This is a genomic window from Myroides odoratimimus, from assembly GCF_030326305.1.
In the GTDB taxonomy this organism is placed as follows: domain Bacteria; phylum Bacteroidota; class Bacteroidia; order Flavobacteriales; family Flavobacteriaceae; genus Flavobacterium; species Flavobacterium odoratimimum_A.
This window is the reverse complement of record NZ_JACAKB010000006.1, coordinates 36,284-93,954: the sequence shown is the minus strand read 5'-3', so window position 1 is coordinate 93,954 and position 57,671 is coordinate 36,284. Positions and strand designations below refer to the sequence as shown.

The 57,671-nt window shown below is 33.9% G+C and carries 54 protein-coding genes (1 of these 54 cut by a window edge); 26 read left to right on the top strand and 28 right to left on the bottom strand.

Annotation, left to right across the window (positions count from 1 at the left end; genetic code table 11):
* The 6 genes from HX049_RS06770 to HX049_RS06745 all read left to right on the top strand — a co-directional run.
* Positions 1-651 carry the 3' portion of a BT_3928 family protein gene (locus HX049_RS06770; protein ID WP_286415020.1) on the top strand. Its footprint begins 450 nt before the window's first position, so the window shows 651 of its 1,101 coding nt (coding positions 451-1,101); its start codon lies beyond the left edge, outside the window; the stop codon is at positions 649-651.
* Between the two features lie 12 nt (positions 652-663).
* Entirely contained in the window at positions 664-1,740 is a 1,077-nt protein-coding gene (locus HX049_RS06765) for an ABC transporter permease (RefSeq protein ID WP_286415017.1), read from the top strand.
* 25 nt (positions 1,741-1,765) lie between these two features.
* The gene (locus tag HX049_RS06760) at positions 1,766-2,347 is read left to right on the top strand and encodes a TlpA disulfide reductase family protein (RefSeq protein ID WP_286415015.1); all 582 of its coding nucleotides are present in this window, start codon (positions 1,766-1,768) and stop codon (positions 2,345-2,347) included.
* Position 2,348: 1 nt separating this feature from the next.
* Positions 2,349-3,104 carry a triose-phosphate isomerase gene (gene tpiA, locus HX049_RS06755; RefSeq protein WP_286415013.1) on the top strand — a complete coding sequence of 252 codons (756 nt, stop codon included), beginning with the start codon at positions 2,349-2,351 and terminating at the stop codon, positions 3,102-3,104.
* A gap of 173 nt (positions 3,105-3,277) precedes the next feature.
* Positions 3,278-4,135: an AraC family transcriptional regulator gene (locus HX049_RS06750; protein WP_286415011.1), complete on the top strand. Its 858-nt coding sequence runs from the start codon at positions 3,278-3,280 to the stop codon at positions 4,133-4,135.
* A gap of 159 nt (positions 4,136-4,294) precedes the next feature.
* Positions 4,295-5,023 (top strand): FAD-binding oxidoreductase, encoded by a 729-nt coding sequence (locus HX049_RS06745; protein WP_286415009.1) that lies wholly within the window; start codon positions 4,295-4,297, stop codon positions 5,021-5,023.
* A gap of 77 nt (positions 5,024-5,100) precedes the next feature.
* Here HX049_RS06745 and HX049_RS06740 read toward each other — a convergent pair whose 3' ends face one another.
* Both HX049_RS06740 and HX049_RS06735 read right to left on the bottom strand, forming a co-directional pair.
* The gene (locus HX049_RS06740; RefSeq protein ID WP_286415006.1) at positions 5,101-5,733 is read right to left on the bottom strand and encodes a response regulator; all 633 of its coding nucleotides are present in this window, start codon (positions 5,731-5,733) and stop codon (positions 5,101-5,103) included.
* Positions 5,726-7,687 (bottom strand): tetratricopeptide repeat-containing sensor histidine kinase, encoded by a 1,962-nt coding sequence (locus HX049_RS06735; RefSeq protein WP_286415004.1) that lies wholly within the window; start codon positions 7,685-7,687, stop codon positions 5,726-5,728. Before HX049_RS06735 ends, HX049_RS06740 begins: the two co-directional genes overlap by 8 nt.
* A 165-nt stretch (positions 7,688-7,852) precedes the next feature.
* Here HX049_RS06735 and HX049_RS06730 point away from each other — a divergent pair, with 165 nt between their 5' ends.
* Positions 7,853-8,329, top strand: coding sequence for a hypothetical protein (locus tag HX049_RS06730; protein WP_286415002.1), 477 nt, complete (start codon positions 7,853-7,855; stop codon positions 8,327-8,329).
* Between the two features lie 183 nt (positions 8,330-8,512).
* Here HX049_RS06730 and HX049_RS06725 read toward each other — a convergent pair whose 3' ends face one another.
* The 12 genes from HX049_RS06725 to HX049_RS06670 all read right to left on the bottom strand — a co-directional run bounded on the left by HX049_RS06725 (position 8,513) and on the right by HX049_RS06670 (position 18,698).
* A complete protein-coding gene (locus HX049_RS06725; RefSeq protein ID WP_286414999.1) occupies positions 8,513-9,061 on the bottom strand; it encodes a DUF4269 domain-containing protein in 549 nt (182 codons plus the stop codon).
* A gap of 15 nt (positions 9,062-9,076) precedes the next feature.
* Complete coding sequence (locus HX049_RS06720; protein WP_286414997.1) at positions 9,077-9,409, bottom strand: SMR family transporter; 333 nt, start codon at positions 9,407-9,409, stop codon at positions 9,077-9,079.
* 60 nt (positions 9,410-9,469) lie between these two features.
* The gene (locus tag HX049_RS06715) at positions 9,470-10,030 is read right to left on the bottom strand and encodes a Crp/Fnr family transcriptional regulator (RefSeq protein WP_286414995.1); all 561 of its coding nucleotides are present in this window, start codon (positions 10,028-10,030) and stop codon (positions 9,470-9,472) included.
* Positions 10,031-10,052: 22 nt separating this feature from the next.
* Positions 10,053-10,574, bottom strand: coding sequence for a GNAT family N-acetyltransferase (locus HX049_RS06710; protein ID WP_286414993.1), 522 nt, complete (start codon positions 10,572-10,574; stop codon positions 10,053-10,055).
* Positions 10,552-11,118 (bottom strand): AAA family ATPase, encoded by a 567-nt coding sequence (locus HX049_RS06705; RefSeq protein ID WP_286414992.1) that lies wholly within the window; start codon positions 11,116-11,118, stop codon positions 10,552-10,554. The genes HX049_RS06710 and HX049_RS06705 overlap by 23 nt, the downstream gene beginning before the upstream one ends.
* A gap of 345 nt (positions 11,119-11,463) precedes the next feature.
* Complete coding sequence (locus HX049_RS06700; RefSeq protein WP_286414991.1) at positions 11,464-12,261, bottom strand: class I SAM-dependent methyltransferase; 798 nt, start codon at positions 12,259-12,261, stop codon at positions 11,464-11,466.
* A 116-nt stretch (positions 12,262-12,377) separates the two neighbouring features.
* Entirely contained in the window at positions 12,378-13,787 is a 1,410-nt protein-coding gene (locus HX049_RS06695) for a hypothetical protein (RefSeq protein WP_286414989.1), read from the bottom strand.
* A 681-nt stretch (positions 13,788-14,468) separates the two neighbouring features.
* Complete coding sequence (gene arsB / locus HX049_RS06690) at positions 14,469-15,491, bottom strand: ACR3 family arsenite efflux transporter (protein ID WP_286414988.1); 1,023 nt, start codon at positions 15,489-15,491, stop codon at positions 14,469-14,471.
* Positions 15,492-15,495: 4 nt separating this feature from the next.
* A complete protein-coding gene (locus HX049_RS06685) occupies positions 15,496-15,981 on the bottom strand; it encodes a DUF6428 family protein (protein WP_286414986.1) in 486 nt (161 codons plus the stop codon).
* Between the two features lie 65 nt (positions 15,982-16,046).
* Positions 16,047-16,376, bottom strand: coding sequence for an ArsR/SmtB family transcription factor (locus HX049_RS06680; protein WP_286414984.1), 330 nt, complete (start codon positions 16,374-16,376; stop codon positions 16,047-16,049).
* A 289-nt stretch (positions 16,377-16,665) separates the two neighbouring features.
* Positions 16,666-16,989: a GIY-YIG nuclease family protein gene (locus HX049_RS06675; protein ID WP_286414983.1), complete on the bottom strand. Its 324-nt coding sequence runs from the start codon at positions 16,987-16,989 to the stop codon at positions 16,666-16,668.
* A 308-nt stretch (positions 16,990-17,297) separates the two neighbouring features.
* A complete protein-coding gene (locus HX049_RS06670) occupies positions 17,298-18,698 on the bottom strand; it encodes an NAD-dependent succinate-semialdehyde dehydrogenase (protein ID WP_286414982.1) in 1,401 nt (466 codons plus the stop codon).
* A gap of 258 nt (positions 18,699-18,956) precedes the next feature.
* On the opposite strand from HX049_RS06670, the gene HX049_RS06665 reads away from it, so the two are divergent.
* The 3 genes from HX049_RS06665 to HX049_RS06655 all read left to right on the top strand — a co-directional run bounded on the left by HX049_RS06665 (position 18,957) and on the right by HX049_RS06655 (position 24,950).
* On the top strand, positions 18,957-19,298 hold the full coding sequence (locus tag HX049_RS06665) for a DUF6660 family protein (RefSeq protein WP_286414981.1): 342 nt from the start codon (positions 18,957-18,959) through the stop codon (positions 19,296-19,298).
* 80 nt (positions 19,299-19,378) lie between these two features.
* A complete protein-coding gene (locus HX049_RS06660; protein WP_286414979.1) occupies positions 19,379-23,728 on the top strand; it encodes a CusA/CzcA family heavy metal efflux RND transporter in 4,350 nt (1,449 codons plus the stop codon).
* A 10-nt stretch (positions 23,729-23,738) separates the two neighbouring features.
* Entirely contained in the window at positions 23,739-24,950 is a 1,212-nt protein-coding gene (locus HX049_RS06655; RefSeq protein ID WP_286414978.1) for an efflux RND transporter periplasmic adaptor subunit, read from the top strand.
* A 191-nt stretch (positions 24,951-25,141) separates the two neighbouring features.
* Here HX049_RS06655 and prmC read toward each other — a convergent pair whose 3' ends face one another.
* Positions 25,142-25,984 (bottom strand): peptide chain release factor N(5)-glutamine methyltransferase, encoded by an 843-nt coding sequence (gene prmC / locus HX049_RS06650; RefSeq protein WP_286414976.1) that lies wholly within the window; start codon positions 25,982-25,984, stop codon positions 25,142-25,144.
* A 34-nt stretch (positions 25,985-26,018) separates the two neighbouring features.
* On the opposite strand from prmC, the gene ribD reads away from it, so the two are divergent.
* The 3 genes from ribD to HX049_RS06635 all read left to right on the top strand — a co-directional run bounded on the left by ribD (position 26,019) and on the right by HX049_RS06635 (position 28,902).
* Positions 26,019-27,089: a bifunctional diaminohydroxyphosphoribosylaminopyrimidine deaminase/5-amino-6-(5-phosphoribosylamino)uracil reductase RibD gene (ribD, locus tag HX049_RS06645; protein ID WP_286414973.1), complete on the top strand. Its 1,071-nt coding sequence runs from the start codon at positions 26,019-26,021 to the stop codon at positions 27,087-27,089.
* Positions 27,089-27,715, top strand: a complete 627-nt coding sequence (locus tag HX049_RS06640; protein WP_286414971.1) for an IMPACT family protein — start codon at positions 27,089-27,091, stop codon at positions 27,713-27,715. Before ribD ends, HX049_RS06640 begins: the two co-directional genes overlap by 1 nt.
* Before the next feature lie 149 nt (positions 27,716-27,864).
* Positions 27,865-28,902: an alpha/beta hydrolase family protein gene (locus tag HX049_RS06635; RefSeq protein ID WP_286414969.1), complete on the top strand. Its 1,038-nt coding sequence runs from the start codon at positions 27,865-27,867 to the stop codon at positions 28,900-28,902.
* Between the two features lie 60 nt (positions 28,903-28,962).
* Here the strand turns inward: HX049_RS06635 and HX049_RS06630 are convergent, their stop codons facing one another.
* Both HX049_RS06630 and HX049_RS06625 read right to left on the bottom strand, forming a co-directional pair.
* Entirely contained in the window at positions 28,963-29,703 is a 741-nt protein-coding gene (locus tag HX049_RS06630) for a hypothetical protein (RefSeq protein WP_286414967.1), read from the bottom strand.
* Between the two features lie 137 nt (positions 29,704-29,840).
* The gene (locus HX049_RS06625; RefSeq protein ID WP_286414965.1) at positions 29,841-30,248 is read right to left on the bottom strand and encodes an acyl-CoA thioesterase; all 408 of its coding nucleotides are present in this window, start codon (positions 30,246-30,248) and stop codon (positions 29,841-29,843) included.
* 187 nt (positions 30,249-30,435) lie between these two features.
* Here HX049_RS06625 and dnaA point away from each other — a divergent pair, with 187 nt between their 5' ends.
* The 3 genes from dnaA (at position 30,436) to HX049_RS06610 (ending at position 33,155) form a co-directional block, all read left to right on the top strand.
* Entirely contained in the window at positions 30,436-31,875 is a 1,440-nt protein-coding gene (dnaA, locus tag HX049_RS06620) for a chromosomal replication initiator protein DnaA (protein WP_006258586.1), read from the top strand.
* A complete protein-coding gene (locus HX049_RS06615; RefSeq protein ID WP_286414964.1) occupies positions 31,875-32,330 on the top strand; it encodes a low molecular weight protein-tyrosine-phosphatase in 456 nt (151 codons plus the stop codon). Before dnaA ends, HX049_RS06615 begins: the two co-directional genes overlap by 1 nt.
* 99 nt (positions 32,331-32,429) lie before the next feature.
* Positions 32,430-33,155 carry an SAM-dependent methyltransferase gene (locus tag HX049_RS06610; protein ID WP_286414962.1) on the top strand — a complete coding sequence of 242 codons (726 nt, stop codon included), beginning with the start codon at positions 32,430-32,432 and terminating at the stop codon, positions 33,153-33,155.
* 72 nt (positions 33,156-33,227) lie between these two features.
* Here HX049_RS06610 and HX049_RS06605 read toward each other — a convergent pair whose 3' ends face one another.
* A complete protein-coding gene (locus tag HX049_RS06605) occupies positions 33,228-33,539 on the bottom strand; it encodes a DUF6787 family protein (RefSeq protein WP_006258589.1) in 312 nt (103 codons plus the stop codon).
* A 96-nt stretch (positions 33,540-33,635) separates the two neighbouring features.
* On the bottom strand, positions 33,636-34,661 hold the full coding sequence (locus tag HX049_RS06600) for a threonine aldolase family protein (protein WP_286414960.1): 1,026 nt from the start codon (positions 34,659-34,661) through the stop codon (positions 33,636-33,638).
* A gap of 47 nt (positions 34,662-34,708) precedes the next feature.
* Between HX049_RS06600 and prfB the strand changes: the two genes are divergently transcribed.
* Positions 34,709-35,807 (top strand): peptide chain release factor 2 gene (gene prfB / locus HX049_RS06595; RefSeq protein ID WP_286414957.1). Its coding sequence is split into 2 segments (ribosomal slippage): positions 34,709-34,771 and positions 34,773-35,807, totalling 1,098 coding nucleotides; the frame shifts between segments, so codons are not numbered across the junction.
* Positions 35,808-35,917: 110 nt separating this feature from the next.
* On the opposite strand, the gene HX049_RS06590 is transcribed toward prfB, so the two are convergent.
* Both HX049_RS06590 and HX049_RS06585 read right to left on the bottom strand, forming a co-directional pair.
* Positions 35,918-37,015 carry an inorganic phosphate transporter gene (locus HX049_RS06590; RefSeq protein WP_286414954.1) on the bottom strand — a complete coding sequence of 366 codons (1,098 nt, stop codon included), beginning with the start codon at positions 37,013-37,015 and terminating at the stop codon, positions 35,918-35,920.
* Positions 37,016-37,034: 19 nt separating this feature from the next.
* A complete protein-coding gene (locus HX049_RS06585) occupies positions 37,035-37,679 on the bottom strand; it encodes a DUF47 domain-containing protein (RefSeq protein WP_286415073.1) in 645 nt (214 codons plus the stop codon).
* A gap of 664 nt (positions 37,680-38,343) precedes the next feature.
* Between HX049_RS06585 and HX049_RS06580 the strand changes: the two genes are divergently transcribed.
* On the top strand, positions 38,344-39,972 hold the full coding sequence (locus tag HX049_RS06580) for an acyl-CoA carboxylase subunit beta (protein ID WP_286414951.1): 1,629 nt from the start codon (positions 38,344-38,346) through the stop codon (positions 39,970-39,972).
* A 62-nt stretch (positions 39,973-40,034) separates the two neighbouring features.
* On the opposite strand, the gene HX049_RS06575 is transcribed toward HX049_RS06580, so the two are convergent.
* Together HX049_RS06575 and HX049_RS06570 are read right to left on the bottom strand one after the other, a co-directional pair.
* Positions 40,035-40,979 (bottom strand): YeiH family protein, encoded by a 945-nt coding sequence (locus HX049_RS06575; protein ID WP_286414949.1) that lies wholly within the window; start codon positions 40,977-40,979, stop codon positions 40,035-40,037.
* A gap of 70 nt (positions 40,980-41,049) precedes the next feature.
* A complete protein-coding gene (locus HX049_RS06570; RefSeq protein WP_286414947.1) occupies positions 41,050-41,946 on the bottom strand; it encodes a LysR family transcriptional regulator in 897 nt (298 codons plus the stop codon).
* Between the two features lie 182 nt (positions 41,947-42,128).
* Here HX049_RS06570 and HX049_RS06565 point away from each other — a divergent pair, with 182 nt between their 5' ends.
* On the top strand, positions 42,129-42,809 hold the full coding sequence (locus HX049_RS06565; protein ID WP_286414946.1) for an aspartate/glutamate racemase family protein: 681 nt from the start codon (positions 42,129-42,131) through the stop codon (positions 42,807-42,809).
* Between the two features lie 766 nt (positions 42,810-43,575).
* Positions 43,576-43,773, top strand: a complete 198-nt coding sequence (locus HX049_RS06560) for a heavy-metal-associated domain-containing protein (protein ID WP_286414945.1) — start codon at positions 43,576-43,578, stop codon at positions 43,771-43,773.
* 61 nt (positions 43,774-43,834) lie between these two features.
* Here HX049_RS06560 and HX049_RS06555 read toward each other — a convergent pair whose 3' ends face one another.
* Positions 43,835-44,251: a hypothetical protein gene (locus HX049_RS06555; RefSeq protein WP_286414944.1), complete on the bottom strand. Its 417-nt coding sequence runs from the start codon at positions 44,249-44,251 to the stop codon at positions 43,835-43,837.
* 196 nt (positions 44,252-44,447) lie between these two features.
* Positions 44,448-46,532: a hypothetical protein gene (locus HX049_RS06550; protein ID WP_286414941.1), complete on the bottom strand. Its 2,085-nt coding sequence runs from the start codon at positions 46,530-46,532 to the stop codon at positions 44,448-44,450.
* Positions 46,533-46,636: 104 nt separating this feature from the next.
* Between HX049_RS06550 and HX049_RS06545 the strand changes: the two genes are divergently transcribed.
* From HX049_RS06545 to HX049_RS06520, 6 genes are all read left to right on the top strand, one after another.
* Positions 46,637-47,371, top strand: a complete 735-nt coding sequence (locus HX049_RS06545) for a helix-turn-helix transcriptional regulator (protein WP_286414939.1) — start codon at positions 46,637-46,639, stop codon at positions 47,369-47,371.
* Positions 47,372-47,412: 41 nt separating this feature from the next.
* Positions 47,413-47,874 (top strand): GyrI-like domain-containing protein, encoded by a 462-nt coding sequence (locus HX049_RS06540; protein ID WP_286414937.1) that lies wholly within the window; start codon positions 47,413-47,415, stop codon positions 47,872-47,874.
* Between the two features lies 1 nt (position 47,875).
* A complete protein-coding gene (locus tag HX049_RS06535) occupies positions 47,876-48,241 on the top strand; it encodes a DUF1801 domain-containing protein (RefSeq protein ID WP_286414935.1) in 366 nt (121 codons plus the stop codon).
* Positions 48,242-48,462: 221 nt separating this feature from the next.
* A complete protein-coding gene (locus HX049_RS06530; protein ID WP_286414934.1) occupies positions 48,463-48,795 on the top strand; it encodes a hypothetical protein in 333 nt (110 codons plus the stop codon).
* A 3-nt stretch (positions 48,796-48,798) separates the two neighbouring features.
* Positions 48,799-49,089, top strand: a complete 291-nt coding sequence (locus HX049_RS06525) for a hypothetical protein (protein WP_286414932.1) — start codon at positions 48,799-48,801, stop codon at positions 49,087-49,089.
* Between the two features lie 21 nt (positions 49,090-49,110).
* A complete protein-coding gene (locus HX049_RS06520; RefSeq protein ID WP_286414930.1) occupies positions 49,111-50,715 on the top strand; it encodes a PepSY-associated TM helix domain-containing protein in 1,605 nt (534 codons plus the stop codon).
* A 52-nt stretch (positions 50,716-50,767) separates the two neighbouring features.
* Here the strand turns inward: HX049_RS06520 and HX049_RS06515 are convergent, their stop codons facing one another.
* The 3 genes from HX049_RS06515 to HX049_RS06505 form a co-directional block, all read right to left on the bottom strand.
* Positions 50,768-51,394: a 2OG-Fe(II) oxygenase gene (locus HX049_RS06515; RefSeq protein WP_286414929.1), complete on the bottom strand. Its 627-nt coding sequence runs from the start codon at positions 51,392-51,394 to the stop codon at positions 50,768-50,770.
* Between the two features lie 374 nt (positions 51,395-51,768).
* Positions 51,769-53,304, bottom strand: a complete 1,536-nt coding sequence (locus HX049_RS06510; protein WP_286414927.1) for a hypothetical protein — start codon at positions 53,302-53,304, stop codon at positions 51,769-51,771.
* A gap of 53 nt (positions 53,305-53,357) precedes the next feature.
* A partial coding sequence (locus HX049_RS06505; protein ID WP_286414926.1) for a hypothetical protein occupies positions 53,358-57,671 on the bottom strand: 4,314 nt, incomplete at its 5' end.

Here is a 57,671-nt window from a genome sequence, read left to right as displayed (position 1 = left end):
AGTAGTATTCTTATAATAACTTTAGCACTATGCAGTTTTATGGGTTATTGGGTGCTAAACCACTTACCCTTTAAGGATTTTAGAGCTTATAAAGTAGGTACAGATATCGCTAAAGGCATGGAAATACCTGAGGATGCGCCTAAAGCTGTTTATCAAATTACGTTCTACTATGATGTAAATGGAGAAGAACGCAAGTTCTCTGATAAAGAATTAACTAAATTACCAGAAGGTGCTAAATACCTGAGAAGAGAAGAAAAACTTATCTCTGAGGGATACCAACCTCCTATTCATGACTTGACTATGGATAAAGACGGCTTTGACCAATTGCCAATGATGTTAACCGAGCCAAAATTAGTAATGCTTATTTCGTATGACTTAAATAGAGCTGACGAAAAAGGTCTAGAAGCGATGAAAGACTTTGCCAATAAAGCAATTGTTAAAGGATATGTAGTCGCAGGTATGACAGCTTCTAATCAAGACTTGATAAAACAGACAGTTCAAAAGTATAAATTGCCTTTTGATTACTACACTTGTGATGGAACGACACTTAAAACAATAGAGCGCGGTAACCCTAGTATCGTTGTTTTAGAAAATGGAGTGATTGTAGAGAAAAAACATTGGAACGACAGAGAATCTGTAAACTTAAAATAAGCATTATACCTCTTGTTAAGTTATTTTTTAAAGAAACTATTATACGCTTTCTTCACCTTACTAGGTGTAGTTACTGTAGTATTCTTTTTGTTTAATATTTTACCTGGTGATCCTGCCAGAATGATGTTGGATCAAAATGAAAACTCAGAACAATTGTTAGCAATTAAAAAGAAATACGGCTTTGACCAGCCTCAGGGGAAACAGTATATACTCTATCTAAACGACTTATCCCCTATCTCTATTCACAGCAATAATGAAGAGGATTACAGCTTTAATACAGCGGATAAATATACGGGAACAACTCTTTTTAGTACTGCGAAATACAGCCTAATGCTAAAAGCTCCTTATCTACGAGAGAGCTTTCAGAAAAGTGGAAAAAAAGTGAGTACTATACTCGCAGAGACTCTACCAAATACAATATTACTAGCAGTGCTAGCTATAGGCCTAGCTTTATTCATAGGAGTACTTTTAGGGATTATATCTGCACTATTTAAAAATACATGGCTAGATAAAACAATAGCTATTATTAGTACTTTTGGGATGAGTATTCCTTCTTTCTTTAGTGCTATTTTATTTGCCTGGATATTTGGGTATGTACTGCATAGTTACACAGGGCTACCTATGACAGGTAGTTTATATGAAGTAGACAACTTTGGCGAAGGAAGACATCTAATGCTAAAGAATGCTATATTACCGGCAGTTGTTTTAGGAATAAGACCTTTAGCTGTCGTAATTCAATTGATGAGAAATACATTGCTAGAAGTCTTAAATCAAGATTATATCCGAACTGCTAAAGCTAAAGGGTTAAGTACCTCACAAATCATATACAAACACGCTCTAAAAAACTCCTTAAACCCTGTAGTTACAGCTTTATCAGGATGGTTTGCTTCTATGTTAGCAGGAGCAGTATTTGTAGAGTATATTTTTGGATGGAACGGATTGGGAAAAGAAATAGTAGATGCTTTAAACACATTAGACTTACCCGTCATTATGGGAGCCGTACTTATTATCTCTTCTTCTTTCGTAATCATTACTATTTTAGTAGATTTGATATATGCTTATCTCGATCCGAGAATCAAGTTAAATTAGAAACAATAAAACAGATATTTAAACAATGAAAAAGATATTTTTAGCCCTAGCATTAGTCGCTATTACATTTGCCTCTTGTAAAGAGCAGACTCAAAAAACAGAAGAAGTATCAACTACACTACAAGAAGACGCAGATACTACACCTGAAGTAGAACAAGTAAAAGATACAACTGCATTTGCCACAAGAGCATTAGAACAAGACTTCGCTGAACTAGATGGCAAAGCTATTACGTTACAACAAATCTTAGATCAACAAAAAGGTAAAGCTGTAGTAATCGATGTATGGGCTGCATGGTGTCCTGACTGTATCAAAGCTGTTCCTACGATGAAAGAGATTAAAAAAGAGTTTCCTAGCGTAGTTTTTGTCAATCTTTCTTTAGATAAAACAGAAGAAGCTTGGAAAGAGGCTATTGAAAAATACGGTATTGAAGGTCTTCACTACTACTCTAAAGAAGGAAAAGGAATGAAAGGAGACTTCGGTAAATCATTAGATTTAAACTGGATCCCACGTTATATCGTTGTTGATAAAGAAGGTAAAATTGCATTGTACAATGCTACTGAGAAAAACTTCGATCAAATAAAAGACTTACTTAAAAAAATTCAATAATATGAGACATTCAATCGTTGCGGGTAACTGGAAGATGCACAAAACTTATTCAGAAACGCACACTCTATTAGACGAGTTAATTGAAAAATTACCTTCTGGAAAAGAAGTTGAAGTGATTGTAGCTCCAACATTTGTAAACTTAGCTAGTGCTGTAGCTCACCTAGAAGGTACTAATGTACAAATAGCTGCGCAGAATATGCACCAAGCTGAAGGAGGCGCTTTCACAGGAGAAATATCTGCACAAATGCTTACTGCTATTGGAGTTGAGACCGTTATTATTGGACACTCTGAAAGAAGACATTACTTCCATGAAACAGATGCTGTATTAGCTGATAAAGTAAATACGGCGTTACGTCATAATATGCGCGTAATCTACTGTATCGGAGAAGAACTTAAGGACAGAGAGAACAAACAATTCTTAAACGTGATCTTCAATCAATTAAGAGACGGTTTATTCCACCTTACCAAAGAGCAGTGGAGCAATATCGTTATCGCTTATGAACCGGTATGGGCTATAGGTACAGGAATGACTGCTTCTCCAGAGCAAGCACAAGAAATACATGCATTTATCCGTCAAGAGATTGAAAGAAAATACGACAAATCAGTAGCTGAAAATACTTCTATTCTTTATGGAGGAAGTGTTAAACCTAGCAATGCTCAAGAGATCTTCTCTAAGCCAGATGTAGACGGAGGTCTTATCGGTGGAGCAGCTTTAGTAGCTGATGATTTTGTAGCTATCGTTAACGCTGCTAACTAATAGCACTTTATAATATTCTTAAAGGGCATAAACTATCAAGTTTATGCCCTTTTTATAAGACATAATTTGTACATATTGTCTTATTTCACACTTCTTTACGAAAGTATTCGCTCTCTATTTAAATAGATTCTAAATAATTATAGTATATTTGTAGTCTATTAAATAACAATATAATGACTCATACTAACGATATTATCACTTACAGCCAGTCCCCTAAAGCCTTAGGTGGTATTTATGTAAAAGATCATACGCATATAGAGCAGAAAAAAGCTATCATTAACCATACCCATAGAGATGATTATTACGTGATTTCTATTGTAACTAATGGCGAGATGAGAATGGACTGTGAGATGGAAACATTCACTGCTTTACGCAATAATATACTTATCGTTAAACCTCATCAAATACACAATGTTAGACACATTAGTGATGACTTCACTGGTTATCTTTTAGGCATACAAGAGTATAGGATTCCTAACGATATCAATGACTTGTTATACACTCTACCTGAGAGTCAGCAACTTCTAAACATAGAAGAAGATGAGATGCAAATGCTTGCTACTACTTTTGAATTAATGAAGAAACACACTGCTAAGGATAGTCAACATAAGATGCAGATTATTAATGGACTATTCTCAACCGCATTGTACAGTATTTGTTCCCAAACAACGCATAATTTACAAAACAACGAATTAGGAGTTCAATCACAACCAACAGTGATTACAAGTAACTTTAAACGTTTAATCACACACCAGACACACCTGAACCTCCCTTCTTATTTTGCTAATGAGCTCAATATTACGACAGCACATCTAAATGACTGTGTGAAGAAAACAACGGGACAAACAGTTAGTTATTGGTTAAAGAAGTCCATACTAGACGAAGCCAAACGTTTACTTTACTATACGAATAAACCTGTTAAAGAGATTGCCTTTAATCTAGGTTTTGAAGACCATACATATTTTTCTCGTATGTTTAAAAAGCTAACTCTTCAAACTCCTTTACAATTCAGAGATACTGTAAGAGCTTAATTCTTTTTGTGAATTAAGCTCTTTTTTAATAAAACTTCTGTTCTACCTCTTTCTCCCCCACTAGCCGTTCTCCTCTTTTTATCCAATCTTCTCCTTTTAAAGTTTTACTCTTAAAGAACTGATTATTCAGACCTTTGTAACAACAAAAAAAAGAACAATATGCCAAAGATTCCCAAACTAATAGGTACGATAGTTAAGACAGCATGGAGTAAGATGTTCATCACTGTAACTGTCACTAAAAAAGAACAATTGACAAATGAATTATTGAAAATACGATTTACAGGAGATCTGTCAAATTCTAAATATGAAATAGGACAAGCGATACTAATCCAGATATCAGATACAGAATATCGCAATTACACTCCTAGTACCTTTAATAAAGAAGAGGGATACTTTGAGGTAATATTTCATCAAAAAGCCAAAGGACCTGGCACTACTTTTTTCAAAGAAATAACTGAAGGTTCTAAGCTTATTTCAAGTCTTCCTAGAGGACAAAATGTATATGATTCAAATACTTATTACCACTTCTTCTATGGAGATGATACTTGTATTGGTTTCTGTCAAGCCTTACAAGAAGCTATGAAAACAAACAATCACAAACTAGAGGGATTGCTCGAAATCGACAAAGCATCCACTGCATATGCGAATACTTGCTTACCTAATATGGAATTTATCCAGAAATCAGAAGATACAGAAGTGTATCCTGCGGTAGATTATCTAGATTCTATTGATCCATATCGATGGAACAAATTAATACATGGACAATTCTATTTAATGGGCAATGGCAAAAGCATTCAGAAATTCAGAAAAGCACTTAGAGCAAAAGGAGTGTCTTCTAATAATATAATTACTCAACCTTTTTGGGTACAAGGAAAAGTTGGCTTATAATAACTAGATTATAGAAATTAATGTCTATTATCCAATTCAATTTACTCAATAAACAGGCGACACCTACGGAGGACAAGTTAGATTAATTTGTTCTCCGTAGCTATTTTTACAAGTTCAAACATATTCTTTGCTTTAAACTTTTGCAGTAAATTCCTTCTATGGGTTTCTACAGTAATAACAGAAATAAATAGTTTATCAGCTATCTCTGCAGAAGTTAAGCCATTAGATACTGCGTGTAATACTTGCTGTTCTCTTTTAGTCAAACGAGGCAATTCTACAGGGTTAGATAATTGAGTCAACATAATCTCTTGTACTTTCTTACTCAAGACTAATTCTCCATTAATAGCTCTTTCTACACATTCGACTATTTCCTTAGCATCAGCATTTTTGAGAATATAACCATTACCCCCATTTTCTAAAAATCGAAAGATAATACTCCTCTCTTCCTGATTGCTTATACCTATCACTACAGTACTAGGGGATTTCTGTTTAATAATTTTACAAAAGTCCAATCCACTACCATCGTTGAGTACTACATCGAGCAATACTATATCTATTCTATTCTCTTGTACAAAATCAACTATCGCTCTCCCATTGCTAAAAAAGAATAATTGATACTTCTCACCTACTTGAAACAATGATTTCAATCCTTCTAAAATCATTGGGTGATCATCTACTATAGCTAAAGTAATTTTATTTTTACTACACATTACATTCTACATTTATCGTTGTTCCTTGCCCCGCTTGAGACTCTATAGTTAATGTTCCATTGATTAATTGTACCCTACTCTCTATATTTTTAATACCTAACCCATATACTACTTCGGTAGTGTCAAACCCTACTCCATCATCCTCTATTGTCAGAGTCAATAAGTCTTCGTTTTGGCTAATTTGTACAATCACATTATCTGCCTTAGCATATTTAATTACATTGCTCAATACCTCTTGTGTTATACGATATAAAACTAACTGTGTCTGAAAAGGAATAGTCGTGCTTATATTAAATGCTTCAAACTGGATAATCATTTTTTCATACGTCATAGACCCACACAGTTCTTTTAAAGCTATTTCCAATCCTAGATTTTTTAATGTCTCAGGCATTAAGTTTCTAGATATCCTTCTCATTTCTACAATAGACTTATCTATTTTATCCAAGAGTACACTTGATTCACTTGTGTCTTTAGAAGAAATAGACATCCTTATATTGGCTAGCATACCTCCCATACTATCGTGTAGATCTTGAGCAATGCGTTGTCTTTCTTGCTCTTCTCCTATTAATACAGCCTGAGAGGCTTCATACTTTCGCTTATTCTCTAAGTTTATCAATTCTTGTTTATGGCTTATATTGATCTGTTGATTTAGCTTTTGTTGATTTTTATAATTTCGAAAAACTAATATGGCTATGATTACACTTAGTACTAGCCCTATTGCTAAAAACAGCATACGCATATTTCTATTTTTAGCAATCAAAGCATCTTCCTTCTTTTCTTGCATTAATTGATTAATCGTCTTTTCTTTATCATGAGTATCGTGTATAATCTCTAATTCGTTCATCTTTTCCAACAGTTTTTGTTGTTGGAGGCTATCACCTAATACACTTGATTTCTTCATCCATTGATAAGCTTCTTTATAATCGCCTAACACCTCATTAACAGCAGCTAATTGCGTAAAAGTTATTTTCCGATTAACGGCTTCTTTACTCAAGATATTATCCTTTAAGATCTGTTCTAAAATAAGCTTAGCTCCTGTGTAATCACGCTGCATTAGATATACATTATAAACGCGAAAATAAAGCATTTGAGTTAGCTTAGGTTGTTTCATCTGTCTAGATAATTCTATCCCTTTATCTAAACTTACTAGAGCAAGTTTATATTCCTGTCTAGTGGTGTGATACATGGCTAATTGATAATAATAATTGGGATACTGTCTCGAATTAGGATATTGATCTATAAGTCGAGTAGCTTTATCTAAATACACCTTAGCATCAGAGCTATTAGCTTGATAACAATAATTACTCACTAAATTAAAGTAGGTAATCAAGTGAATAGTTCCCTCTTCTGGCAATTCCTTTAGTACTTCTAAAGCTTTAAAGTGGTACTCTTCTGCTTTATCAAATTGTCCCACTGACATAAAGGTCAGCCCTACTTGCGTATTAGCATAAGCTAGATATAACTTATTCCCTACCTTTTCACTTAAAGGTATACATTTCTCTGTTAGCATTTTTAGTAAGACTTCATACCCTTTATCCTCTACTTGCACGTATGCGTAGTTATACCAACTTCGAATTAAAACATCTACATTTTCCTTATCCTCCTTCAGGTCTTTAATCGCCTCTTCATAATATCGCCTCGCTTTGCTTTTACTCCCTTGATTAGTCTCATAAATCCCTTGATAATAAGCTATCACACCTTTAGACAACAAATGCTTATGAGGCGAAGACAATACCTTAGTCAGCACATCCTTACTTTTCACACTATCTGTAGGAGCATAAAACTCTGATAGAAACAAATAATTCTCTAATCTCGTCTTTTCATTCTTACTTGTCTCGATTTGTTTATTTATCTCTTTAAAGTAACCTTCTTCATCTAGAGGTAATAACTGCTGAGCATAACTAAAAGAAATGAATAAGGTAATAGAAATAAGTAGATAAAAGTTTTTCAACATGGAATAGCGTATTAAAATACAAATATCACAATAAAAACACATTCATCATTTACTATTCAAAAATTAATGGTAAACCATTAGAAACAGATTCATGGTATTCTGTGATTGTCATAAAAAGCCAATCTACTGATATTTGTAACTCACATATAAAACAAAACAAAAAACATGAAAAACTCAAAATTAAGAACTGCTTTTTTAAGTGTATTAGCCGTTTTAACATTAGGCTTATCTACTACAGCTTGTAGTAGTGATGATAATAGCACTGACAGCCCAGCTTTAGAAAAGAATACTTACAAAGTGACAGTATCCTTAACTAATGTAGGTGAGAATGATTTTGTTTCTCTAACTTATGCAGGAGGAACACTTAGCGGAAAGACAGATGTATGGAAAGTAAACGGTAAAGTTAGAACAGGTGAGTCTGCTATTAGTTTAGCGAAGAACGACTTCGGCGCTGGTACTAAAACGTATGTAATCGAAACTACTGAACCTATCAACGCTTTTGCTAATAGTGTACAGATTATTAACTATGGAGAGAGTTTACCAATCAACTATAAAATAGAAAAAGGAGGAAAAGTATTGGTTAATGAAGAACTAACTTTATCAGGAGATGGTAAAGACTTCTCTAAACAATACGCTTTCTAAAACATTCTTATTACTTTCTCAAGTATTGTTTAGTTACTAGAGCATCTTTATTATTAGTTGTCTAAGATGTTTACATGAGATGTTTGTTAACGATTACCCACTATAGGTGTTAGTACCTATAGTGGGTAATTTTATATTTAAGAAGATACTACATTCTAATAAATTAGCCCCACAATTCCTTTATTACCTTCTGTTTAACTCCTTATTACCATAAACTAATAAGCTATCATAAGGATTGCCAGTTAACCCTAATAACTGTGCAAAAGCAGGCTCTGTTTTTATCCCTGCTTTTTTCAGCTTTATTACTTCTTGCCTAAAGTTTTCTCCTTTCTCGTTTAAGATGACATATTCAATGAGCATATGTCGATAACCATTTTGTTCTTCTACAGGTCTAGGTTGAGCGAATAACTCTATAGGAAATTCTTCTATTGTAAAGTTGACTACTACAGTAAGCATACCTCCTATTTCTGCTTCTCTCAAAGTATAGTCTTCTATAAACGAAAACGAAAGTTGTACCGTTTGTATAAACTCCTCTTTATTCTGATAACAACAAGCAATATCTAAATCACTCCCTTCAATAGCAATATCTATCGGAAAAGTACCAATTAATACAGGATCAAACTTACGTAACTTATCCATTACTAATCCTTGTTCTAGTACCTCAGCTATTCGCTGTTGTACCTTGTTTCCTTCTTTTAGATAGCTCAGCTCTTTAAAATTAATATCACTCACTCTTCTATTTGTTATTTAATGTGCACTCATTTTAGAGAATACATTGATTACAACTACCCCAGCTATAATCAGTCCTAACCCTAACACAGCAGGTACATCTGGCTTTTGGTTATACAGTAGTATCGCTATCAAAGTTACTAAAACAATACCTACTCCTGACCATATCGCATACGCTATCCCCACAGGAATAGTGCGAAGAGTCTGACTTAGACAATAAAATGCAGCCGCATACATCACTACAGTCAATACACTAGGCCATAACTTAGAGAATTGTTCTGATGCTTTTAAAGCACTTGTACCTATTACTTCACAAACGATAGCTACTGCTAAAAATATAAAATTCTTCATATATCATTTATTTACGCCACAAAAATAGCCCTCAACAGAGGGCTACTTTTTTGATATATGTCAAATTCTTCTGATTCTACTCAGTGTTTCTTGGGAAATACCTAGATAAGATGCGATATTTCCTAAAGGAATTCTATTCACATCACTCCCTAGATCTTTTAATAATCTGTGGTATCGCTCTGTGGCAGACATAGTCTGAAGTTGAAAAGCTCTATCTTCTAACTCTAAACAGTAGTCTTCTGTCGCACGACGCATAATAAGATTTAGCTCTGGATACTCTTTAAAAAAGCGAAATATAACTTGGTTTGGAATCGCATGTACCACACAGTCTTCCATACATTGTATAAACTCAAGAGAAGCTTTGCTCTTATACATCTGATAAGTAGATCCCATGATCGTTTGTTCAAAAGCAAACCACACATCTATCTCTTGATCATTATGCATATAGAATCCACGCACAAAGCCTTCTTCTAAAACATAAAGACTACCTGACAGCTGTCCTTTTTTTAGTAAGTACTCCCCCTTTCTCTTATAAAATATCTGAGTATTTTTCTCCAAAGCCTCTTTACACATTGGTGATAAATACCCGTATTGCTCGAATAATCTAATTAACATATTCATAGCGTTCCTTCGTTATAGCCTTTTATTTCTCAAGTCTAATATACCAAAAATTTGGCACACCTTCATCTAAAAATGTATCGACTACTTTAAAACCTACTTTTTCTAACACATGTCTAGAGCCATCATTACCTACTTCAGAACTAGCATGTATCGGTAATGTTGTCAAATGTTTATCTGCATATGCTAAACACGCTTTTGCAGTCTCAGTAGCATATCCCTTACCCCATGCCTCGTAGATAAAGCGGTATCCTAAATCTAAGTATTCAGCCACTCCACTAGGTCCGTCTTTTAAATACTTAAATCCTGTCCACCCAATAAAAGTATTCGTTTCTTTCTCTATCACTGCCCACCTACCGATGCCGAAGTCTTCATATTGCTGACGAATAAATCTAATAACGCCGAGCGCCTCTTCTTTACTCCCTATCGGCTTCTTACCTAAGAACTCTAACACTCGGATATCTCCGTCTAAAGCCAATATTCCCTCTGCATCTCCTTCTTCTAAAGGGCGAATTATCACTCTATCAGTCTCTATTATTTCTTTCATTCTCTTCTTTTTTTAATTGATTCATTACGAAGGTTACGCGTTCATCTACTGTCCCTTTAGGTACCTCTATTAGGGTGTAACCATATCGTTGATACATTGTTTTCATTGTCTCATAAGTTGCCATAGCGATCTCCATATCCTGTTTACGTTCTTTGTCTTGTGTATATATTTCTTCCCATGGAGGTAAGATAAAGACAGTTGGCATATACTGGAGACTGGAGGCGATACTATGCTGTGCCTCACTTATATCTAATCCTTCTAATACGGCATAGCCTATACTATCGAGTATTCCTCTGTCCCATAATATAACCTCATCCGTTATACAATGTTCGTAAACATAAACAGACTGAGATAGCATCGCTTCATAAAATAATTGTTTATTCTCCCAAGGCAGTACATCACTACCCAAAGCTTGTTCGCGCTGGATAATAGCCCTCCCCACTTCAGGCATTACGGTATATCCTTGAGCTTCTAAGGCATGAAGTAACGTCGTTTTTCCGCTACCTGGGCCTCCTGTAAATATATAGAATCGTGGTATGTTCATGTATATAATATGGTATTACTCACTCTTATTAATAACCTCAACAAGAGCAAATCTGTTTTTACTGATACTTGTATTCTTAGGAAAAACGAAAAGCAATCACTGTAGTAGTACCTACACACTTTTCTAAAAATGAAGTCATTAAGATAGAAGACAACCTTAAAGTAGTAAGGCAAATTTACTCAAAATATCCTAATCCAAAAAAAACAAACGTATTACCACCTCACTATGGATATAGATATACACCTCATATTCTATTCACTCTATACTATAATATACGCTATATATAGACTCAACTATAGGCACGGATTATACTTTATTATCTCATATATATAATCCGCATCATACTTACTTTCCTGCTACGATAGCATAGACCAATGGCACTTTATCGCCAAAAGGAGCTATCTGAAACTTCTTAGGAGCTATCTCTACTACATGGTTAAAACAAGAATAAGGTGAATAATTATGTTCTTCGAAGGTCTTTATTTGCAATTGATGGTCTACTAAACTCTGTACCACCTCAGCAATACTGTGATTCCAGCTAACACTCTTTAACTGTACATCTGCACTTCTATCTGCATAGGTTCCGCTTTCTGTTTCTACAATATCCTCCACATTAAAGTAAGAGTACTCTACTTTAGTAAAGTCATAATCATACATCCATACAAAAGGGTGAAACTCTACAAAAACAAACTTACCTCCTGGTTTGACAAACTTAGAAACTACCTCAGCCCATTTATTCATATCTGGCAACCATCCAATAACCCCATAGCTGGTATATACGATATCAAACTGCTCCTCTAACACCTCTGGAAGTTGATACACATCACTACAAATAAATCGAGCATCTAGTCCTAACTGTTGAGCTAGTTCACTCCCCTTTTCTACAGCTTTATCAGACAGATCTACACCTGTTACATCTGCTCCCATTCTAGCTAACGAAAGCGTATCTTGTCCAAAGTGACATTGTAAATGAAGAATCTTCTTCCCTCTAACATCTCCTAACAAGTTTAACTCTATCTCATTTAGAGAAGTCTCCCCTGCCAAAAAATCTTTCATATTATAGAACTCAGAATCTACGTGCAAAGCCACCTTCTCATTCCAAGTTTTTTTATTGATCTCTATATAGTTAGTATTTGTGTCCATGATTAGTTTACTCTTTCTATTTTAAGAAAGCTAAAAATAATAATTCCAATTTATAAATCATCTACAGAGATGGTGTATTTTAAGGATATACAGAGACCATTAGTATAATTTTAGAATTACAACTCTTTTTTTATTACATCAACAGCATTATTTATAGAGTTTTTCCCTTCAAAATACTTTGTTTTTATCTCTTCAAACTTCTTTTCATCCTTTATTGTCTCTTTTAACGTAGAACATAGAAAATCATAGTTTGTAAAATCAGTCTTTGTCATAAGAATCTTTCTTAACCAACTCCACATCTGCATATCTCCAATTTCTTTTTGTATTGCCTCGAATAACAAAGGTGCATAGTAATACACATATAACTCTCTATTTAAATACTCTTCTTGAGACTTTATTTTACTGAATGGAATAACAGCCTCTTTAAACTTATCTAATGCATCTATCTTTCTAGATACTATCCCTTTATAAATATCCTTACCTAAGACATCCTTAGTTAATTGCCAAGATAGATATTCTGCAAATCCTTCACTCATCATATCTCCTAACTCTGAATTAAACACCTTATAAGTCCCAAAGTAATAATGTCCTAATTCATGTGCTATAAAAGGTCTAAACCAATTCTGTGTCTTAGGCTTAAAAATACTTTTCAATCCATTATTTCCCCAACCAATAGTATATATACTAGGATAAGATACAAACATCCAAGCATTGTTCTTGGAAGTAGGTGTAGTATTTATAAATACCGTTTCTTGTTCAAATGGAATACCGATATTATTGGTATAATAATTTTTAAATGATTCTATCAAATGCCCAAATTCTTTTATTTGACTTTCATCAATATCAGGATTTAATAAATAGGTATTATCAACTTTTGAATATTTATAGTCTCCACTAAAAATAGCTAATTCTTGAGGTACATCACTTTTAAAACGATGAGTTTGATTCTTCACAGGTATATTCCCATTAATATAAAGCGTAGTACAATCCTTACATGTTAACTCAATATCATATTTTACTTTGTCATAAATTACATCCTTATCTATATCGTATAAAACAGGATACCAACCTGATTGATTCCCATCTGCTCTAACAGAATAATTATTAAAAGCTATATTACCTTTCCAATCCTCTCTACTATAATTCTCTATAGTATCAGTAGCTACAGGAAATTTACCCACATATTTTATCTGCAAAGATTTAGGTAGAAACTTGCCTTTCTTAGTATTATCTGCAAAATAGTAAGCTAATGTTTCTCCTGTTGAAGTTGAATCGCTAAATGATTTATCTGCATAAATTAAAAAGTCATTTGGTTCCTTACTTCTAAAATGTAAAGGATTCATGCCTGAGTTTAAACGAATATAATAATTCTTTAGCTGCGGAATATCTGATAAAGTCAAGTCACATTCAAAGGTTCCTTCTTTAATAGAAATATTAACTTTTCCCGTTAATAAGGGTGCATTTTCTTGAGCAAATGAATACATTGATGTAAAGAAAATCAATACTAGTAAATATGCTTTTTTCATAATATAATTTAGATGTGTTTAGTATAGTCCAAGATAGATAAAAATAAAACACTGACAATTATAAAGTTATAAGATTAATAACATAAAAAACTTACTTCAATTAAATATAAATTCTAAATACAATAAACAACCCCATAACTTATAATAAACACATATTCTATATCCATCGTACTACTCTATTTTTCTAAACACATCCTGACACATCTTCATGACTATTTATCAATATAATTCTCTTCCAACTCAATAAAATCACAAGAGCTAATTCAAGAACAATAGCTGGATAATAAAAGGAGTATTCTTCGATAAACTATCTCTTTCCTCCACTATTCTCTAGGTATTGTCCATGAATTGTCCAAGGATTTCGCTACATACCCCATTTTTACTAGGGGTATAGCAGATATTAGTAAAGTATAAAAAAACAATAAAAAACAAACAAAACACTATTAATCAACAACTTAAAACAAAACACCATGCGAAAAAAATGATAGCTTTTTTTAAAATATTGGTTGTATAAAGATCAAAATAACTGCTTTAACTAAAAAAAGAAGGGTAAAAAAAGCTATTTACCATTAAAAAACAGTAAAAAGAAGAGAGAGAGCAAAAAAAGTACAAGTAGTTTTCTCGAATAGATACTATAACAAAAAGACGCAGTTCTGTGGTGAACTACGTCTCTATCTATATTTATTTTTGATAATATTTCTTTTGCCAATACAAGCTTAGTCTCACAAGAGCAATTAAAACAGGTACTTCTACCAAGGGTCCTATTACTCCCACAAAAGCTTGGGGAGAATGTATTCCAAAGACTGCAATAGCAATAGCAATAGCTAATTCAAAGTTATTTCCTGAAGCAGTGAAAGCGATAGCAGCATTGTGATCATAAGGTAATTTCATACGATAGTTCAACCAAAAACTGATGGCAAACATCAATACAAAATAAATGACTAAAGGAATACCTACTTGTACCACTTCCATTGGTAATTCTACAATCTGCTGTCCTTTAAAAGAGAACATCAACAGTATCGTAAATAATAAAGCATATAAGGTAAAAGGTGATATACGTGGAATAAACCTGTGATTATACCACTGCTCTCCTTTGTATTTCACCAAGTATTTTCGGCTTAAGAATCCTGCTAAAAATGGAATTCCTAGGTAAATCAAGACACTCTGTATCACTTCACTTATCTCTATATGTACATCATAAGTAGCCAAACCTAATTTGGCAGGAAGTACATTGATAAAAAGCCATACATACACACTGTAAAAAAGCACTTGAAACACACTATTCAGCGCTACTAGCATAGCAGCATATTCTTTATTTCCTTTAGCCAAATCATTCCAAACCAAAACCATCGCTATACATCTGGCCAATCCGATTAGAATCACTCCTATCATATAGTCCGGTTGATCCCTCAAGAAAATAATAGCCAACACAAACATAAGAACAGGACCAATCACCCAATTCAGTAGTAAGGATGAAGTCAATGCCTTTTTGTCCTTAAATGCCTTAGGTAATAAGTTATAATCCACCTTAGCTAATGGAGGATACATCATCACAATCAACCCTATCGCTAACGGAATATTAGTACTCCCTATAGAGACATATGCCATAAGATCTTGAATGCGGGGAAAGAAATAACCGACCCCGACACCTAATATCATGGCCAAAAATATCCAAAGGGTAAGGTAGCGATCTAAAAATTTCATCCTTTTATTTCTCATCCGAACAACAATCGCTATTAGGTGAACAACAAGATTCTGCTTTTAAAGAAGACAGAGCTACTTTAGGTTTAGATACAGGTATACCACATGCATCTTCTGCTAAACACGCTGTCAAGGTATTTTGTAATACAAAGTGCTTATTAGTTGTATCAAAACCAAGATTATATTTACCTATAGTCGACTGCTGGTATTCTACTTCTACTTCAGCATCAACGATAGATAACAAACGCTCTGACAACTCTATTATATGCAATAATTTCTCTGCTTTCAGTTGGTGATCATAATCCTCAGCTAACCACAACTGGAAACTTACTTTCTGTTCATGTCGAATAGTACCTCCACAGTCAATAAATTTTTTATCAATCTGACCTACTTCTGTAATATGAAAATGCGAGGGCACACTATTACCGTCTTCTAATTTAAATACTACGTCTTGCATGGTTGCTAACACTTTTTTTACTTCTGATAATTTCATATTTCTAAATTTTAATACTTATTATTACATCGTAATATTACGATACGTTAGTTTAAAAAAATGCCTTAACAGCATTCGTTATTTTGAATAGATTGTGCAAAGAATAATCCAAATTCTTGAGCAAATTCATTCCATACAGCATCATCTATACAATAACAGACAGACTTCCCTTCTATACTTCCCTTAATAAGACCACTGTTTTTTAACTCTTTCAGATGTTGAGATATGGTTGCTTGTGCAAGACCTAATTCTTCTACTAAGTCATTACAGATACAGGCTTTCTGATTAATGATGTACTGAAGAATAGCTAATCTGGCTGGATGCGCTAGTACTTTAAACATACTCGCTAACCGATTCTTTTTCTCGCTAAACAATTCTGCTTTTGTAATTCCCATAATCTGTCCATTTAATACATCGCAATATTACGATACATTATTGAAATAGCAAAATATTTTAATTACATAAACCATTTTCTATTTAGAGGTAATATATATGCAATCAATATCCTGTAGAGACGCAATACTTTGCGTCTAACATACAGAACTTCAATGAATAACATAGTAAAATACTATTACAGTTAAATGTTTGACTGTAAAATATCTCTCCTAAAGTATAAAACTTGCTCCCAAAAAAAGCGTTCAAAATAGCATTCTTAGCAATATTAAGAAGAATATAGCTAATAAATTAAAGAAGCAATGTAGTAAACAAAGGATTAACTGACCTTATTAAATTTAGCTTTCTTTCTCTCTTCCATCCCTTTAATTCCTTTTCACGAGCAATAGCATTCAATATCCAAGTATACTTTTCAAAATAGACTAAATCTGTAAGCTTATACCTAGCTGTAAAATTTTGTTTTTTAGTTCTAACAGATTGGATATGCTCATCTATACGGCGTGTAAGATTATTAGTAACTCCTATGTAAAATGTAGTTCTATACTTATTTGTCAAGATATACACATAATAAGTATGATATCCATTAGGGCTATTTTCATTATAATCTTTATACATAATACTTTTTTCAAGTAGCATGCACAAAATCAATGCCGTTCAACAATAATTTAATTAATTATACAGAACTAATATAATGGGATTCTTCGCTACGCTCAGAAAGACATAGTGAGTGGATTAACTAACCACACAGTATGTCATGTTGAGTGAAACGAAACATCACACTAGTAATTATACACAGTATTTAGCAGAGGATATATTCTTTTAAAATACCATGTTCTTTGATGGTATAAATTTATTAACCAATAAAAAGAGGATGTTCTATAAAGAACACCCTCCACTTAAACAATTAAAAGTACTTATTACTACTAATAAGCTTTATCTATATCAGTTACTCTGATCAATTTCTCATTGACGAATTCATGGATACCGTATTTCGCTTGTTCTCTACCATACCCTGACTTCTTCGTACCACCGAAAGGTAGTTCAGGTGAGATACCTGTCACATGGTTGATATACACCATTCCGGTAGCAATCTGACGAGCGACCTTCACTCCTCTTTCTTTATTCTCTGTGAACACACTACCACCTAATCCATAATCTGTATCATTAGCTAATGCGATAGCCTCTGCCTCATTCTCTACTTCATAAATCATAAATACAGGGCCGAATATCTCTTCGCTATAAGCATCCATACCTTTCTTGATACCTGTTAGAATAGTTGGTTCCATAAACCATCCTTCTCTGTCTAGTTTATTCCCACCATAGACTAACTTAGCGCCTTGTTCTACAGCTTTCTTTACTTGTTTTAATACATCTTCTCTAGCCTTTTCACTGCTTAGAGGTGCTAACTGAGTATCAGCTGACATAGGATCCCCTACTTTCACTTTTTTCACTTGTTCTGTCACTCCCTCAATAAATGCTTTCGCTAATTTCTTATCTACTATAAGACGTTTAGGCGATACACATACTTGACCTGCATTCCATAGTCGACCTTCTACAGCACCCTTAATTGCTTTCTTAAGATCTGCATCATCTAGTACTACAAAAGCATCACTACCGCCTAACTCTAATGTCGTTTTCTTAATATGTTTACCTACTGCTGCTGCTACACTTGATCCTGCAGGCTCACTTCCTGTAAATGCTACAGCTTTCACTCTAGGATCACCGATAATTGCTTCTATAGATGCTCCTGGTACAAATAAATTAGTATATACTCCATCAGGCAGACCACATTCTTTAAAGATCACTTCCATAATCTCTGCACACTGAGGGATATTAGAAGCGTGTTTTAACACCATCGTATTTCCTGCCATAAGATTAGGAGCAGCAGAACGAGTAATCTGGTAGAATGGGAAGTTCCATGGCTGTACACTAAGAATAGTCCCTATAGGTTCTTTACTGATAAATGCTTCTCCGTGTGGAGTGTTTATCTTTTCATCTGCTAATAAGGTTTCTGCATTAGTAGCATAGAAGTCAAAAATGTCTGCACATAATAATACTTCTCCTATCCCTTCACTGTGTAGTTTACCCATCTCACGAGTGATTAAAGCTCCTAATTCTTCCTTACGTGCTCTGAAAGTTTCCGCTACTTTATGAATAATAGCTGCTCTTTCTTTTATCGTTGTTTTGCCCCATGTTAGAAAGGTCTTATCCGCTTTAGCTAAGATCTTATCTATTTCTTCAGATGACATAACAGGATATACTTTTTCTTCTTTTCCTGTAGTTGGGTTAATTGTTTTAATACTTGATTTTATCTGTGTATTCATAATTATATTTTTTTAAGTTCATACTAATTTACTTAATTGAAAATGAAACACTTAAAAACTTATGTTAAAAACCTAATACTGAAGAAAATATAACAAATATAAGTCTGAATAACACAAGCCATTCTTATAAAACAAAGGCTGTTGTACTATAAAAAAATAGTCTTACTAATCTACCACTACCACATTAAGCTATGCAACACTGTTGCAAAGACATAGCTTATGTTTTATCATTTCATCTCTTTCTACTATATTTGTCTTATGAAACAGTTCAAAAGCATATTAAACTTATTCCTATCGCTAATATTCTTAGCGATAAGTTTCTATCCATGTGCGGATAGTTATGCTGCTGTACCTATGTCTCAGAATACGGAGTCTATTCATTTAACTTCAGTTGCACAAACTGATCTAGACATAGATCACGATGCATGTTCGCCTCTGTGTAGCTGTTCTTGCTGTGCAGTGTCTTTAACCCTTGCAGAAGTGATAGATGTAATAGAGCTTCTACCGTCAAAAGACAATCACAAAGATCCTATTAATCACAAAGATTCTGTGATTAAGATGGAATACCCTATCTGGCAACCACCTAAGATAGTGGCATAATTACTTCATAGACTTAACTTCTCTAACCTTTCGTTAATAGAAGTCAAACACACTTATTTACATTTAATACTAATACTATCATGTTAGATAAAATCATACATTTTAGTATCCGTAACAAGTTTATCGTGGGACTATTTGTTTTAGGGTTAATCACTCTTGGCACTTATTCTGTGATGAATTTGCCTATGGATACTCAACCTGATATAACCAATAATCAAGTTCAAATTATCACTAGTTCTCCTACACTAGCAACACAAGAAGTGGAACAATTCATAACCTATCCTATCGAGCAGGCTGTAAAGCCTATTCCTAATATAACAGAACTTCGCTCTATCAGTAGGTTTGGACTAAGTGTGATCACTGTAGTATTTACAGAAGACACAGATATATACTGGGCTCGTAATCAAATATCTGAAAAATTAAAAACAGCTGAAGAAGTAATTCCTAAAGGAGTAGGAACACCAGAACTAGCTCCTGTGAGTACAGGACTAGGTGAAATATATCAATATGTGGTATATCCTAAAGAAGGCTATGAAAACAACTATAATAGTATGGATCTGCGTACTATACAAGACTGGATTATCAAACCACAACTGGTAGGTGTAAAAGGTGTAGCTGAAGTAAATACTCTAGGAGGTCAATTAAAACAATACGAAATAGCGGTAAAACCAGACTTGCTAAATAGCATGAATACCTCTATTCTTGAAATATTTAACGCACTTGAAGCCAATAACGAGAATACGGGAGGTGCTTACATAGACAAAAAACCTTATGCTTACTTCATCCGAAGTGTAGGTATGGTGAAAAGCATAGAAGACATCGAACGCATCGTAGTTAAAAATAATAATGGTACTCCTGTACTTATCCGCGATGTTGCAGAAGTACGCATCGGGAGCAGTATTCGATATGGAGCTGTGACTAAAGACGGAAAAGGTGAAGATGTGAGTGGTATGGTGATGATGCTCAAAGATGCCAATACACAAGAAGTGGTCAAAGCGGTAAAAGAAAGAATCACTCAAATAGAAAAAACACTACCTGAAGGGGTAGCAATAGAACCTTTTATAGATAGAACTAAATTAATAGATAAGACAGTTAGCACAATACAAACAAACCTTATCGAAGGAGCTCTGATTGTCGTATTTGTACTAGTATTGCTTTTAGGAAACTGGAGAGCAGGGCTAATCGTAGCTTCTGTTATTCCATTGGCTTTATTATTTGCTATCTCTATGATGAAGTTATTCGGAGTAAGTGGTAACTTAATGAGTTTAGGAGCGATTGATTTCGGATTAATAGTCGATGGTGCAGTTATTATTGTAGAAGCCATCGTACATCGACTCCACGCTGGAAAAAATAGAGTGCTCACCCAAGACGAAATGAACAATGAAGTATATACTGCTTCGTCTAAAATAAGAACAAGTGCTTCATTCGGTGAAATTATTATCTTGATTGTGTACTTACCTATTTTAGCACTAACAGGTATTGAAGGAAAAATGTTTGGCCCTATGGCCATGACGGTGTCATTTGCTATTCTAGGAGCATTTATCTTATCGCTTACTTATGTACCTATGGCCTCTTCGTTATTCTTATCAAAGAAAGCAGGAAAAGAAAAACCGAACTTTAGTGATAAGATTATAGACAAACTATACAGTTGGTATAAACCTCTATTAGAAGGTGCTTTTAAAATAAAAAGAATTGTTCTAGCTATTGCATTTGGATTATTTGCCATTGCTTTATTTGTCTTCGGTCGTATGGGAGGAGAGTTTATTCCTACTCTAGACGAAGGAGATTTAGCTACACATATTATCATTTCATCTGGTAGTTCATTATCTCAAGAAATAGAAACTACGACTAAGGCAGAACAGATTCTAATGGAGCGCTTCCCTGAGGTAAAAATGGTGATTTCAAAAATAGGGAGTGCTGAGATTCCTACAGACCCAATGCCTATGGAAGCTGCCGATATGATTATTATTTTAAAAGAGAAAAAAGAATGGACATCAGCTAAAACCAAAGAGGAACTTATTTCTCTAATGGAAGAAGCGCTAGAAGAAATACCAGGAGTAACGACAGAGTTCTCTCAACCTATCCAAATGCGTTTTAACGAACTAATGACCGGAGTAAGAAGTGATGTAGCGATTAAAGTGTTTGGAGATGATCTAGATCGCCTAGCGAGTATAGGAGACGAGATAAGTGGTCTAATCTCAGGTGTACCTGGTGTAGCTAGTACTAAACTAGAAAGAGTAAGTGGATTGCCACAGATATCTATTAAATATAATCAAGATAAACTTGCGTTATATGGACTTAGCATATCTGAAATCAGTCAAGTCGTAAGAGCTGGTTTTGCAGGAGAAACCGCAGGAGTAGTTTATGAAGGAGAAAAGAGATTTGACCTAGTCGTACGCTTAGAAAGCAATTCTAGACAAGATATTGAAAACCTAAGAAATATGTTTATCCCATTAGCGAATGGGCAACAGATTCCATTAGGACAAATCGCTAATATCGACTTTGAAGACGGTCCTCAGCAGATCAGTAGAGAAGATGGAAAAAGACGTATTGTATTAGGATTTAATGTTCGTGAACGAGATGTAAAAAGTGTGGTAAATGACATTCAAGCCATCTTAGATAAAAAACTAGATATGCCTGATGGATACTTTATCACTTATGGAGGACAATTTGAAAACTTAGTGGAAGCAACAAACCGATTAATGGTAGCTGTACCAGTAGCTCTAGCATTAATATTTGTGTTGTTATACTTTACTTTTAAATCAGTAAAACAGTCCTTGATGATCTTTACTGCTATTCCTCTTTCTGCTATTGGTGGAGTAGCTGCATTATGGCTTAGAGATATGCCATTTAGTATCTCAGCAGGAGTTGGATTTATCGCACTTTTCGGAGTCGCTGTATTAAATGGTATCGTACTAATCGGTCAGTTTAACTCACTTAAAAAAGAAGGTATGGATTTATATGAAAGAATAATAGAAGGAACTAAAATACGTCTACGCCCTGTATTACTTACAGCAGCTGTAGCTTCTCTAGGTTTCTTACCAATGGCACTGAGCACTAGTGCTGGAGCAGAAGTACAAAAACCCCTAGCTACAGTAGTTATCGGAGGGTTAATCTCTGCAACTATCTTAACGTTAATCGTCTTGCCTATTATCTATTACTATGAAGAAAAAGGATTGGGAATAGGCAAAAAAAATAAAACCATAGTAGCTTCTACTCTATTATTACTAATAGGGATAGGTACACAAGCACAAGAAGTCAAAAAACTTACATTACAAGAGGCTTTAGAACTAAGCGTAGCAAATAATAAAGGAATAAAAGCGGCAGAGTATAATACAATTGCTCAAAAGCAAATGATAGGAACGTACTTTGACCTAGCTAAAACAGATATCTCAACAGGTTTTGGGTATTTAGACACTAAAGAGAAAAAAGACATTACTTTGTCTATTTCTCAATCTTTCTCTCCATTCACCTATGGAAAGAAAAAGTCTGTTCTAAATAAGGCTTACGAGACAGCTGTTATCCAACAGCAAGGAACTATTAATGTTACGGAGTATGCAGTAAGACAAGCTTGGGAAAACTTATTATATGCACTTTCAAAAGAAGTATTACTCAAAGAACAAGCAGACTTATTAAAGGATTTTTCTAGATCAGCTAAGCTTCGTTATGAAACAGGTGAAACAACACTAATGGAAAGTAATGTAGCTTCTGCTAAAGAACAAGAGTTAAGAGTACTTATCACACAAAATAAAACAGGGATAGACAACGAAACTTCTAAACTTAAAGCTCTATTAAACCTAGAGGAAGATTTCATCCCTATGAACACTGATATTGTATATGACAAACACGAGGCGGACGTTGACTTCGATTTAAGTTTAAACAACACTATTCAGCTAGCAGAAAAAGAGATCGAAACAATAGAAGCAAATAGAAAACTAGAGAAGGCAAACTTCTTACCTGACTTCTCATTAGGTTATAATATAAAATCTGATTCAGGAACTGTAATAGGGAGTAATGGACTACCTGTCACTTATGGTAAAGAATTGCGTGTACCGAGTTATACAATTGGGATTTCTATACCTATCTTCTTTGGTAGTCAAAACGCTAAGGTAAAAGCGATGAAGTATGAAATACAACAAGCTACAGTGCAAAAAGAATACCTGCACAAACAGTTAGAAGAAAATGTCCAGCAACAATTTGACATTATCAAAGCACAAGAGAAAGTGATCGATTACTATCAAGAAAATGCTTTAAAGAACGCTGCTCTTATCAAAGACCACGCTAAGAAATCTTATAATAATGGGGATATCTCTTATGTAGAATACATTCAATCCGTAGAAACAGCACTAGCGATTCAGATGAATTACTTAGATGCTATTCTACAGTATAACCTAAGTCACAATACCCTACATTATTTAGTAAACCAATAATATCAGAGAAATGAAAAAGTCGATTATATTTTTATCAATAGCTACAAGTATTCTATTCTTTAGTTGTAAGAATACTGAAGAAGACCATTCTGGTCATGATCACGAAAACGAAAAAACAGAGAGTACTACAAAAACAGAAGCGAAAGAAGAATCTGCTAATAAAGAGGTAGAGCTCAACCAAGCTCAATACACTGCTTCTAACATTCAGCTTGGACAAATACAGCAAAAAAACTTAAGTGATGTCATTAGAGTAAATGGTAATACTGAGCTTCCTGCGCAAAGTCAGGCTGATGTATCTTCTTTTTTAAGTGGTACAATCACAAATATCAATGTGAATCTAGGAGACTATGTAAAAAAAGGACAAACTATAGCTACTATAGATAGTCCTGAATATATTCAGCTACAAGAGGAATACCTCGTTTCTAAAAACACATTAGAATATTTAGAGCTAGAGTATAAACGTCAGCAAACTTTAAGAGCAGAGAATGTCAACTCTGAAAAGACATATCAGAAGACTAAATCAGACTTAAATATAGAACGCGCGAGATACCAATCTTTAAGCAATAGACTAAGCTTAGTTAATACAGCTCCTGGGTCTATTTCTAAATCGTTGAGAATAGTATCTCCAATATCAGGTAATATAGCTACTATACCAGTCAAAATAGGTACTAATGTTATGGCGGGGCAGTCTCTATTTACTATTGTAGATAACTCTAGAATTCACTTAGATTTATTAGTGTATGAAAAAGACATGCCTTTTATCAAAATAGGACAAAAGGTCTCTTTTAACTTTACTAATATCAATAATTCAGAGGTAACTGCTACTATTTTTAGTATCAATAAATCTTTTGAACCTGGTACTAAAACCGTAATCGTACATGCTAATATTGACAATGTACCTGAGACTCTGATACCTGGACTCTATGTAAATGCATTAGTACACATCGGAGAAAAAACAGTAGATGCTCTGCCTAATGACGCGATTGTAAAAGCAGATGGACGTGAGTTTATTTTCATCCTAGAAGAAGCTCATAAAGAAGAGAGTGGTATGTCATATCACTTCCAAAGAATAGAAGTAAAAACAGGAGTATCAGAATTAGGATATTCACAAATATCAATCTTACAAGATATTCCTAAAGACAGTCAAATAGTGTTATCTGGTGCTTATTATATCCAAAGTCACTTGATCAAAAACGAAGGAGGCGGTGGACACGCTCATTAATCTAGTTATAACAAATAAAGGCTATCATATCGATAGCCTTTACTCATTCATATATCATGCTCTACAGAATCTTATTATTGCTTAGTTATAATCTCATCAGAATTGCGTACAATACTCCATAAATACAGCAATTATTCGGCTATATACAGCAAGAAAATATTTAGTATTTATAATAGTACTCCTTTACTCACTTATAGTTTAATAGCTTTAATCATTCTATCATTCCCTACCATATCTTTTCTTAACTCTACAGCTGTGAAATCAAGTGATTCAAACAATGTTTTAGTTTCCTCTCCTAAGTATTGGTTAATCTCATAGAATAACATACCTCCTGTTTGTAAGTTGTTATTGGCTAGATGAGCTATTTTTTTATAGAATATCAGAGGATCATTATCTTCGACGAATAGAGCTAGATGAGGCTCATAATCTAATACATTCTTTTTTATTTCAACTTTTTCTAAGTTGCGTACATAAGGAGGATTAGACACTATAATATCATACTTACCCTTCAACTTTTCAAGTTGTAATACATCTTGTAAAACCGTTTCTACAGCCACTCCATTACTTACTGCATTCTGTTTTGCTACTTCTAAAGCCTTATCAGAAACATCCATTAAAGTAACTCTAGCAAGAGGTAATTCATTTGCTAGTGTTATCCCTATACAGCCACTCCCTGTTCCAATGTCTAATATTCTAACAGGTTTAGATGAATTGACGCTATTTATTATCCATTCTACTAATTCTTCTGTCTCTGCTCTCGGAATAAGAGTAAATTCATTTACCTTAAAGGTCAATCCGTAAAAATAGGCTTGTCCAAAAATATATTGAATTGGCTTTTCTTGTTTTAATTCTTCTAATACAGATTCCCATACTGCTACCTTATCTGTCTGCATTGTTGGATTCATAACTAGATCAATTCTAGTCTTCCCCTCTATTTCTTCTAAAGCAATCAAAAATAATTGCTCCGCTTCCACAGCATCATAAATAGGAGTTAAACTCTCTTTAAAACAGGATTGGTAGTACTTTATCTGCATAGTATTCTTTAAAAACAAATGTTTTAGTTTAATTTTGTTCAAAGATACATTATTATCAATTTTGGAAAGACACGAATTATATATTTCTCGCTGTATTCAGTTAGCACTACAAGGAACTTATGCTGCTATGCCTAATCCTTCTGTAGGAGCTGTTGTTGTACACAACAATAGAATTATCGGAGAAGGCTTCACATCTCCTTATGGAGGTCCTCATGCTGAGCCTAATGCAATAGCATCTGTTCAGAATCAAGAGCTCCTTAAAGAAAGTACTTTATACGTCAGTCTAGAACCGTGTAGTCACTTCGGTAAGACTCCTCCATGCTGTGACTTGGTGATCGAAAAAAAGATACCTAAGGTGGTTATCGGTACTGTAGATCCCTTTGCAAAAGTATGCGGGAGAGGTATTCAAAAAATGCGTGATGCAGGAATAGAAGTAATAGTAGGGGTGCTAGAAAAAGAATGCCAAGATAGTAACAAGCGCTTTTTTACATTTCACAATCAAAGACGCCCTTATATTATCCTAAAATGGGCTGAATCTATAGATCACTTTATTGCTCCTATACAAAGAACTACTAATAGACCTTTCTGGATATCGAATGCCTATTCGAAACAATTAGTACATCAATGGAGAAGTGAAGAAATGGCTTTCTTAGTAGGTACACAGACAGTACTTAGTGACAATCCTTCTCTTTCTACAAGAGATTGGTACGGCAAAAGTCCTATCCGTGTATTCATAGATAGAGTTGACAAAATAGACAACTCCTTTAGCATTAAAGATAATAGTACTAAAACGATTTGTATCACAGCTAATAAAGACACTCACTCTAGTAGTAATCTTACCTATGAATATGCAGATTTTGATCAACCTCTGGTACCTCAGATTCTCGATATTTTATACAGACATCAGATCATGTCTGTGGTTGTAGAAGGAGGCTCGCATACACTTCAGCATTTTATTGATGTAGGGTTATGGGATGAGGCAAGAATCTTTATTGGAGATACACCAATAATTGAAGGTATCCCAGCTCCTCACCTTTCAAGATTTGATAAAGTAGTAAAACATCGTATTTTAGACAACGAATTAAGAATAGTATATCGCAAATAATGGCAGAAACATTAGATTCATATAAGACAATAAGTAAACCGACAGAAGAAGTATTGTATAAAGAAAAGAATAGTAAGTTTTTTGGCTATGCTTTTCCTATTCAACGAGAAGAAGAAGTAAAAGAAATTATCGATCGCATCAAGAAAGAGCATTATAATGCGCGTCACTGGTGCTATGCTTTTCAGCTTGGAGCAGAACAGGTATACTATCGTGCTAATGATGATGGAGAACCTAGTAATACTGCTGGCGCTCCTATTTATGGTCAAATACAATCGTATGAGGTCACAGATATTCTGATCGTAGTGGTGCGTTATTTCGGTGGAATCAAACTGGGCGTAGGCGGACTTATCACTGCTTATCGTGCGGCAGCTCAGATGGCCATGGAAGAAGCAGATATTATAGAGAAAACAATTGACAAGAAGTTTAAAGTTCGCTTTGAATACAAAGACATGAATAATGTCATGCGTGTCATCAAAGAAAAAGACTTAAACATTCTAAATCAAAAAATGGAAATGAGTTGTGAAATAGAACTCTCTATACGCAAAAATGAATATGAACAAGCTCTTGCTGCTTTTGTTCCATTTTATGAAGTAAAAGTTCTCGAAGAAACAGATGAGGCTTACTAGCTTTATTCTTGATATTCTCTCCATAATCTATATTAGATACAACTAGCTCATTCTCCTTTTTGTAGTTTCAGCGCTAAAAAAACACTATTGAGTCAAATATATTGCTTTTTTATCTACGTATGAGCTTATTTTTGATTAAAAATATAACTATGCGTTGGAAAATACTTGCGACAATCTTTACTACCTTTCTCATTATTTTTCTTTATTTTTTCTTTTTAGGAAGTCAAGATTTTGATGATACAACGATTCAACAAAAGAAAGTAGTCTTTATTTCACAAGGAGAAGAATTGTCTGCAACTTTATATCTTCCTAAAAAAGAGTTTTTCAAAACTGCTCCTGTTGCAATATTTATTCACGGAGATGGTCCACAGAATAAAACTTCTAACTCCACTTATTTGCCACTAATTCATCATTTAGTAGATCAGGGAATTGCCGTGTTTACATGGGATAAAAAAGGAGTTGAAAAAAGTAAAGGAAACTGGCTTCACCAATCTATTACAGATAGAGCTATAGAAGCAAAAGACGCCTTTGATTATTTAGTTAATGAGAAAGGAATCTCCTCTGATAGAATAGGTTATTTAGGTTTTTCACAAGGTGGTTGGGTTATTCCTAAAGCAGCAATTATGAACAATCCCGCTTTTTCCGTTATTATAGGTGGTGCAGTTAATTGGGAAGATCAAAGTAATTATTTTAACCAGAAAAAACTAGAGCTCGAAGGTCTTGAATATGAAAATATAAAACATAAGGTAGATTCTACTACTAATGCAGATCAACAACTATATTCTGACTTTAATAAGTGTCTAATCAAAAGTTCTGAAATTGATATTGATAGATTATCATTTATAGCAAGAAATTTCAAGGCAGATTCATCAATTGATCTACAAAATATGCAAGGACCATTACTAGCTTTATGGGGAAGTGAAGATCTAACCGTAGATGCTGAAAGCAATGCTGACCTGTATAGACAAAACACTGCATTGAGAAATAACAAGGATACCAAACTCAAAGTGTACCCCAAAAGCACACATAATTTACTTAATTCTAAAGCTTTTAATTATCAACTAGATTCCCAATGGCCACAATGGAAAAAATGGTTATTTGTCTTTCAAGGGCGTAAAGCTTATAGCAAAAATGTTTTATTTGATATCTCTAACTTTATCCTTAAAACCAATAAAAAAACTGAATAATAGCGCACTATCACTCAGTTTTTCCTTATAATAATAAGATTTTATACTACAATAAAAACATTATTCTTCTAACTCCATAAACCCTAAAAAGTCAATATATTCTTGAGCTAAATAAAGTTTAAAACCTTCTGTTCGCTCTACCTTTATTTTTTCAAAACTTGGTTGTGCAACTACGTAATAAAGAAATGCTTCCAAACGCTCTTGAGGTATTTTAAAATCCTCTAATAATTCTTCTCTAGTGTAATCCTCTAAAAACTGCTGTACTTTAATATCTAATTTTTCATAAAGAATAGCCTGTTTATCTTTCTTCTTTTGACCAGATAACATATTAACCAGGGCATCTAAACTAATTCCCATTCCATAGTTCGATGTTGAAGAAAAAACAGTATTGTTCTTTTTATATCTTTTCTCTGCAGCTGTTAGATTCTTATTAGGAACACCTTCAAAGAAGTCATCACCAAAATCTTTGCGAACAATGATAATCTCATCTAAGGACTGCCCTTTTTTAGTCATTAGTACATTAAATCTACTAGCATTCAAATCTTCTTTGCCAATAATATAATTAACAGAAGCTAACTTCTTATCAGAAAAACGAATAGTATCCCCTACTGCTGCATCCATGATAAAATACCCTCGCCCATCAGCTTTAGTCATTTCCTTACTTCTCTTATTCTCAATAGTAACAGGCACTACATTCCCATCATATAGACGTACACGACCATCTAATAACTTTGATTCTTGCGCATATGTTCCTATTGATAAAAGTGTACCTAGGCTCATCAGCCAATATACTGGTTTCATAATTTATAATCTTTTGTGTAAATATAAATATTTGTTTTAAGTATTAGTGTACCTAATTTTATCTTTTTGCCTTTTAAAACATATAAAAAGAAAAAAAGAGATAGTTTAATCTGTTTTAAACTACTAAATAATCAACACTATTCTTGTATCGTATTAATTTTATTAACAACATAATCTGGAGCAGCCATTGGTCTTCCTGTTTCCATATTAACAAACACTAAAATAGAATTACCTGTTGTCAATAAATCACCTTTTTCATTATATAGTTCATAATCAAATTCTATCTTCACAGAACTAAGCTTTTTAAAAATAGTGCGTATAGTTAAATCATCATCATAAAAAGCAGATTTCTTATAATTCATCGTCAGAGACACCACAGGTAACATAACACCTAGTTCTTCCATTTTCTTATACGATATCCCTAAGTTTCTCAACCACTCAACTCTCCCTATTTCAAAGTATTGCGCATAGTTTCCATGATATACAACACCCATTTTATCTGTCTCCGCGTAACGTACACGAACCTTGTAATCAAAATATTTCATATTCTTTCTAATAAACTTGTGAGTTATTTTTTTTCTTATACTTAACAAATTATTTTATACTTTGCAATGACAAAAAGGTTTTTTTATCCCAAAAATTGTTCACATATTTGCCACTGAAATAAGAGGTCATTTTCTCCCCTTGAAAATCCCTCAAAAGTAGTAACTGTTTTTATAATTCTAACCTAAAATGCACGATAATACAATTAAGACAGCAGAATCTGTATGGAATAATTGTCTTGAATTCATAAAGGATAACATCCAAGAACAAGCATTCAAGACATGGTTCATGCCTATTAAGGCTATTGAGCTTACAGAGAATGCTCTTTATATTCAGGTGCCTAGTAAGTTTTTTTACGAGTGGTTGGAAGAACACTATGTAAAAATCCTAAAAGTAGCCCTAACAAAACAGTTAGGAGCTGAAGCAAAGTTATTGTATAAGATTCAGATGGAAACTCCTTCTGGAAACAAACAACCTTATACAGAACAATTACCTAGTACACAGAGAGGCCCAGTAAAGCCTCAAGAGCTAGATGTACCTATTCAGAACAAAAACCCAGAATTAAAAAATCCTTTTGTAATTCCTGGAATCAGAAACGTAAAAATCGAATCTCAGTTAAATTCAAATTATTCTTTTGATAATTTCTTGGAAGGTGATTCAAATAGATTGGCACGTTCTGCTGGTATGGCGGTAGCGAATAAACCAGGTGGTACTTCATTTAACCCTCTTCTTATCTTTGGAGGAGTTGGATTAGGAAAGACTCACTTAGCACATGCTATTGGTGTTGAAATTAAAGATCTTTATCCAGAAAAAACTGTATTGTACATTTCTGCTGAAGTCTTTACTCAACAGTATATTGACTCTGTACGTAAGAATACACGTAATGACTTTATCTATTTCTATCAATTAATAGATGTACTTATTGTCGATGATATTCAATTCTTATCAGGTAAATCAGGAACACAGGATGTGTTTTTCCACATTTTCAACCATTTACACCAAAATGGCAAACAAGTAATTCTTACTTCTGATAAAGCACCAGTCGATATCCAAGATATTGAACAACGTCTTTTATCTCGTTTTAAATGGGGATTATCCGCTGAGATATCACACCCAGATTTTGAAACAAGAGTAAAAATTGTTGAGGGAATATTATTCCGCGATGGAGTAGATATGCCAAAAGAGATAATCGAATACGTAGCTAAAAATGTAAACTCTAATATTAGAGAACTAGAAGGAGCTATCATTTCATTAATCGCTCAATCTTCATTTAATAAACGTGAAGTAACAATTGACTTAGCAAGACAAGTTGTTGAGAAATTTGTGAAGAGTGTGAAGAGAGAAATCTCTATCGATTATATTCAAAAAATTGTTTCTGATTATTTCCAAATGGATACAGAAACACTACGTTCTAAGACAAGAAAAAGGAATATTGTACAAGCTAGACAACTAGCTATGTTCTTTGCTAAAAAATATACTAAAGCTTCTTTAGCTTCTATCGGTTCACAGATAGGAGATAGAGATCACGCTACAGTATTACACGCTTGCAAAACTGTGGATAATTTATTAGAAACGGATAAGGAATTTAAAAAATTCCACGATGATATAAATATTAAATTCAGTATGTAATGACAAAAGTATTGATGGTTTGTTTAGGCAATATTTGCCGTTCGCCTTTAGCAGAAGGGATATTACAATCAAAGCTTTCTACAGAAAGTTTTTTTGTTGATTCAGCTGGTACTGGAGATTGGCACATAGGTAGTCAACCAGACAAACGATCAATAGCTGTTGCTAAAAAATACAATATTGATTTAACTACACAGCGAGCAAGACAGTTTAAAGTAAGTGACTTTACTAACTTTGATCGCATCTATGTGATGGATAAATCTAATTACGAAAATGTAATTAAGTTAGCACCTAATCAAGAAGCCAAAAATAAAGTAAAGTTAATTCTTAATGAAAACACACCTGGCCAAAACCTACAAGTACCTGATCCATATTTTGGAGGAGATGATGGTTTCGAACATGTCTTTCATCTTTTAGATGAAGTTTGTAATGTAATAGCCAAAGATTTAAAATCTTAGATATATGTAAGCAAAAGGAAGAAAGTCATTTTCTTCCTTTTCTTTTTTGTACTATACTTTATCTTTACCTTTGTACCCTATTTGAGAGAAATTTGACAAATGACAAATAATATACCTACAGGTACACTATACCTAATCCCTATCACTCTAGGAGACACTACAAATCCTATGGACGTTTTGCCACAAACCGTGAAACGCGCTATAGAAATGCTTGACATATTCATTGTTGAAAATGAAAAAACAGCAAGGCGTTTTATTAAAAGTATCTGCCCTGAAAAAAAACAATCAGAGCTTATTCTATTTCCTTTAAACAAACACACTGAAATAAGCGAATACAAAGAATACATCAAACCTTTATTAGAAGGAAAGAGCGTTGGAGTAATGAGTGAAGCAGGTTGTCCTGGTGTCGCTGATCCTGGTGCAGTTATCGTAGATCTAGCTCATAAAAGAAATATTAAAGTAACTCCGTTAGTGGGTCCCTCTTCTATCCTTCTATCCGTTATGGCTTCTGGAATGAACGGGCAGAGCTTTGCTTTCAACGGATATCTACCAATAGATAAAAGTGATAAAAAGAGTACTCTTAAAGCTTTAGAAAGGACTTCTCAAGAGAAAAACCAATCGCAATTATTTATAGAAACTCCATATAGAAACAATCAACTGTTACAAGATATGGTTCAGATATTAAATCCCAACACCCTCATCTGTGTGGCTTGCGATATCACATTAGAGACTGAGTTTATCCAGACTAAACCAGCCGCTCAATGGAAAAACACAAAAGAAGACTTACACAAAAGACCTTGTATCTTTATCATTCACAAGAATTAAATAGAACAAAAAAAGCTGAAAGTATCAAAAACACTTTCAGCTTTTTTATAAATATAATAATTGGTAAACTTCTTACTTATCTTTTGGTACAAGAGAACCAAACCCCATTCTTCTCAGCATTTTCATCACGAAATTCCAAAAAAAACGATGCTGTCCAAATATAGTACCCACACAAATCAAAATAACTTTATAAACAGGTAGAATTAACACAATATACAGAACCCAATATATAAACGGGTTAGTTGTAGCTCGATCTAATCCTATACTAGTTAAAATAGGTTTTGATATATAAGCTGCAGTTGAACCTGTAATTGCAAAAACTAATAAAATTACACCCATTTGCCAATTTGATGTAATTCCCCAACGTTGTTTTAATTTTTCCATTATTTAATTTAATTCTAAACAAAGGTAAATCAATTTACTTGATCTAAAAACATAAATATTACTAAATAAACGATTTACACTATCTTAATTCACCCTCTACAATTCTAGCTTAGTTAGAGCTTCTATTACATACTCATGCATTACTTCACGGTAGTCTAAGTGTGTCACCATACGAAGCCATCCACCTCCCATATCACTGATAGATATATTCTTTTGTTTCAACTTATCTATAAAGACTCTGTTTTGAGCTATTTCTTGCAGTCTAAAAACGACGATATTAGTTTGAACAGGCAAAACCTCCTTAACCCATATTTTCTTATTTAAAACCATCTCTATTTGCTTCGCTCTAAAATGATCTCTTTGCAGGCGGCCTACATTATTTTTTAAAGCGAATAAAGCAGCTGAAGTTAAATAACCTATTTGACGCATTCCTCCTCCCATTAATTTTCTAAGGCGAATAGCTTTCTTAATATCTTCTTTTGATCCTAACAAAACAGAACCTACAGGAGCACCTAAGCCCTTAGAAAAACATACTGATATCGTATTAAACATAGCACCGAACTGACTTGGATGTTGTGATTTAGCTACCAATGCATTCCACAATCTCGCTCCATCTAAGTGCATCTTTAATCCTTTTTCATTACACACCTCTCGAGTGCGCTCTATCTCACTTAACTCATAACATGCTCCTCCGCCAAGATTAGTTGTATTTTCTATACACACTAATTTAGTTATTGGTAAGTGAACATTATTGGGATCATTATAATTTTCTAAGACTTGTTCTGCTGTAATACGTCCTCTATCTCCTTCTATTAAAGCGCAACTCACACCACTGTGTACCGCTATTCCTCCTCCTTCAAACATGCTTATATGTGAACTTTTATCACAAATTAAGTGATCTCCAGGTTGTGTATGTAACTTTATCGCCACTTGATTTGCCATTGTTCCTGAAGGAAAAAAAAGGGCTGCTTCCATCCCAAACAACTCAGCTACAGCAATTTCTAATTCATTAGTACTTCCATCTTGCTTGTAAACATCATCTCCTACCCTTGCTTTCATCATGTAATTCAACATTTCAGGTGTAGGCTTAGTGATTGTATCACTGATTAAATTAATTTCCATAAATTGATAGGAATAAGTATTTTTGTGCTATAAAAGTATTAAAAATTATGGTAACCACAGAACAACAGAAGGATATTATTGATCGCCTTGGTGCGTTAAGGAGGTATCTTTGACATCGATAAGAAGCTTATCGAAATAACAAACGAGGAAGAAAAAACTTTTGCTCCTGACTTTTGGAATAATCCTAAGGAAGCAGAAATTATCGTTAAAGCGCTTAAATCCAAAAAGAAATGGGTTGAGGGCTATGAATCTGCTATGTCTAATTTAGAAGAATTAAAGATCCTTTTAGAATTCTATGCAGAGGGTGAATACACAGAAGAAGAAGTAGTAGAACAGTATGAAAAAACTCTTCAGATCATAGAAGAATTAGAGTTTAAGAACATGCTTTCTGACGAAGGAGATAATATGAGTGCTGTACTACAGATTACAGCAGGTGCAGGAGGTACAGAGAGTTGCGATTGGGCAGCTATGCTGATGCGTATGTACATCATGTGGGGAGAGAAGAACGGCGTTAATGTAAAAGAGTTAAACTACCAAGAAGGAGAAGTTGCTGGTGTAAAAACAGTAACCTTAGAGTTCGATGGAGAGTTTGCCTTCGGATACTTAAAAGGCGAAAACGGAGTTCACCGTTTAGTACGTATCTCACCATTTGACAGTAATGCTAAACGTCATACCTCATTCGTATCTGTTTATGTTTATCCGCTAGCAGATGATACTATCGAAATCGAAATTAGCCCTTCAGATATCTCTTGGGAGACTATGCGATCTAGTGGTGCAGGTGGACAGAACGTTAATAAAGTAGAGACAGCGGTACGATTACGTCACCACCCTACTGGTATTATTATTGAAAACTCTGAAACGCGTTCCCAATTAGATAATAAGACCAAGGCTATGCAACTTTTAAAGTCTCAATTATACGAAATAGAGCTGAAGAAGAAACAAGCAATGCGTGATGAAATAGAAGCGAATAAGAAGAAAATAGAATGGGGATCGCAAATACGTAACTACGTAATGCATCCGTATAAACTAGTCAAAGATGTCCGCACACAATTCGAAACTACTGATGTAGATTCTGTAATGAATGGAGAGATTGACAACTTCTTAAAAGCATATCTAATGATGATGGGACAAAAAGATGAAGAATAAAAGAAGGAGCTAATAGCTCCTTTTTTTATTCTATTAAAGCAGACTGTATCACCAAATAAAAAAAAGTGGCACATCGCTGTACCACTCTATATATCTTTTAAACTATATGCTTACATAAAGAATGTGATCAAATAATAAACTACCATTGCTATAATAGCCGATACAGGTATAGTCAATACCCAAGCCCATAATAGATTAATAGTCACTCCCCATCTAACAGCAGAGATACGTTTAGTAACTCCTACCCCGATGATAGAACCTGTGATCGTATGTGTAGTCGATACTGGAATACCTAAATGCTCAGTCACATATAACGCAACAGCACCTGCAGTCTCAGCCGCAACACCCTCTAATGGAGTTACTTTAGTAATTTTAGATCCCATCGTTTTCACGATCTTCCATCCACCTGATAAAGTACCTAATCCAATGAATATGAATGAGGCTAGTGGAACCCACCACCAATGTTCTACGAATACTTTAAATGTATCTACTCCATCTATTAAATATGCTTCATCCATATCAATATTAACATGATAGAAGATAACAGCCGCACCGATAATACCCATTACTTTCTGAGCATCGTTACCACCATGTCCTAAAGAAAACAATGCTGAAGATACTAACTGTAAACGCTTAAACCATGTATCACATTTATGAGAGTTTCCATTTCTACAAATCCACATAATAGCTACAGTTATAAAATAAGCTAATATCATACCTAAAAACGGAGCTCCGAAGATAAATAAGAAGATTGGAATCACTTTTGAATACACAATAACATCCTCTCCTCCAGGAGCAAAACCACCTGCATGAGCTACTGCTGCACCGATAAATCCTCCAATTAAAGTATGTGAAGAAGAAGAAGGAATACCTAACTTCCAAGTCAATAAATTCCAAATAATAGCGGCTACTAATCCAGCAAATATAACTTCTAAACTAATAAAGTTCTCATTCACTGACTTCGCTATCGTATTACCAATTTTAAATTCCCCGATGATATAGAGAGAGATAAAATAAGCAGCAAAGTTAAATGCAGCTGCCCATAATACGGCTTGGAATGGTGTCAACACCTTTGTTGTCACAATAGTAGCAATAGAGTTCGCCGCATCGTGAAAACCGTTAATATAATCAAAGCCTAATGCCAATACGATGATAATCATCAGCATAATACCAGCTTGATTAGTAAACATTCCTAAGAAAAAATCCATAAATAATGTTTCTGATTAATTAAGCGTATTTTACTGTGATCGTCTCTAGTACATTAGCTACATCTCTACAGCTATCCGTAGCAGTCTCTAATGCAGACATTACCTCTTTATATTTAATAATTTCGATTGCATTACTTTCGTTCTCAAAAATATCAGCAACTGCTTTATCGAATACTTTATCTGCTTTGCGCTCTAAACGAGAAATATTCTTACTAATCTCTGACAAGGTCGCAAAGTTCTTATTGTCTTTTAAGATTAAAAGCCCTTTTGCTACTTCACTACAAGCCTCTAAATTTGCCTCAGTTAATTTGCGCAAAGGTTTAGTTACTTTATCTATTTGATACAGTCTCATACGAGATGCAGCATCTGATAAATTGTCTGCAATATCATCTACAGCAGTAATCAAATTGTGGATATCCTCACGGTCAAAAGGTGTGATGAAGTTTTTTCCAAGCTCCATACGCGTAGTTTGTGCGATAGCCTCAATTTCTTGTTTTAATACTTCTACATCTTTTAATAACTTCTCTCTCTCTTTTGCTGGAGCATTTACTGCCTCATTTAAAGTTTCTGATAGTTTCTTAATCTTACCTGCTGCCTTTTCAAATAATGGATAAAACACTTTATCCTTTGGCACTAAAAACTGAAAAATATTGTTTAATGACATCTTATAAATGATAATAATCGGGCGCAAAAGTAACTCTTTTAAGTTAGCTCAATGTTTCCTTAACGTTAATTTTTACGACTTTATTAATACTCCTACTTTATATTAAAAACATAACTGATTGAATTACAAATATAAACCTATTTCCCAATATTAATTTAATGTTATGTAATAAAAATACTCTTTCTAGCTCATATTCATATTTGGTAACAACAATCATACCTATTAATTACAATTTATCAAGTATTTCTTCTACTTTATTTTAATATTCACCATTTCTAGTATTTAATTTTAAAAGGCAATATGATTATATCCTAAGTATCTAACCTTTGTTATCACAGTGTTTTATATCCTTCATACTATCGTCATGAGTTAGTAATGAATATACTTTACCACACTTTTATAAATCGATAAATTATACACGTTTTCTAACTATACTCCTAAACTTATGCCTCTTTTTACTTCAACAACTTTCACTATAAATGCTAATAATATGAACAAAAGAAAATATACAGGACTTTAAAAACTTCATCTCCTTATTTTTGGGTAGCCAAAATTCTAGTATATTTTGTATTTTAGCGAAAACGATCAAGGATTAGTACACTATTTACTCTCTAAATATAACCTGTACTAAACCACAGACAACAGTGAATCAACCCAACAAACTATGGATATAAACTTCAATAAAAACGAAGACCACAATAAGCTTTTGCTTTCTGATTTAAAAAGAAAATTAGTAAAAGTAAAACAAGGTGGTGGCGAAAAAAGAATAGCTAAACTACACGAACAAGGCAAAATGACTGCACGCGAACGTATCGACTACCTATTAGACGACAAAGCTAATAGTATAGAGATCGGTGCCTTCGCAGGAGATGGTATGTATGAAGAGCATGGAGGGTGTCCTTCTGGTGGTGTAGTTGTTAAGATAGGTTATGTAAAAGGAAAACAATGTATCGTAGTAGCAAATGACGCTACTGTAAAGGCAGGTGCGTGGTTCCCGATCACAGGAAAAAAGAATCTAAGAGCTCAAGAAATAGCAATAGAAAATAAACTTCCTATCATCTACTTAGTAGATAGTGCAGGTGTTTATCTACCACTACAGGACGAAATCTTCCCTGATAAAGAACACTTCGGACGTATATTCAGAAACAATGCTGTCATGAGTAGCATGGGTATTACACAGATAGCGGCTGTAATGGGTAGCTGTGTAGCTGGTGGTGCTTATCTTCCTATTATGAGTGATGAAGCACTTATCGTAGACAAGACAGGTAGTATCTTCTTAGCAGGTAGTTATTTAGTAAAAGCAGCTATCGGTGAGAGCATTGACAACGAAACATTAGGGGGAGCAACTACGCACTGTGAGATATCAGGTGTAACGGATTATAAAGCTAAAGATGACAAAGATGCCCTTGACACAATCAAAAATATCATTGATAAAATAGGGGACTTTGACAAAGCGGGGTACAATCGTATCAAAGCTGTCAAACCTGCTTTAGCTCAAGAAGACATCTACGGTATCTTACCAAAAGCTCGTAATGAACAGTACGACATGATGGAGATTATCAAACGTCTAGTAGATAACTCAGAATTTGAAGAGTACAAAGAAGGGTATGGACAATCAATCATCACAGGATATGCTCGTATCGATGGATGGGCTGTAGGTATCGTAGCGAACCAACGTAAAGTAGTAAAGACTAAAAAAGGCGAAATGCAATTCGGAGGAGTGATATACTCTGACTCTGCGGATAAAGCTACTCGTTTTATCGCTAACTGTAATCAAAAGAAAATACCATTAGTATTCTTACAAGATGTAACAGGTTTTATGGTAGGATCTAAGTCTGAGCACGGTGGTATTATTAAGGATGGTGCGAAGATGGTTAATGCTGTGTCTAACTCTGTAGTGCCTAAATTCACTGTAGTAGTAGGAAACTCGTATGGAGCAGGTAACTATGCGATGTGTGGTAAAGCCTATGATCCACGTCTTATCTTTGCATGGCCTAGTGCTGAGCTTGCTGTAATGGGTGGTGCTCAGGCAGCTAAAGTATTACTACAAATAGAAGCTTCGTCTCTTAAAGCAAAAGGGGAAGAACTAACTAAAGAACAAGAAGAAGAATTATTCAATAAAATTAAAGCGAAATACGATAACCAAGTTTCGCCTTATTACGCAGCAGCTCGTCTATGGACAGATGCTATCATTGATCCATTAGATACGCGTAAGTGGATCTCTATGGGTATTGAAGCTGCAAACCACGCTCCTATCGAAAAACCGTTTAACTTAGGAGTTATTCAAGTATAATAAAAACCAAAAAGGCTTTCACTGATGTGAAAGCCTTTTTTTAATTCTATGTTCTACTCTACCTAATTCACATACATAATGTATAGCAGTGAAGTCACAGAGATGAATATCCACAGTCCTACTCCTTCTAATAGAGGTTTAAAACCAACAGATTTCACAGTGCGATAGGATAACGATGTACCTATTAAGAATAATGTTAATGTAAGTGCTGCTTTAGAAGCTTCTACGATATAAGGTCCTATGCTTTGTACAGCTGGGATATAAGAGTTCGCTAGCATTGCTAATACGAATAACCCGATAAAATAAGGCAACTTCACTTTACCTCCTTTATTTTTAAAGAATACCATAGATAAGAATGCTACAGGTATCACCCACAGCGCACGAGCTAGTTTTACAGTAGTAGCTACTTCTAATGCTTGGTCACCATACTTAGCCGCAGCTCCTACTACCGAACTGGTATCGTGTATCGCGATAGCAGACCACAGACCGAAATCTACTTGACTCAAGCCTAAAGCATGTCCTATAGGAGGAAATATAATTAAAGCCACTGAGTTTAAGATAAACACTATTCCTAAAGCTACTGATATTTGTTTCTCATCAGCTTTAATAACTGGAGATACAGCTGCGATAGCACTTCCTCCACAGATTGCAGTACCTGAAGAAACTAAATAAGAAATTTTCTTGTCTATCTTTAATAATTTACCTAATAAGAATCCTAATGCTAAAGTCAAAAAGATAGAGAAGATGGTAAGTATAAAACCATCCTTACCAGCTGATATAGCACTATACACATTCATCCCAAACCCCAAACCTATTACGGCTAGTTTTAAGAGAAGTCCAGTAGCTTTCTTAGTTTGTTTTGCATACGGATTCTCAAATAGCTGTGCATATACTATTCCTATCACTAATGCTGTTGCGGATGAAATAAATGGAAATAAACTAAGTAAAGCAAGTCCTATTAGAAGTACTTTACCTATTGTCTCACGAGTATTATTTTCTGTTGTCATTTGTATCATTATTTACAGATACAAATTTCCTCTATACAGTAAGGAAAAGAAAATACATAATTGTTATAACCTATAACTTTAAGTTATGGTTCTGTACAAAGCGAATGAACAGCTCTACTAAAGCACTTTCTTGGCCTTGACGCTGTATTAGAGAGAATGTTCTACTAATGTCTAATCCTTCTATATCTACAATGCTCAACTCATTATACCTCAACTCTTTTAGAATAGCATGTACAGATAAAAATGCAACGCTATCTGAGTGCATTAAATACATCTTAATACTCTCTGTACTAGAGAAGTTCATCTCATTAGTCAAATCACTTAAAGTTATACCGATTTCTTTAAGTGTAGTATCCACCACATCTAGTGTTCCTGACCCCGTTTCTCTTAATAAAAAAGACAATTCCTTAAGCTCTTGAGGTTTAATACTTCCTCTTTTTGCTAATTCATTATTGCTACTACATACCAAGACGATTTCGTCTTTTATAAAGTCGATATACTTTATTTGAGGGTTTTTAGAATACCCTTCTACCAGACCTACATCTATTGTTTTGTTCAGCAGAAGATTCTCGATAGCATTCGTATTATCTGATACTACATCCAAGTGAAGGTTATTTACCTTTTTTCTAAATTCTGCTAATAGAGGAGGCAATACATACTGTGATATAGTAGTACTCGCTCCTACTCTTAAGCTTCCGTCCATCTTAGCATTCAGTGCATGTATATCGAACTCAAGATTGCGATAGATAGAGAATATTTCTTCTGCATAGGTATAGAGTAATTCTCCTGCTTCTGTTAGGTGTATCTTCATCCCATCACGTACGAAAAGTTTGGTCTGATAGTTAGACTCTATCTCTTGGATATGCTTAGTCACAGCAGGCTGAGAAATCAACAATTCCTTAGAAGCCTTTGTGAAGCTCCCTCTCTTTGCTACTGTATAAAACACCTTTAATCTAAAGTCAAACATATAAAACCTTTTTTATGATAGAAGTAATCCTCTCCCAACATCTCCTCCTCCTCTAAACAACAAAATTAATGAATTAATATGGGTATTTTATACTATTTACGCAGAGATAAAATCTTACTTATACCTATATTTGACTGTCCTTTTTAGACAAGGTCATTTCATAAAACTAAAAAACAAACTCAATGAAACGAATAGGAATATTAGGAGGTACAGCATACCCTTCTACAGCGTTATATTACACGCTATTAAACAAAATGGCCAATGAAAAATGGGGCGGATATCACTCTTGTCCTATTATTTTATACAGCATAGATTATCACAATATAAAGACTAGATATGCTAACCAATGGGATGAAGTACCTAACATCTTAAAACACGAAATCGAAATCCTACTATCGCTACAACCAGATTGTTTCTTGATAGCAAATAATACCTTACACAAAGCTTACGATGAAATCAAACAGGAAATTTTAACTAATATTCCGATCTCACACAGTATAGAACTGACCAAAAATCACATTCTAAAACATAATATGAAGACAGTACTTCTACTAGGTACACCTTTCACGATGGAAGATGATTATTTTAAATCTCCTTTACAGCAAGCAGGTATAGAAGTAATCATTCCTAACAATGAAGAAATAGCTAAAATAGGTCAATTCCAAACTATACTCGCTACAGGAACCATCACAGAAGAGATGCGTTTATTCTTTAAGACATTAATAGAAGATTATTCCTCTGTAGAAGGAGTGATTCTAGGCTGTACAGAGTTGCCATTAGTGTTTAATTCACTTGATGTCAACCTTCCTATTATAGATACTATGGTCTTACAGTGTGAAGATGCTTTTAGTAAGATATCATAATCCGTAATCGCACAGACAATACTTCTTCATCACACAAATTTTTAACCAAGCGGTAAGCAGGACTTATCTCCTTTATCGATGAGCATATTGAGTTCTGTATTACTGCTTATTTTCTACGGATAACACAGCTATCCTAATCCCATCGTACATAATCTCTTAAATCTTATCTCCAGAACTCATTCCTTGTTACAATGATTCATTCTTGTAGACATATTCATTGGTATGTACGATACTCTTCTTTATTTTATCATACCCTTTAGTAAAAGGATAATACGTGGAGAATAGAAGAAGTATTGTTGGGCAAACAGGTACTCTACTCCACTATATACGGGGTATTGTCCATCAATAGTCGAAGAAGAATAACACAACACCCTATTTTACTAGCATTAAAGTGATATCTAAATCAACTTAATAAAAGCCAAAAACAAATAAACACATAAATATCAACAACTTACAATAAAACCTCTTTAAAAAAAGTATAGCTGTTTTTTTAGATAATCACCTAAATAGGCTTATAACCTATTATTTTTTTTAAAAAAATAGGTTTTAAAAACTCATTTTATTTGCTTTAAAGACGAAATAAAGACTTAAAAACAAAAAAAAAATTCTTTATTTCTTAGGAAACAAAGAATACGAATCATCAAGGTGATAAAAAAAACTTCTTCAAACTCTTCAAAAAATTATATAACAACTACTTCAAATCGTATAACAGCGATAATGCCCCACTATCCTACATTTGTAATATAAATTATTAAACAAAAAAGAAATGGCAACAGTATATCAAATTAAAGGAATGGGATGCAGTAGTTGTGTCGGAAAGATTCAAGAAGAACTAAAAAAGCATCCTAATATAGAAGCTACAGTCACTCTAGATACACATAGTATAGAGGTTAGAACTCCTGAAGTGACGAAAGAAGAAGTACAAAAGATATTAGCTTCTGCCGGAAAGTATGAAATACTTTAATAAAAATAAGGCTGTCCTTTTGAACAGCCTTATTTTTATTAAAGTATCGTTATATTATTTCTTAGAACGTAGCACCTAAAAACACACCTACTACAGGATATACTTCTGAGTATTTAGAATCGTAATCATTAAAATGTCCCACGCCTAACTGTACTTTATAGTACATTGGTCCTACTAACTTGCGTTTTATTCCCCAATGTACTTCACTTACTAGAACACTATTTAAGGAATTCATATATTCTTCACTATCTTTTCCAAAACTATACTTAGCTTGAAACCCTACATAATTACCTGAATTATTGTCTAAAGTACGATTCTTCTCTATTCTCTTATTCTTATTATAATACCAATCTAGTCCCCCTCTCAGATAAGGAATTGGCTTCTTAAAAGTAAATGAAACTGACATACTATTATTCCATACATCATAACCCGCGCCTATTCCCACACCCGTCTGAACGAATATATTCTCACCTATCAAAAAATCTCTTCCTGCATCTACTCCTAAAAAGTTAGTCTGTATATAGAATCAACTCTTATACTCATTTTCTTTCTGTGCAGTCATCAGCAATGGCAGCAATAACATTAACAAAACAATTAGTTTCTTCATTTTTTATATTTTTTCATCTAATATATTTATTAACAATAAAAATAAGCAATATAATCTTTGTTTACTTTTAGAAATACTGCTCTAATATTTGAACAACTTCATTATTATTATATACTATTTGGTAGTGAGTATACTCTTCTCCTTCTAATCGATTAATTCTCTCTTTTATCTTATCCATGCGTTGTATTAATTGTGGGATAAAATAAGCTACACTGCCCGATGGTATATCAGCCATACGCATATAATACTTAAGCATAATGATAGAAGCTTCTATCGGCATACAGTGATATTCTTCATAAGGAGTATAATCCATATCTATCAGATTATGACGCTTAAAGAATCGATTAAACATTTCTGTATTTAAAGTGATATAACGCGTATAATAATCTGTCAACTGTGGATGCTCACGCATAGCTTCTTCTATATCGACATTATCGTATAAGTGATACTTCCACAGTATCGTCCCATCTGTATACATCGACTGAGGAAGTGCTAAGAGCTTCTCTAGAATCTCTAATTGCATTGGGATTTTATAACCTATCGGCTTATTCTGTGTAGCATATTCCTTTAATTCTAAAAAGTACTCATGCTCTTGGATAGTGCTTAATAAAGGATGGTCAAAGAACTCCATCACATCAAATGCCCCATACATAATGGCTTTTCTCAGAGTATCTAATGCATCTTCTTGTTTTCCTTCTATACAATACATCAGGGTCACATATTTATAACTATCTGCTTCTATCCACAAATAAGGTTCTACTAGACTATAGATCTTCCAAAACGGAATTAACTCTTCCTCGTCCTTCTTATCCTCATATTTCTGAACAATCAATTTAGCATAATCACGCAATTCCTTTATTTGATAAAATACCCATGGAGTCTTACACTTTTTAGCAAACTCCTTATAATATGTAGCACTTGGTTTCTCTAGGCAGATACGTTCATCTTCTTCCATTTGCCAGTATTTATTGCCATACTTATCTTGAAATAGTTTTAACAACTGATCAATAGACAATCCTGTTGAACGAATAACTTGACCTTTATTCTCTTCTATCAAATACACAAACAGCCCTTCTTTATCCTCTCCTACAAAACCAGTATAAGAATAAGCCAGACCTTCTAACCGCTTTAAAAAACGAAAACTCTGAGCATCCACTTCTAGCTTATATTGACTATAATACACTGCTGTATCTGTGATCAAAAAGTCAATCTGATAGGGATAACTCTCCACTCTGTAAGTCGAAAAAGAAGATTTAGAAACTACATTGCCCCAATAATACAGATTTATACTATCTTCTGCTAGGTAGTCTTCTTTTAACTTAAAAGTAGTTGCATCACTGTCCTCTATCCATACGCCCTTCTCATCTAATACGCCTTCTTCAGATAAATAATAGACCGTCTCATACTTCGCTACTCTTTTAAACTTCTTAGGATTGGTCTTGATACACTTATCGAGAAACAATACATGCTCTGCATCTGCTGCTCCATATACTGTAGGCTTAAAAGTGGCTAAGTCTATATCTGTGTATATATGCCCTCCTGACTTACAACTAAACACGGCTTTTCCATTGTAATAATAATTGCCAAAAAGATGAATAGGTCGCAGAGGGGTAGCCTCTTTAGCAAAAGTAGTTAGGTTGGCTAGTCTGTGTTTCTCTTGTAGCGCGCTAACTTTCCTCACTACATTGCTATCCACTATTTTAGAGTTGAATAATTTCTCTACAAAAGGTTGGTCGAACTGCTCTGAACAAGTCAGTGCAATAGACTGTACTATAGCTAATTCTTCTTTCGTTATTTGCTTAATATTCCAAACATCTTCTTCTAAAACTTCATAAGTATCTACCTCAGTCCAATTAAACGCATCTAAGGTCAAAGCAATAAAACTGTGATCTAAAGCCAATAAGACTACCTCTTTTATACTTTGATAAAAGTTACCTATTAGCGTTTCTCTATTGCCGTGGTTATAGAATGCTAAACACAGTAATTCTTCTTTCTTTTTGTTGTATTGATAAAAATATTGGTCTTTATATCTATAATGAACGCAGTCATACATTTCTTCACTAATCACTGTGACAGCTTTAGTTTTAAAGAATGCTTTATAATTAGTATCTGTTATTTTTATTTTAGATAGAAGTCCTACTGGTTGAGCCATAGTGCGAATATTTAGAAGTTGTAAATATACTTATCTCTATTAACGCAAAGCAAGTGACAAGAATGTATCTTTGTCAAATAATTCTCTTTAATCTCTATATCAATATGTCTGAAAGTAAGCCACGTCTAAATAGATTAACTGCTATAGTCACTCAGTTACAATCTAAGCGTATCGTGACTGCTACTGAAATAGCAGAAAAACACAATGTGAGCATACGCACAGTATATAGAGATATAACAACGTTAGAACAATCGGGGATTCCTATATTCACTGAAGAGGGAAAAGGGTACTCCTTAGTAGAGGGTTATGCTCTACCTCCTGTGATGTTTACACAAGAAGAAGCTAATGCTCTGATCACTGCTGAGCAGCTGATCTTAAAGAACAAAGATGCTTCACTAATCAAACAATATCAAAATGCTATACTCAAACTAAAAGCTGTACTTCGCTATACACAAAAAGACAAAGCTGATCTACTCTCTCAACGCATCATTGTAAGAGATAATCCTGATAAGGCACAGACAAGTGATTACTTGATACAGATACAATCTGCTATCGTAAATCATCAGGTGCTTGTTATCGACTATCTATCATTGGAGAATCAAAGGAGTCAACGAGACATAGAACCCTTCGCCATCTATACTACACAGGACAATTGGATATTAATAGCTTACTGTAGATTAAGACAAGACTTTAGAGCGTTTAGATTAGACTGTATTCAACATTTAAAAGATACCTTACAGACATTCGAACCTCATCAAATCACGATGGAACAATATTTAAAAGCATGTAGAGAAAAATATTATCCGAATGAGAATACCCCTGACATACCTATGTCATAGTAAGCACCTACTTTTGCTATACAAAATTAATAAATATCGATATGAATCAAGTAACTCTAAAGAAATTTCACATCATCGGAATAGAAGTACGCACTACAAATGAACAAAACCAATCAGCTCAAGATATTCCTTTACTATGGGAACGCTTTTGGAAAGAAAATGTGCTAGATCGCATACCTAATAAAGTATGTACTGCTGTCTACTCTATGTACACGAATTATGAAGGTGATCATACGATGCCGTATACCACGATTATCGGCTGTGAAGTATCTAATCTATCTGATATCCCTGAAGGCATGATAGGACATACTATAGAAGCGAGTACTTATAACAAAATAACTGTTACTGGAGATTTAACAAAAGGACTAGTAATTAACGAGTGGCTTAAAATATGGGAACAACAATGGAATAGAAGATATACAGCTGATTTCGAAATATACGACGAGAAAGCTATGAATCCACAGTATGCTGAAGTAAGCATTTATGTAGCTATACGAGAATAAGATGAAAGAAACGGAGCAATACTATTTACGACAAAACGAACCAAATAGAAGTTGTTTACAGGCTCTAAGAAATATTATTCTACACTTAGATGATCATATCACAGAGTCTATTAAATGGGGAACACCTTGTTTTAGTTATAAGAATCGAATGTTCTGTTTGCTGGCAGTAACTAAAGTTCCTAAATCTCCTTATTTATTAATAGTGGAAGGTCTATTAGTTGACCATCCTCTACTGGAAATAGGTAGTCGTAAACGCATGAAAACCTTATCGCTAAATGCTACTAAAGATTTGCCTATAGACACTATCTTGGAAATTTTACAACAAACTTTAGACATATATAGAAATGGGTTAATTAAGATAAAATAGTTTAGACTCATACCATTTAATAAGCATTAATTACCTAATATCTAAAGGCTAATTGTAAATACAGTTAGCCTTTTAAATTCTTATCACACTATAAAAAACAATCATAAACACCTATAATTCAATAGATAAACACAATAATTCTTATCCTTAAAAAGTTTAAAATTTTGTTATTGAAAACAATAAAATATGTTATACCTTTGTTTTTACTCAATCTAAATAAAATGCATACTATATTATTTTCAATTACAGCATTTGCATTCTTTATGCTCTATAATACTTCTCAAAAAGTAAAATATGAGAAGAAATGTTCATTAACTACTTGGATTAGAACGAATACTAAGACAGCAAAAATAATGGCTTATGCCTTACTAGCCATGACCTTAATTATTGAGTCTATTTATCAAGGTATTGGGGTAGGTAGTTTGACCTTCTTCATCTTTTTAATGTTTATTGGATCTAGTATTCTGACGTTGTATCCTATGCTTTCTTTTAAGGCAAAGCACATCATCAGTTTAATAGGATTAGGATTATTTATTGAAATTGTAATGTTTTAAATCATGCCAGCAAACAAAAAACACTTAGAAACGTCCGTTTGGCAACGCTTCTTAAAGATCACAGCAGGTTTATTTGGTGGATTTATAGTGAGTATAACATTTCATATGTTCTTAATGTATTTCTTTCCTGCTGCTCCTATTTTCACAACGATGTTTGTTACAGGATATACCCTTTGGGCTATTTTATTCATAGTAGCCTTCGTTCTAGGTAATGGTTATAAAATATGGCTTTTGTATATCTGCTTATCTATTTTATTTTATTCACCTTACTTAATCTCCCCTATTCATACTTAAAAACAAGTCAACACAGCCATTATGAATATTAGAAACTACAATAAATACTTTCACTTACACACGATAAGTGGAATTATCATTACTGTACTACTTTACATCATCTTTTTTGCAGGTTCTTTTGCATTCTTTAGAAATGAGATTGGCAATTGGCAGAGTAACCAACCTCAACAAAAAGTTGATATAGCATCAATAAACTATAATGTATTACTAGATTCTCTAGATACTCAGTTTGGGTTACAGAGCAGAAATATATCATTCCGTATGAATGATAGAAGTAGAGTTATTGGTTACAATATTTCTTCTGCCCAAGATACTTTAGTTCCGAAAGCCAAAGAGCGCAGCTTCGGACTATACGATCCGATAACAAAAGAGAAAAATAGCTATGAAGATGCTTATTCTCTAGGTGAGTTCTTATATAGACTACACTTCTTAGCTCAGTTAAATGGATTAGTGAATATTCATATTTCACCGTTTGGTTATTTCGTAGCAGGGCTAGTATCTTTTATCTATCTTTTTGCCCTAATCACAGGATTATTAGTCCATTGGCAAAAGATAGTTTCCAACTTCTATGTCTTTAGACCATGGGAAAAATTAAAGACTGTTTGGACTGATCTGCATACGGCATTAGGAGTTATCACATTTCCTTTTCAATTAATATTTGCCATTACTGGAGCTTATTTCTTATTAAACTACCGTATAGTAGCAGCTACTATTATCGCCTTAGGTTATGGTGGTGATGCTGATAAATTTAATAAAGACGCTTATGAGAATAGAGGAGCTCAAGAAATTGTTTATCAAAACAAGCCTATAGAACATGACTTGAACCTTAATTATTATATAGAAGAAACTGTAAAGAGATGGGACGATCCTTATATCTCTAATATCTCTATTAAAAATTATGGAGACGAGAGTATGACTGTAGAATTCTTAGGAAGAGCTCATAATGAAAAACAGTTAAACAGTCGTGGAGAGATAAAGTATCACGTCTTTTCAGGAGAAGTGGAAGAAATTAGTAATCCAAATGTGAATCCCGGTTACACGTATGTATTTTCTAATTTGGTATATCTATTACACTTTGGGTCATTTGGAGGGTATGCTACACGAATTGTTTATTTCTTAGTTGGAATAGCTGGATGTATCGTAATTATATCAGGTGTTTTGATTTGGCTAGTAGCAAGAGATAAAAAGAATGTACCAGAGCACAAACGCAAGTTTAACTTCTGGTTAGCAAACATTTATATGGCTATCTGTCTATCTATGTATCCTGTAACGGCTTTAGCCTTTATCGCTGTTAAAATTAACCCTACTGGTGGACAGAGCTTTGTGTATTCATTCTACTTCTGGACTTGGCTAGCTATCACTATCTTGTTGTGTATTCGTAAAAGTATATATAAAACCAATAGAGACTGTCTGTTAATCGGTAGTATCATTGGATTATTTATTCCTATTGCAAATGGTATTATGACGGGGAATTGGATATGGGTAAGTTGGTCTAAGGGATATCATGATATCTTGCTAATTGACTTATTCTGGATTATTGTTCCAATTATCACCTTATACTCTTGGAAACTAATTCGTAATAAACATGAAAAGAAATCTCAAGAAGAAATAGCTATCACAGAATAGAACAATTATAATCTATAAAAAAGCCTTTATGTAGTACATAAAGGCTTTTTTATTATCTAGTTTTTAACCATCCTGTGATACTATAACGCGTTTGGTGAACCATCTTTACTTCGTGTTCAATACTTTTGCTATCAAATACTACTAAACGCCCTGGTAACGCATGTACAATCTCTTCTATCTCTGTACCGTCTTCTTGTTTTAAATACAAAGCTAATTGTCCACCATAGGCTGGTGTCCAATCTTGATCATTTAGATATAGCACTACTGACAAAGTTCTACGACTATCCGTCTGAAAAACATCTAAATGTCTTTTATAACATGTACCTGGAGGATAACACGCATAGTGAAACTCCCCTTCTTGAATACCTAAATAGCAAGTTCTATTCACATATTCTAAAAAGTGATTCACTTTATTGAAGTACATTTGCTCTACCTCATCAGGCTGTTTCTCGTCTAGCCACAAGATAGAATCCCCACGTATTTCTTCTACTATTTGTTCACCGTTAGCCTGTCCTATCGCTGCTTTTTTAAAGCTGTGCAAATCTTGTTTTAAAAGCAAATTTGCTCTTAATAAGTTAACCTCTTCCTCCGAAAAAAAACAGTCAACCACTGAGTATTTACGATTAATTAAATCGTCTATTATTAACTCATAAAATGTATTTATCTCAAAATCACCCATACATTAACAAATAAAAAGTATACAAATATAAATTACAAGACAAAAAAATCAATACACAAACACATGCTTTTTCACCTATTTATACATACTAAACACATTTTTACAGATTTGATAAAGCAGACAAATAAAAAAGCTTTTCTACAGAATATTTTTTCATTTTTTCTAGCATATTCTGCAATATTTTCACCAAAAAAACTATCCTTATTACTAGGTGGTTATTCCTATTTTATACTTTAGCCCCTACACATTCACTACACACTTACAAAAAGTCATCAAAACTCCGTCTATTAGTGCTCCAGATTCATAAACAGACTCTCTATAAGACAAAAAAAAGGAAGCTTTTAAGCTTCCTTTCTGTCTTACTCCATTGTCATTTAAGGCAAATACTCTTCGTTTTCATTCTTCACTCTAATATGCGGATTAGCTATTGCTCCACACTCAATACTTTTAACTAAAATATTTGCTGGCTTAGATTCTACACCATCTATTTTTACTGTATAAAAAATATCTAAATTTTCTTGTGGCTTATAATAATCAAACTGAACAGTCATTTTAACTTGTCGATTAGACCTATCATACTCCCATTCAGCATAGTAGTCCTTAAAGTAGTCATCAGTATTTCCCTTCTTATTTCCATCTTTATCTACAAACTTAAAACTATTCCAATCTACATTATAATCTGTATCCTTTAGTATATCAATAAAAGCAACAGCTCCTGTGCTATCTATATTTTCACTAATACAAATTTCTTCATACTCATCTTCTAACTCTATACCTTCGTCTTCTCCTTCGTCAATTGGTGATACTTTGACATTTCTAATAATGGTTTTTTGAGTATGTTGATCCATTGTAGTAGCTGCAAAACCAATATTAACTCTATATGGGATACCTGTACTATAATCGTATTGGTAATCGACATATTGACCATTAATCTGTTTTCCATCTCCATAAGTTTTGAATGAGTGTTTATAGTAGAACCTATCAATTAATAACCTCCCATTTCCTTTTATGGTTACAAACATTCCTTCCTCTCCATCTGGTTCTAACTCTACCTCTATTTTTTGAAAAATAGGGCTATAATCGAACCCTCCATTAGCAATATTAAAATCAGCACCATTATCGCTTGAGCTAAAATCATATTCTCCTGTATTATAATCCAGAGTTGCCATAGCGGTGTTATTACCCGAATCATTACCACCAAAATACTTCGTTAACAACAGAGGATTTCCTTTGTATTGATTTCCTTGTCCTGCGCCTCTTAAGGTAATATGATTTTTGTAAAAGCTTCCAAAAGCTTCTTTTCCTAAATCAGATAAAAATTCCTCTTGATAACCTGCATTCCAATATCTTTGCTCCGCCAGTCCTTCACGGGTCTCATAACTCCCCATTCCAAAACCTCTTCTCTCTTTGTTATTACCATCTAAATCAAAACCTATACCTAAATAAGCACCATTAAGTCCTGTTTTGATTGCTGTTGACCCACTTGCTGTTGAGCCATTAAAAGAATATCCTAAGGCACTTCCAAGATATCCCATACTAAGTGATTGACCTGCCTCATAAATAAAAAAGGTCATACCTCCTCCTCCAAACCCAACACGTTGAGCATCATTTGGATTTACTATAGCCATGGCATACTCAAACTCAAACTTTGCTCCTTTGCGCAAATCAAGATTTAAATCATCAATAGCAAAAGCACTTGTTGTTGCTCTTTTTATAGTTAATACAATTCCTTCAGAAGTATATCTTGACTGCCCAGTAGGTCCTGACAAACTTCCTTTCCCAAAATCATTTGTTATCCAAGAAGGTAAATTATTATAGTCAAGGTCAGTTAAAGGATACTCATGTGTAGCCTGAGCCTTTACAGTCAGCAGAGTTAAAAACGCTATCAATAAATAATAATACTTTTTCATACGTCATTTTTTAAACCCCAAAGAAGATATAATCTTCTTTGGGATATAGATTATTATTTCACTTCTAACACAATATTAAAGAAGGTTCTACCTGTTGGCTTAGCTCCTTGTTTTACTTTATAATGTAATTCCCCATCACTATCTAATTTTACATCTTCAAATACATTTTTGTCATAGTAGGTTACATAATAGTTTAACTCATACTGATCGTATACTGGTAAAGTAGAATTCCCATTGCTTGATAACATTGGTGAACCAAACTGTGTTTTATACTCATTGTACAGCTCTATAGAAGTACTTTGTCCAGACACCATTTCAACATAAATAGCTGGTAAGTAAAAGAACTTCGGTGATGCGATATTACTTCCACCTCCAGATACTTTCTCCCAACGAGCTCCTCCATCACCATCAGACATTAAAACTTCGAATTCATTTGCTCCGTGAGAACTAATCTTCTCTACTCTGATTGACTCATTTACAATATGTTTATTTTCAATAGATTCCTCTTTAACATTAAACTTTAAATCTTTAAAGAATGCTCCTTCTCCATCTTCATCTCCATCTATTTCAATTGTATCACTTTCTTCAAAATCTCCAGAACCACTATCTTCAGACACATATTCCCAGCTTGCTCCCCCTACTCCATCAGACATTAAAACTTTGTATTTATTAGCTCCGTGAGAACTAATTTTCTCTTTTGTTACTGCTTTTTCATCTATAATACTTTCTTTTACAGATCCATTCTGTAATTCTAAATAACCAACAGCATTATCTGCTATATGTATGTTTTTAATAGATCCCTCTTTAACATTAAACTTTAAATCTTTAAAGAATGCTCCATCTCCTTCTCCTTCTATTTCAATTGTATCGCTCTCTTCAAAATCTCCAGAACCACTATCTACAGACAACTTCTCCCAGCTTGCTCCGTCATCAGCACCAGCTGTCAATACATAACCTTGAGGTACATTAGGTCCTGAATAAATCTTATCAATTGCAACAGCTAAATCCTCGATTTGTTCATAATCTACTGCTTTATCTGCTATTTTATCTTGTGTTATTGCTTTTTCTTTAATAACAGATCCGTAAACAGCATTTTTTTGTAATTGGGTATAACCAACAGCATCATTTGCTATATATTTAGTATCAATAGATTTCTCTTTAATATCAATTGTTGCTTCAGCTAAAAGTATGCGTCCATGATCTGGTGCCTTAATTGATATCGGCCCATCTTGGTCTGTTTTTAAGTAACTACCATTATCAGACATTTTAGTATACTTAACAGTACCATCTCCCTGGGCAGTAAGTACTTGTCCTTTCTTCGCTGATTCTGAATCAATCTTTGCGATTGTTACTGACTTATTAGCTATCTTCTCTGTTGTTACAGCATTTACATCTATCTTCTCTGTTGTTACAGCCTTTGCATTAATCTTAGCAGGAGAAATAGCATTATCTTCAATGTGCTGACCTTTTATAGACAACCCCTTCACTTCCAATGCAACATCTTGTAAAACTGATCCTATACTACCTTCAGTTGCGGTAATTGTACTACTTTCTTTAATATTAGCCTTATTTACTTCACTACCTCCAGATACTGCCTCCCAGGTAGCACCTCCATCACTATTTGCAGTTAATACATATCCTGCTTTATCTTTATCAGCTCCTATCTTATTTGCTGTTACGACTTTAGCTCCTAAGTGATCGGTACCTATCCCCAGATCCTTTACTTTAATAGTTACCCCTTCAAGTAACGCTTTATTAGAAGATACTTCAATAGAAGAATCACTTTTTAATTCTTTACCATATTCATTCATTGCTACATATTTGGCCTCTCCATCTCCTAAAGAAGTCAATACAGTTCCCTTATCAAAACCTTTTGCATTAAATTTAGAGGCTTCAATTGTTCGCTCTGCTATTTTTGCATTCGTAATCCCAAGATTAGCAACATCAATACTTACATCTTGCAATGCAGCTTTATTTCCTTTTGTTACCTCAATAGCACTGCCTCCTTTAATTTCTTTTCCAGCTTCAACAATTGCATCCGATATAGGAGAAAATTCCGCTCCTCCATCTTTAGTTACCAATACTAAACCATTACTTGTCCCTTCTGCACCTATCTTATCTGCTGTAACTGCTCTTCCTGTAATATGTTTTGTTTGTACTCCAGACTCTGCAATACTAATTGTAGCATCGTTCAAAAGGGCTTTATTATTTGCAGTAACAGTAATTGAATTATCTCCTTTCAAGTCTTTTCCTTTTCCTTCAAAGGCACTATCTGTAAGTTTTTTATACGCTACATTCCCTTCTCCATCAGCGGTTAAAACTGCATTATTATCAACTCCCTTAGAAGATATTTTCGTTACCGTAACAGCTCCTTCTGCTAACTTTTCGGTGTGAATACCACCCTCTTTTACATCAATCTTTGTTTCAACTAATACTGTATTCAATCCGTCACCTACAGTAAATTCTAATGCATCACCTACATACAAATCCTCACCACCAGATTCAAAAGCTCCTTTAGACACATAATCAAATCCACCTTTATCATTGGTAACTAATATTTTATCTTTACCTACTGGAACATCGTTTTCTTTAGAACTTAACTTATCTTTCGTAATGCTATTATCCTTTATACTTAACTTTACATCTTTTAATAATGCCTTTTTTCCTTCTCCGTCTTGAGAAGTCAATTGAATAATTTCATCAGTAGTTAAGTCCCCAGCCAGTTGAGTTGTTATATCATCTAATTCTCCCCACTTCGTTTTTCCATCTACATCACTTAACAATACTCTTCCTGTACCAACAGTACCTGAAGTAATTTTATCAGATGAAACAGCCAAATCAGCTATTTGCAAATTATTTACTGCATTATCAGCAATTTGAAGAGTATTAATCCCTTTTGGAGCAATACTTAATGTCGCTTCTTTAAGTAAGGTACCTCCTTGCTCATTTGAACCTCCTATTGTAATAATACCATCCGTTTTCAAAGCTGCTTTATCCGAAATAGCATCTCCTTTTAGAGATTGATAAGCTACTGTTCCTTTCGCATCAATAACTGTGGCAACTGCATTGACATTATTCTCTCCTCCGTTTAATTTAGTTGCAGTAATTGTTGTATCAGCAATATTTTCATCAACAATTGTATTTGTTGCAATATGACTGCCTTTAACTCCTCTTTTTATAATGCTAATCTTAACTTCTTTATCTTTATTTCCGAAAAGAACATTCTCTCCATCTTTAACGTGAATGGTCTCCTCATCACCTTTCAAGTCAGCCTGCATTGTCCCTTCAATAATAGAATCAGCTGTAACAAAAGAACTATTCCCATTTCCTTGAGCCATAAGCACGGATCCTTTACTTGCCTCTTCTGAACCAATTTTATCAGCAGTTACTGCATTGTGATCAATATGCTTTGTTACAATCCCTAAGTCATTTACTTTTATTGCTAATGGAGAAAGAAGTGCTTTAGAAGCATCACCTTCAATATCTAATGAATTATCTACTGTAAGTGCTTTACCGTCTACAATAGCATTAACCTCTTGAAACTTAACAGAACCATCAGCTTGTACTACAGCTACTTGATTTTCTCTACCTTGACCTGCCCACAGTTTATCTTCTGTAATGGCATGATTAGCAACTTTGGTATTTATTACCGCATTTGTATCCAGTTTAGCTGTTGTAATTGCATTATCTGCTATAGACAATTCTACTTCTTCTAAAAGAGCATTTGCAACTACTTTTCCATTATTAACTAAAATACCGTTTCCTTTCAAATCTCTTTTCTGACTATCAATATTTTTGATAATCTCAAATATTGTCTCTATAATATCTTGTACATTATCATTTCCTGAATTAATAGTAGTATCATCAATAATGATATTACTTGCACGAATATCTATGTCTTTAATAAAGCCTTTCTTGTCTGTGAAAGTAAAAATACCAGGTGTGTTTTCTTCAATAGATAAAGTATTAGCATCAAACTCAACACCCTCTCCTATAATTTCTCCTTTTGAATTAACCGCTAATTCGTTATAGTAAACAAAGGTTCCATTATCCTGAACTTCTAAAAGCGTAATACGTTCATTCTTTTGAACAGCATCTATAATCACTTCATCAGTTGCATCTACCCATACTACTTCTCCTTTTTCATTGGTAATCAAGATTTGTTTTTTACCTCCTGCTTGAATTTTCTTTGGCGTAACTCCTCCGTCTTTTAACGAGATAGTCATCGCCTGTAAAGCAGCTTTATCTCCACCTGTTACTCCAATAGCTTCATCTCCTGTTACCTTTTTTCCCTTATTAGCTACTGTTGTATAGATATTGTTCTGAACTGTTTCATCATTTAAGATCTCTACGATATTGTTAATTAC

Bases quoted from the DNA above. Each gene is read 5' to 3' on its own strand.
- HX049_RS06760 (WP_286415015.1), top strand. From the start codon at position 1,766: ATGAAAAAGATATTTTTAGCCCTAGCATTAGTCGCTATTACATTTGCC.
- tpiA (WP_286415013.1), top strand. From the start codon at position 2,349: ATGAGACATTCAATCGTTGCGGGTAACTGGAAGATGCACAAAACTTAT.
- HX049_RS06750 (WP_286415011.1), top strand. From the start codon at position 3,278: ATGACTCATACTAACGATATTATCACTTACAGCCAGTCCCCTAAAGCC.
- HX049_RS06745 (WP_286415009.1), top strand. From the start codon at position 4,295: ATGCCAAAGATTCCCAAACTAATAGGTACGATAGTTAAGACAGCATGG.
- HX049_RS06740 (WP_286415006.1), bottom strand. From the start codon at position 5,733: ATGTGTAGTAAAAATAAAATTACTTTAGCTATAGTAGATGATCACCCA.
- HX049_RS06735 (WP_286415004.1), bottom strand. From the start codon at position 7,687: ATGTTGAAAAACTTTTATCTACTTATTTCTATTACCTTATTCATTTCT.
- HX049_RS06730 (WP_286415002.1), top strand. From the start codon at position 7,853: ATGAAAAACTCAAAATTAAGAACTGCTTTTTTAAGTGTATTAGCCGTT.
- HX049_RS06720 (WP_286414997.1), bottom strand. From the start codon at position 9,409: ATGAAGAATTTTATATTTTTAGCAGTAGCTATCGTTTGTGAAGTAATA.
- HX049_RS06715 (WP_286414995.1), bottom strand. From the start codon at position 10,030: ATGAATATGTTAATTAGATTATTCGAGCAATACGGGTATTTATCACCA.
- HX049_RS06710 (WP_286414993.1), bottom strand. From the start codon at position 10,574: ATGAAAGAAATAATAGAGACTGATAGAGTGATAATTCGCCCTTTAGAA.
- HX049_RS06705 (WP_286414992.1), bottom strand. From the start codon at position 11,118: ATGAACATACCACGATTCTATATATTTACAGGAGGCCCAGGTAGCGGA.
- HX049_RS06700 (WP_286414991.1), bottom strand. From the start codon at position 12,261: ATGGACACAAATACTAACTATATAGAGATCAATAAAAAAACTTGGAAT.
- HX049_RS06695 (WP_286414989.1), bottom strand. From the start codon at position 13,787: ATGAAAAAAGCATATTTACTAGTATTGATTTTCTTTACATCAATGTAT.
- arsB (WP_286414988.1), bottom strand. From the start codon at position 15,491: ATGAAATTTTTAGATCGCTACCTTACCCTTTGGATATTTTTGGCCATG.
- HX049_RS06685 (WP_286414986.1), bottom strand. From the start codon at position 15,981: ATGAAATTATCAGAAGTAAAAAAAGTGTTAGCAACCATGCAAGACGTA.
- HX049_RS06680 (WP_286414984.1), bottom strand. From the start codon at position 16,376: ATGGGAATTACAAAAGCAGAATTGTTTAGCGAGAAAAAGAATCGGTTA.
- HX049_RS06675 (WP_286414983.1), bottom strand. From the start codon at position 16,989: ATGTATAAAGATTATAATGAAAATAGCCCTAATGGATATCATACTTAT.
- HX049_RS06670 (WP_286414982.1), bottom strand. From the start codon at position 18,698: ATGAATACACAGATAAAATCAAGTATTAAAACAATTAACCCAACTACA.
- HX049_RS06665 (WP_286414981.1), top strand. From the start codon at position 18,957: ATGAAACAGTTCAAAAGCATATTAAACTTATTCCTATCGCTAATATTC.
- HX049_RS06660 (WP_286414979.1), top strand. From the start codon at position 19,379: ATGTTAGATAAAATCATACATTTTAGTATCCGTAACAAGTTTATCGTG.
- HX049_RS06655 (WP_286414978.1), top strand. From the start codon at position 23,739: ATGAAAAAGTCGATTATATTTTTATCAATAGCTACAAGTATTCTATTC.
- prmC (WP_286414976.1), bottom strand. From the start codon at position 25,984: ATGCAGATAAAGTACTACCAATCCTGTTTTAAAGAGAGTTTAACTCCT.
- HX049_RS06640 (WP_286414971.1), top strand. From the start codon at position 27,089: ATGGCAGAAACATTAGATTCATATAAGACAATAAGTAAACCGACAGAA.
- HX049_RS06635 (WP_286414969.1), top strand. From the start codon at position 27,865: ATGCGTTGGAAAATACTTGCGACAATCTTTACTACCTTTCTCATTATT.
- HX049_RS06630 (WP_286414967.1), bottom strand. From the start codon at position 29,703: ATGAAACCAGTATATTGGCTGATGAGCCTAGGTACACTTTTATCAATA.
- HX049_RS06625 (WP_286414965.1), bottom strand. From the start codon at position 30,248: ATGAAATATTTTGATTACAAGGTTCGTGTACGTTACGCGGAGACAGAT.
- dnaA (WP_006258586.1), top strand. From the start codon at position 30,436: ATGCACGATAATACAATTAAGACAGCAGAATCTGTATGGAATAATTGT.
- HX049_RS06615 (WP_286414964.1), top strand. From the start codon at position 31,875: ATGACAAAAGTATTGATGGTTTGTTTAGGCAATATTTGCCGTTCGCCT.
- HX049_RS06610 (WP_286414962.1), top strand. From the start codon at position 32,430: ATGACAAATAATATACCTACAGGTACACTATACCTAATCCCTATCACT.
- HX049_RS06605 (WP_006258589.1), bottom strand. From the start codon at position 33,539: ATGGAAAAATTAAAACAACGTTGGGGAATTACATCAAATTGGCAAATG.
- HX049_RS06600 (WP_286414960.1), bottom strand. From the start codon at position 34,661: ATGGAAATTAATTTAATCAGTGATACAATCACTAAGCCTACACCTGAA.
- HX049_RS06590 (WP_286414954.1), bottom strand. From the start codon at position 37,015: ATGGATTTTTTCTTAGGAATGTTTACTAATCAAGCTGGTATTATGCTG.
- HX049_RS06585 (WP_286415073.1), bottom strand. From the start codon at position 37,679: ATGTCATTAAACAATATTTTTCAGTTTTTAGTGCCAAAGGATAAAGTG.
- HX049_RS06580 (WP_286414951.1), top strand. From the start codon at position 38,344: ATGGATATAAACTTCAATAAAAACGAAGACCACAATAAGCTTTTGCTT.
- HX049_RS06575 (WP_286414949.1), bottom strand. From the start codon at position 40,979: ATGACAACAGAAAATAATACTCGTGAGACAATAGGTAAAGTACTTCTA.
- HX049_RS06570 (WP_286414947.1), bottom strand. From the start codon at position 41,946: ATGTTTGACTTTAGATTAAAGGTGTTTTATACAGTAGCAAAGAGAGGG.
- HX049_RS06565 (WP_286414946.1), top strand. From the start codon at position 42,129: ATGAAACGAATAGGAATATTAGGAGGTACAGCATACCCTTCTACAGCG.
- HX049_RS06560 (WP_286414945.1), top strand. From the start codon at position 43,576: ATGGCAACAGTATATCAAATTAAAGGAATGGGATGCAGTAGTTGTGTC.
- HX049_RS06550 (WP_286414941.1), bottom strand. From the start codon at position 46,532: ATGGCTCAACCAGTAGGACTTCTATCTAAAATAAAAATAACAGATACT.
- HX049_RS06545 (WP_286414939.1), top strand. From the start codon at position 46,637: ATGTCTGAAAGTAAGCCACGTCTAAATAGATTAACTGCTATAGTCACT.
- HX049_RS06540 (WP_286414937.1), top strand. From the start codon at position 47,413: ATGAATCAAGTAACTCTAAAGAAATTTCACATCATCGGAATAGAAGTA.
- HX049_RS06535 (WP_286414935.1), top strand. From the start codon at position 47,876: ATGAAAGAAACGGAGCAATACTATTTACGACAAAACGAACCAAATAGA.
- HX049_RS06530 (WP_286414934.1), top strand. From the start codon at position 48,463: ATGCATACTATATTATTTTCAATTACAGCATTTGCATTCTTTATGCTC.
- HX049_RS06525 (WP_286414932.1), top strand. From the start codon at position 48,799: ATGCCAGCAAACAAAAAACACTTAGAAACGTCCGTTTGGCAACGCTTC.
- HX049_RS06520 (WP_286414930.1), top strand. From the start codon at position 49,111: ATGAATATTAGAAACTACAATAAATACTTTCACTTACACACGATAAGT.
- HX049_RS06515 (WP_286414929.1), bottom strand. From the start codon at position 51,394: ATGGGTGATTTTGAGATAAATACATTTTATGAGTTAATAATAGACGAT.
- HX049_RS06510 (WP_286414927.1), bottom strand. From the start codon at position 53,304: ATGAAAAAGTATTATTATTTATTGATAGCGTTTTTAACTCTGCTGACT.